At 38.4% G+C, this 57,671-nt stretch carries 46 protein-coding genes and 2 pseudogenes (2 of these 48 cut by a window edge); 21 read left to right on the forward strand and 27 right to left on the reverse strand.

All coding sequences use genetic code 11. The annotated features are described in order from the left end of the window. On the reverse strand, nt 1-935 hold the 5' portion of the coding sequence (locus F4W09_RS09650; protein ID WP_151504642.1) for an MsnO8 family LLM class oxidoreductase. 70 nt of this gene lie to the left of the window's left edge; the window shows 935 of its 1,005 coding nt (coding positions 1-935); the start codon lies at nt 933-935; its stop codon lies off the left edge, out of view. Nucleotides 936-1,252: 317 nt separating this feature from the next. On the opposite strand from F4W09_RS09650, the gene F4W09_RS09655 reads away from it, so the two are divergent. From F4W09_RS09655 to F4W09_RS09675, 5 genes are all read left to right on the forward strand, one after another. Continuing rightward, nucleotides 1,253-3,790, forward strand: a complete 2,538-nt coding sequence (locus F4W09_RS09655; RefSeq protein ID WP_151504643.1) for a TonB-dependent receptor plug domain-containing protein — start codon at nt 1,253-1,255, stop codon at nt 3,788-3,790. A 137-nt stretch (nt 3,791-3,927) separates the two neighbouring features. Next, complete coding sequence (locus F4W09_RS09660; protein WP_151504644.1) at nt 3,928-4,548, forward strand: glutathione S-transferase family protein; 621 nt, start codon at nt 3,928-3,930, stop codon at nt 4,546-4,548. 444 nt (nt 4,549-4,992) lie between these two features. After that, nucleotides 4,993-5,832: an energy transducer TonB gene (locus tag F4W09_RS09665; RefSeq protein ID WP_151504645.1), complete on the forward strand. Its 840-nt coding sequence runs from the start codon at nt 4,993-4,995 to the stop codon at nt 5,830-5,832. A gap of 31 nt (nt 5,833-5,863) precedes the next feature. After that, nucleotides 5,864-6,598, forward strand: a complete 735-nt coding sequence (locus F4W09_RS09670) for a MotA/TolQ/ExbB proton channel family protein (RefSeq protein ID WP_044740680.1) — start codon at nt 5,864-5,866, stop codon at nt 6,596-6,598. Next, on the forward strand, nt 6,599-7,003 hold the full coding sequence (locus tag F4W09_RS09675) for an ExbD/TolR family protein (protein ID WP_044740681.1): 405 nt from the start codon (nt 6,599-6,601) through the stop codon (nt 7,001-7,003). It begins immediately after the preceding gene. A gap of 115 nt (nt 7,004-7,118) precedes the next feature. On the opposite strand, the gene F4W09_RS09680 is transcribed toward F4W09_RS09675, so the two are convergent. Continuing rightward, a complete protein-coding gene (locus F4W09_RS09680; RefSeq protein ID WP_151504646.1) occupies nt 7,119-8,282 on the reverse strand; it encodes a DUF2135 domain-containing protein in 1,164 nt (387 codons plus the stop codon). Between the two features lie 290 nt (nt 8,283-8,572). On the opposite strand from F4W09_RS09680, the gene F4W09_RS09685 reads away from it, so the two are divergent. Next, complete coding sequence (locus F4W09_RS09685) at nt 8,573-9,271, forward strand: DUF1826 domain-containing protein (RefSeq protein WP_151504647.1); 699 nt, start codon at nt 8,573-8,575, stop codon at nt 9,269-9,271. A gap of 148 nt (nt 9,272-9,419) precedes the next feature. On the opposite strand, the gene F4W09_RS09690 is transcribed toward F4W09_RS09685, so the two are convergent. The 5 genes and pseudogenes from F4W09_RS09690 to F4W09_RS09710 all read right to left on the reverse strand — a co-directional run bounded on the left by F4W09_RS09690 (nt 9,420) and on the right by F4W09_RS09710 (nt 13,533). Then, nucleotides 9,420-10,451 carry a helix-turn-helix domain-containing protein gene (locus tag F4W09_RS09690; protein ID WP_151504648.1) on the reverse strand — a complete coding sequence of 344 codons (1,032 nt, stop codon included), beginning with the start codon at nt 10,449-10,451 and terminating at the stop codon, nt 9,420-9,422. A gap of 54 nt (nt 10,452-10,505) precedes the next feature. Next, a complete protein-coding gene (locus F4W09_RS09695; RefSeq protein ID WP_044740685.1) occupies nt 10,506-10,670 on the reverse strand; it encodes a rubredoxin in 165 nt (54 codons plus the stop codon). After that, nucleotides 10,667-11,875, reverse strand: a pseudogene (locus F4W09_RS09700) (alkane 1-monooxygenase). The gene F4W09_RS09695 and the pseudogene F4W09_RS09700 overlap by 4 nt, the downstream one beginning before the upstream one ends. Nucleotides 11,876-12,067: 192 nt before the next feature. Beyond that, nucleotides 12,068-12,427 (reverse strand): MerR family transcriptional regulator, encoded by a 360-nt coding sequence (locus tag F4W09_RS09705; RefSeq protein WP_151504649.1) that lies wholly within the window; start codon nt 12,425-12,427, stop codon nt 12,068-12,070. 74 nt (nt 12,428-12,501) lie between these two features. After that, on the reverse strand, nt 12,502-13,533 hold the full coding sequence (locus tag F4W09_RS09710; protein WP_151504650.1) for a LysR family transcriptional regulator: 1,032 nt from the start codon (nt 13,531-13,533) through the stop codon (nt 12,502-12,504). Between the two features lie 194 nt (nt 13,534-13,727). Between F4W09_RS09710 and F4W09_RS09715 the strand changes: the two genes are divergently transcribed. The 3 genes from F4W09_RS09715 to F4W09_RS09725 are packed head-to-tail and all read left to right on the forward strand — an operon-like array spanning nt 13,728 to nt 19,596. Next, entirely contained in the window at nt 13,728-14,942 is a 1,215-nt protein-coding gene (locus F4W09_RS09715; RefSeq protein WP_151504651.1) for an efflux RND transporter periplasmic adaptor subunit, read from the forward strand. A gap of 6 nt (nt 14,943-14,948) precedes the next feature. Next, complete coding sequence (locus F4W09_RS09720; RefSeq protein WP_151504652.1) at nt 14,949-18,125, forward strand: efflux RND transporter permease subunit; 3,177 nt, start codon at nt 14,949-14,951, stop codon at nt 18,123-18,125. A 13-nt stretch (nt 18,126-18,138) separates the two neighbouring features. Further along, nucleotides 18,139-19,596, forward strand: coding sequence for an efflux transporter outer membrane subunit (locus F4W09_RS09725; protein WP_418655088.1), 1,458 nt, complete (start codon nt 18,139-18,141; stop codon nt 19,594-19,596). Between the two features lie 160 nt (nt 19,597-19,756). Here the strand turns inward: F4W09_RS09725 and F4W09_RS09730 are convergent, their stop codons facing one another. After that, complete coding sequence (locus F4W09_RS09730) at nt 19,757-20,710, reverse strand: LysR family transcriptional regulator (protein WP_151504654.1); 954 nt, start codon at nt 20,708-20,710, stop codon at nt 19,757-19,759. Between the two features lie 203 nt (nt 20,711-20,913). On the opposite strand from F4W09_RS09730, the gene F4W09_RS09735 reads away from it, so the two are divergent. Then, nucleotides 20,914-24,393 (forward strand): indolepyruvate ferredoxin oxidoreductase family protein, encoded by a 3,480-nt coding sequence (locus F4W09_RS09735; RefSeq protein ID WP_151504655.1) that lies wholly within the window; start codon nt 20,914-20,916, stop codon nt 24,391-24,393. A gap of 490 nt (nt 24,394-24,883) precedes the next feature. Here the strand turns inward: F4W09_RS09735 and F4W09_RS09740 are convergent, their stop codons facing one another. From F4W09_RS09740 to lysA, 9 genes are all read right to left on the reverse strand, one after another. Next, a complete protein-coding gene (locus F4W09_RS09740; protein ID WP_044740693.1) occupies nt 24,884-25,684 on the reverse strand; it encodes an MBL fold metallo-hydrolase in 801 nt (266 codons plus the stop codon). A 347-nt stretch (nt 25,685-26,031) separates the two neighbouring features. Beyond that, on the reverse strand, nt 26,032-26,370 hold the full coding sequence (locus F4W09_RS09745) for a DUF6616 family protein (protein WP_044740694.1): 339 nt from the start codon (nt 26,368-26,370) through the stop codon (nt 26,032-26,034). A 2-nt stretch (nt 26,371-26,372) separates the two neighbouring features. Then, complete coding sequence (locus F4W09_RS09750) at nt 26,373-26,864, reverse strand: MarR family winged helix-turn-helix transcriptional regulator (protein ID WP_151504656.1); 492 nt, start codon at nt 26,862-26,864, stop codon at nt 26,373-26,375. Nucleotides 26,865-27,068: 204 nt separating this feature from the next. Beyond that, complete coding sequence (locus F4W09_RS09755) at nt 27,069-27,506, reverse strand: MarR family winged helix-turn-helix transcriptional regulator (protein WP_151504657.1); 438 nt, start codon at nt 27,504-27,506, stop codon at nt 27,069-27,071. Nucleotides 27,507-27,525: 19 nt separating this feature from the next. Then, complete coding sequence (hemE, locus tag F4W09_RS09760; protein WP_151504658.1) at nt 27,526-28,590, reverse strand: uroporphyrinogen decarboxylase; 1,065 nt, start codon at nt 28,588-28,590, stop codon at nt 27,526-27,528. Between the two features lie 28 nt (nt 28,591-28,618). Then, entirely contained in the window at nt 28,619-29,296 is a 678-nt protein-coding gene (gene rpe / locus F4W09_RS09765) for a ribulose-phosphate 3-epimerase (protein WP_151504659.1), read from the reverse strand. A gap of 28 nt (nt 29,297-29,324) precedes the next feature. Continuing rightward, entirely contained in the window at nt 29,325-30,242 is a 918-nt protein-coding gene (locus F4W09_RS09770; protein ID WP_151504660.1) for an alpha/beta fold hydrolase, read from the reverse strand. Nucleotides 30,243-30,285: 43 nt separating this feature from the next. Further along, nucleotides 30,286-31,878: a class I adenylate-forming enzyme family protein gene (locus F4W09_RS09775; protein WP_151504661.1), complete on the reverse strand. Its 1,593-nt coding sequence runs from the start codon at nt 31,876-31,878 to the stop codon at nt 30,286-30,288. Next, nucleotides 31,865-33,466, reverse strand: coding sequence for a diaminopimelate decarboxylase (gene lysA / locus F4W09_RS09780; RefSeq protein ID WP_151504662.1), 1,602 nt, complete (start codon nt 33,464-33,466; stop codon nt 31,865-31,867). Before lysA ends, F4W09_RS09775 begins: the two co-directional genes overlap by 14 nt. 586 nt (nt 33,467-34,052) lie before the next feature. Between lysA and F4W09_RS17460 the strand changes: the two are divergent. After that, nucleotides 34,053-34,673 (forward strand): annotated as a pseudogene (locus F4W09_RS17460) (cytochrome d ubiquinol oxidase subunit II); the annotation flags it as partial. A 225-nt stretch (nt 34,674-34,898) separates the two neighbouring features. Further along, the gene (locus tag F4W09_RS09795) at nt 34,899-36,296 is read left to right on the forward strand and encodes an aminotransferase-like domain-containing protein (protein ID WP_151504663.1); all 1,398 of its coding nucleotides are present in this window, start codon (nt 34,899-34,901) and stop codon (nt 36,294-36,296) included. A 113-nt stretch (nt 36,297-36,409) separates the two neighbouring features. Here the strand turns inward: F4W09_RS09795 and F4W09_RS09800 are convergent, their stop codons facing one another. The 3 genes from F4W09_RS09800 to F4W09_RS09810 all read right to left on the reverse strand — a co-directional run bounded on the left by F4W09_RS09800 (nt 36,410) and on the right by F4W09_RS09810 (nt 39,212). Continuing rightward, nucleotides 36,410-36,523 carry a hypothetical protein gene (locus F4W09_RS09800; RefSeq protein ID WP_016167976.1) on the reverse strand — a complete coding sequence of 38 codons (114 nt, stop codon included), beginning with the start codon at nt 36,521-36,523 and terminating at the stop codon, nt 36,410-36,412. 165 nt (nt 36,524-36,688) lie between these two features. Continuing rightward, complete coding sequence (locus tag F4W09_RS09805; RefSeq protein ID WP_151504664.1) at nt 36,689-36,913, reverse strand: hypothetical protein; 225 nt, start codon at nt 36,911-36,913, stop codon at nt 36,689-36,691. Nucleotides 36,914-37,922: 1,009 nt separating this feature from the next. Further along, the gene (locus F4W09_RS09810) at nt 37,923-39,212 is read right to left on the reverse strand and encodes a dicarboxylate/amino acid:cation symporter (protein ID WP_151504665.1); all 1,290 of its coding nucleotides are present in this window, start codon (nt 39,210-39,212) and stop codon (nt 37,923-37,925) included. Nucleotides 39,213-39,512: 300 nt separating this feature from the next. Here F4W09_RS09810 and F4W09_RS09815 point away from each other — a divergent pair, with 300 nt between their 5' ends. Next, nucleotides 39,513-40,580, forward strand: a complete 1,068-nt coding sequence (locus F4W09_RS09815) for an asparaginase (protein WP_044740703.1) — start codon at nt 39,513-39,515, stop codon at nt 40,578-40,580. Between the two features lie 297 nt (nt 40,581-40,877). Here the strand turns inward: F4W09_RS09815 and F4W09_RS09820 are convergent, their stop codons facing one another. From F4W09_RS09820 to F4W09_RS17125, 5 genes are all read right to left on the reverse strand, one after another. Beyond that, nucleotides 40,878-41,348 (reverse strand): hypothetical protein, encoded by a 471-nt coding sequence (locus tag F4W09_RS09820; RefSeq protein WP_151504666.1) that lies wholly within the window; start codon nt 41,346-41,348, stop codon nt 40,878-40,880. A gap of 239 nt (nt 41,349-41,587) precedes the next feature. Continuing rightward, complete coding sequence (locus F4W09_RS09825; protein ID WP_016167981.1) at nt 41,588-43,051, reverse strand: amino acid permease; 1,464 nt, start codon at nt 43,049-43,051, stop codon at nt 41,588-41,590. 683 nt (nt 43,052-43,734) lie between these two features. Further along, on the reverse strand, nt 43,735-44,772 hold the full coding sequence (gene astA / locus F4W09_RS09830) for an arginine N-succinyltransferase (protein ID WP_151504667.1): 1,038 nt from the start codon (nt 44,770-44,772) through the stop codon (nt 43,735-43,737). Then, nucleotides 44,773-46,002, reverse strand: coding sequence for an aspartate aminotransferase family protein (locus tag F4W09_RS09835; RefSeq protein ID WP_151504668.1), 1,230 nt, complete (start codon nt 46,000-46,002; stop codon nt 44,773-44,775). It lies immediately after the preceding gene. A 68-nt stretch (nt 46,003-46,070) separates the two neighbouring features. Then, nucleotides 46,071-46,226, reverse strand: coding sequence for a hypothetical protein (locus F4W09_RS17125; protein ID WP_171492416.1), 156 nt, complete (start codon nt 46,224-46,226; stop codon nt 46,071-46,073). Nucleotides 46,227-46,438: 212 nt separating this feature from the next. On the opposite strand from F4W09_RS17125, the gene F4W09_RS09840 reads away from it, so the two are divergent. From F4W09_RS09840 to F4W09_RS09850, 3 genes are all read left to right on the forward strand, one after another. Continuing rightward, the gene (locus F4W09_RS09840) at nt 46,439-46,861 is read left to right on the forward strand and encodes an Lrp/AsnC family transcriptional regulator (RefSeq protein WP_044740706.1); all 423 of its coding nucleotides are present in this window, start codon (nt 46,439-46,441) and stop codon (nt 46,859-46,861) included. A 290-nt stretch (nt 46,862-47,151) separates the two neighbouring features. Then, on the forward strand, nt 47,152-47,553 hold the full coding sequence (locus F4W09_RS09845; RefSeq protein WP_104442119.1) for a rhodanese-like domain-containing protein: 402 nt from the start codon (nt 47,152-47,154) through the stop codon (nt 47,551-47,553). Between the two features lie 271 nt (nt 47,554-47,824). Continuing rightward, the gene (locus tag F4W09_RS09850; RefSeq protein WP_171492417.1) at nt 47,825-49,030 is read left to right on the forward strand and encodes an MFS transporter; all 1,206 of its coding nucleotides are present in this window, start codon (nt 47,825-47,827) and stop codon (nt 49,028-49,030) included. Between the two features lie 140 nt (nt 49,031-49,170). On the opposite strand, the gene F4W09_RS09855 is transcribed toward F4W09_RS09850, so the two are convergent. Beyond that, nucleotides 49,171-50,454 carry an OprD family outer membrane porin gene (locus F4W09_RS09855; protein WP_151504670.1) on the reverse strand — a complete coding sequence of 428 codons (1,284 nt, stop codon included), beginning with the start codon at nt 50,452-50,454 and terminating at the stop codon, nt 49,171-49,173. 33 nt (nt 50,455-50,487) lie between these two features. After that, entirely contained in the window at nt 50,488-51,834 is a 1,347-nt protein-coding gene (locus F4W09_RS09860; protein WP_151504671.1) for an MFS transporter, read from the reverse strand. Between the two features lie 409 nt (nt 51,835-52,243). Between F4W09_RS09860 and F4W09_RS09865 the strand changes: the two genes are divergently transcribed. From F4W09_RS09865 to F4W09_RS09885, 5 genes are all read left to right on the forward strand, one after another. Continuing rightward, nucleotides 52,244-53,926, forward strand: a complete 1,683-nt coding sequence (locus tag F4W09_RS09865; RefSeq protein ID WP_151504672.1) for an arylsulfatase — start codon at nt 52,244-52,246, stop codon at nt 53,924-53,926. A 28-nt stretch (nt 53,927-53,954) separates the two neighbouring features. Then, nucleotides 53,955-54,908, forward strand: coding sequence for a formylglycine-generating enzyme family protein (locus tag F4W09_RS09870; RefSeq protein ID WP_151504731.1), 954 nt, complete (start codon nt 53,955-53,957; stop codon nt 54,906-54,908). Between the two features lie 11 nt (nt 54,909-54,919). After that, entirely contained in the window at nt 54,920-56,107 is a 1,188-nt protein-coding gene (locus F4W09_RS09875; protein WP_151504673.1) for an OprD family outer membrane porin, read from the forward strand. 232 nt (nt 56,108-56,339) lie between these two features. Beyond that, nucleotides 56,340-57,416 (forward strand): aromatic ring-hydroxylating dioxygenase subunit alpha, encoded by a 1,077-nt coding sequence (locus F4W09_RS09880; protein WP_151504674.1) that lies wholly within the window; start codon nt 56,340-56,342, stop codon nt 57,414-57,416. Between the two features lie 10 nt (nt 57,417-57,426). Beyond that, nucleotides 57,427-57,671, forward strand: partial view of a PDR/VanB family oxidoreductase gene (locus F4W09_RS09885; RefSeq protein WP_151504675.1) — the beginning only. The gene runs 700 nt beyond the window's last position; the window shows 245 of its 945 coding nt (coding positions 1-245); the start codon lies at nt 57,427-57,429; the stop codon falls past the right edge of the window.

A 57,671-nucleotide genomic window follows, 5' to 3' on the forward strand; every position in this document is an offset into this window, starting at 1 on the left:
GGTGATTCAACAATAAATTCCTGAATTCCATGTTGTTGATGCAAAGCGTATAACTGCTGATGAACATCCTCGACTGTACCTTTGATAATTTTTAACTGCTCTTTTTTAAGGCTTTTAATCGCAGATTGAGCTTGTCTCGAAAACTCCTCTCCACTTTGTTCATTTGGAATTTTTACTCGTTGACCATTCTCAAGTTCCAACGTCCACACCGAAAGCCCTGCTGCCAGTTCTTCCGCTTGATCACGGCTATCAGCCACAATAATTTGTGCCGCAACAATCGCTCTTTTTCCTGATGAATAGTGTGAGTAAGTCTGTAAAGCATCTTGAAGTAGCTTGGCATCGCCATTTAAATGTGCAGCAAATACAAAGTTCCAGCCCAAATCTGCTGCGAGTCGAGCACTTTCAAGGCTTGCACCTAGCAAGAACTTCTCTGCGACCTGATCTGGTGTTGGAGTTGCAGCAACTTGATCTGGCTGATTACGATCAAATTTAGAATGTAAATAATGATCTAATGCTTCTAGTTGTACTTTAAAACTTCCTTTTAATGACTGATCAAGCCCGAGCTGTAGCGCCTGAGTTGAGACAGGAAAACCGCCAGGTGCTTTACCAACGCCTAAATCCACTCGATTGTTTGCTAGACCTGCCAGTACATTAAAATTCTCTGCAACTTTATAAGGGCTGTAGTGCTGCAACATTACCCCACCAGAGCCAATTCGAATGGTTTTAGTCTGAGCCAACAGCCATGCAATTAAGATTTCAGGCGATGGACTTGATAGCAATGCTGTGGAATGGTGCTCAGCCACCCAGTAACGATAAAATCCTAAGGCTTCTGCTGTTTGAGCAATTTGCAATGCATTTTTAAATGACTGTTCTGTGCTAATCCCTTCGGCTCTTGGACATTTATCCAGTATGCTTAATTTATAATTCAGCCCCATTTTCTATTTTCCAAAAGATATAAAGTTGGAACCTATTAAACGGATTTAGCTTTTAAAAATTAAATATTAAATAAAATTAAAGTTATATAAAAAAGTGAAAATATGGTTTTTATAAAGAGATTGAAGTGTTATTAAAAATAAAGAAAACCTTATTAAAATTTCAATGTAAATATATTTAATCAAAACTGATATTCAAATGATTATTTAATATTTAACAATAAAAAAACAATCGATATATTGACTACCAGAGTCGAAATACTCATCGGATTATTGTTTTAGGTAAAACTCTATAAATTACATCATCATTGGAAAATATAATGTGGCAAACCAATCTAATACTGGCTCAGCGTGAAAAGCTGGGTTTTAAAATATCCCCTCTTCATCAATCCATTTTCTTTGCTTTAACTTGTGGAATTACAGGTTCTATTTATGCGCAAGATGTGAATAAAAATGCACCTACATCTTCTGAAAAAGAAGATGTTCAGCAACTAGAAAGTGTCGTTGTGGTAGGAAATCGTGGAGGTATACGCACCGTTACTGAAAGCCCAGCACCTCTGGATGTAATTAGTGGTGAACAGTTGCTCAAACAAGGTAATACCCTTGCGCTAAGAGACATTTTGGCAAAAGTGATTCCATCTTTCAGTGTTGCTACTGTTCCTAGTCAACCTGATGGTTATGGGGCTGTTGCCCGTTCTGCAGGTTTACGTGGTTTGGGTGGTGGTCATACCCTCGTGTTGGTGAATGGAAAACGTCGTCATGTCGGTGCTTTAGCCATTAACAAATACGGTTTTGGTGAAGGCTACCAAGCAGCAGATTTAGACCTCATCCCGATTGGTGCTATTGCACGTGTTGAGGTTTTACGTGATGGTGCTGCGGCGCAGTATGGTTCCGATGCGATTGCTGGAGTGATCAACATTGTACTCAAATCTGCTGATAATGGCGGCAATATTAGTACCACCTATGGTGGACGAGAACACTATGATGGAACTGGTCGAAATGGAGAAACTTTTCAACTGAATGCCAATGCTGGTGCACCTTTGGGTCAAGACGGTTTTATCAATTTTGGTTTTGACCTGAAAAATCAGGATGCTACTACCCGTGCTGGCCCAGTTTCAGGCAGAATTTATTCTAAAGTAAATGGTCAGGATGACCCACGCGAAGCCACAATAGATCGTAATTTAAATAAATTGGGGCTGCCATCGGTTGAACAGTTTAATGTTTCTGCAAATGCTGAACTTCCTTTAAGTAAAGCTGCAACTCTGTATAGCTACACCACCGCAGGTTGGCGTGATGCTTCTACAGGAGCTTCCTATCGTCGTCCGAACTCTAGATCAGGTATTGTTGAAATCTTCCCGAATGGTACAACGCCCGATGTCATTTTAAATGAAACGGATGTGCAAACCGTTTGGGGACTAAAAGGCGATAATGTACTCGGTTGGGCATGGGATGCGAGTAGTTCTTATGGTAAAAATACACAAGATCACTCTACACGAAACAACATCAATCCATCTCTTGGCCCCTCTAGCCCAACTTCATTTGGTCTACAAAAATATGATGCTTATCAATGGGTCAGCAACCTTGATCTGAAGAAAACCTTCGATATTGGTTTTGGAGCAAACCCACTGAGTGTTGCATGGGGACTAGACTATCGTAAAGAAGGTTGGGCATCTAAAGCCACTGATCCTTTAGCTTATAAAAATGGCGGTTATATTATTCCTACAGGCGATAGTGCTGGCTTACCTGCAACAGTCGGAACCTTTGGTGCCCGTGTGCTCTTACCTGAAGATGAAGCTGATATTAGTCGGACTAACACTGCTGCCTATTTAGATTTAGGGTTAGATGTAACCAAAAACTGGTTTGTGGGTTTAGCAGGTCGTTTCGAACATTATGATGATAGTTCTGGTGATACATTCAACGGAAAAATTAACAGCCGTTATGAATTCACACCTGAACTTGCAATCCGAGGAACCGTAAGTACAGGCTTTATTGCACCGTCGCTATACCAACAAGGATTTGCCAGTACGGGCATTGTAAGCACGGTAAACAATGGCGTCCGCTCAGATGTATACAGTAAATCTGTACGTACTGATTCAGCATTAGGAAAAGCTTTAGGTGCAGAGGCACTTGATCCTACCGAATCGACTAACTTTTCTCTGGGTTTAACTTATAGCCCATTCAAGAATTTCAACCTTGCAGTTGATGCTTATCGTATTGAATTAAAAGACCGTATTGCTTCAACAGCAGGTCTTACTGGTAGTGGTATTAACAACATTTTGGCAGCCAACGGCTTTTCTAACGTTAATTACGTGACTTACTATGCCAACTTATTTGATACAGAAACCAACGGTGTTGATGTTGTTGCAGACTATACACAACAACTGAATAAATATGGACGTATCCGCTGGAGTTTAGGCTTCAACTGGAATGAAACCGATATTACAGCAATTGCGGATAATCCAAGCCAGTTAGACGGTATCAATATTGATCGTATCACCCGTCGTACCAAAGGCATGATTACCGATGCAGATCCGAAAACAAAATTCACTCTAGCAGCAAATTGGCAGTATGCAAAAGTCGATTTGAATACCCGCTTATCTCGTTATGGTAGCTATATCGCGCGCAGTGAAACAGCCGCCACAGACCAGACCTTTGATGCTAAATGGATTGTTGATTTAGATGCAACCTACCATCTTACAGACAGTCTTTCATTGACTTTAGGCGCGGACAACTTATTTAACACCTACCCTGAAAAATCCAACATTGTCGATGGTTTGGGTGAGAATTATTATGCACAGCTTTCGCCTTTTGGACTCTATGGTGGCTATTACTATGGTCGTGTCAATTATCGCTTCTAAAAATATTTAAACCAAATGCTTTGGTGAAATTTCAATATCGTTTAAGTCTTTCTGATGGTTCAGAATCGATGATTATTTAAATACTGAATTTCACCAAAGGACTGTTTCACACACATTCAAAATTTTTGAGAAAATATATGAGCATTACTATTTGGGGCAGACCCAATTCTTTAAATGTCCACAAAGTACTTTGGCTAGCAGCCGAACTTGGACTTCAATTTGAACATATTCCTGCGGGACAACAGTATGGTGTGGTTGATACTGCCGAGTTTTTGGCGCTCAATCCAAATGGTCTGATTCCTGTCATTCAAGATGGTGACACGGTTTTATGGGAATCAAATACCATTTTGCGGTATCTCACTGAGGTATATGGAAAAAATACATTATGGCTTGAAGACCCTAAACTACGCTTTAGCGCAGAAAAATGGATTGACTGGTATACTACGACCGTCCTGCCAGTGTTTGGAATTGTGTTTTTTAATCTGGTTCGTCAGCCTGAAGATAAAAGAGATTTGGCTGCGGTTAAAGTTGCAGCAGAAAAACTAGAAAAAATATTGGATGTTGCCAATAGCGAGCTGGCTAAACAGCCCTATCTGTCTGGTTCAAATTTTGGCGTTGCAGATATTCCTTTGGCCTTAGCCCTCAATCATTGGTTCAATTTAGACGTTCAGCGTCATCATGATCATACGCACTTAAAAGCATGGATCGAACGTATTAGAGCGCGGGAACACTTTTTAAAAGTGGCCAGTATTCTTTAGTTAAGCATTATTGCTCTATTTTTTAAAATTTTAGCTTTAAATAGCATAAGGCTGTTCTATCTATGGACGGTCTTATTGCATATAAATTGATTTATTTAGTAGAGATATTAAAAATAGATGCAGAGAGAAAATAAATACAAATAAAATAGATATCTTGAATATAAAATAAATTATCTTTAATCATTATAAGTCGCTATATTTGATTAATCTATTATCACTTTTTATAAAAATACTAATCTAAAAAAGTTTGTTTTCTATTTTTAAAAAATAACTCATTATGTTTTTAATGTTTTATTTAGCTAAATTAATTTTCTTATTTGTAAGTTAATGGGGAAATTAAAATCTGAAGAATTTTTTTATATTCAAAATTAAGCCGATTTAATTTAAGAAATAAAGAAGATTCTGCAATGACAATTAAATCTTATTGAATGGTGCATTACTGATATGAGTGAAGTCAGTCGAAGTCCTTATAAAAAGGCAATTTTGTTTGAACAACTTCAAAATGTTCAGTCCAATGTATTTCATGCTGTCGATCTATATCCATTTGCTGCCAATCTGGTAAGTCCGATTACAGCAGAAAAACCTGTTCAAACCAACAACATTTTTTGGGCAATTGCTGCTGTTCTGTCATTACATTACGGCATCTTTTATCTTGCGAAGCATCTTCCTACTCCACCTTTGATTGTGAAAAAACCAGAACCTATCGCAATTGTAATTGAAAAGCCAAAGGAAGAACTACCTAAGGTCATTGAGCCGAAACTCAAGCAGGAAATACAAAAGCCGATTATTCCGCCTGTCTCAGCAAAACCTCAGCCTGTACAAAAACCAGTGGTTGAAAAATCCATTCCCAAACCTGTAGTGCAAAAGCCGATTGAGCAGCCTAGAACTGTCGCCAAATCAGTTCCTCAACCTGTACAGCAGGCTGAGCCAACAGAAAACGTCATACCGACCCAGAAAGTTGCTGAACCGGTGAGTAAGCCCACACAAGAAAACTTATCTGTGACAGCAGCCAAAGGTTATGCCGGTTATCTGAGCAATCCTGCCCCTGAGTACCCAGAAGTGGCATTAGACCGAGGTTGGGAAGGCGTTGTGATGTTGCGTGTGAAAGTCTCACCCGCAGGTAGTCCTTTGGAAATCAACCTGAAAAATAGTAGCGGCAAAAAAGCACTGGATGATGCTGCTGTAAAAACTGTGAAGCGCTGGAAATTTTCACCTGCACTGCGTGGCAACACGCCAGTTGAAGGTTGGGTCGATGTTCCAATTCACTTCAAACTACCCAATTAAACTGTAAAATTTTATCTTAGGAAAATTCGATATGTCTGATATTAATACGATTATTCATGATGCAACCATTTGGTTATTGATCGGTTTTTCGATCGTAACCTGGGTTTTAATTGTGGTGAAAGCTATACAAACCTCAAAAGCTACCAAAGAGAGTAAACTTTTTGTCGATAGTTTTTGGTCAGCCCAGAACTTGGCAGATGCAATTGGTCAGTCTGAAGATGCTCAGGGACCTACAGCACGTATTGCTCAAACAGGTTTTAAAACCTTAACTGAAGCCAATGAAAAAACCCATCAAGATTTACAACAAACATGGAGTCGTCAAGATTTATTAGAGCGACACTTACGCAAGCAAATTTTTACTGAACGCCGTCAACTCGAAAAAGGTTCTGCCATCCTCGCAAGCATTGGGAATAATGCCCCATTTATTGGTTTATTTGGAACGGTGTTTGGGATTATTCATGCCTTACAAGCAATTGCCCAATCTGGCAGTGCCAGTATGGATGTGGTTGCAGGTCCAATTGGTCAAGCACTGGTTGCAACAGGTATTGGTATTGCTGTGGCTGTGCCTGCTGTACTTGCCTATAACTATTTTGTCCGTAAAGTGAAAAGTATTGGCGCAGATTTAGACGACTTTGCAACAGACTTTGTCAGCCTCACTCAAAAGGTTGGTTTCCAACTCCCTGCCAAAACTCAAACTACACATATTGCAGCAAAAACAGTTACGGCTCAGCAGTTGACATCTCAAGACAAGGAGGCTTTGGCTTAAATGGCGATTTCAACTTCTCAAGATGATGATGTGGTCAGTGACATCAACATTACTCCGCTCGTCGATGTCATGTTAGTGCTATTGATCGTGTTTATTGTAACAGCACCTTTGTTAACCAACAGCGTGAAGGTCAACTTACCGAAAGCTGCTCCAACACAATCGACAGATCAAAACAAAGCACTGGTGATTAGTGTAAAACCAGATGGTGCAATCTTCTTAGACAAAGCCCCTGTCAGTCTCGAAAATTTTGAGCAAGAAATCACACAGCGTAAAAATGCCAACAGCAAGTTAGCATTAAACTTAAATGCCGATGAAACCGTTCCTTATGGCACGGTGGCTAAACTTTTAGCCAGTATAGAACGCGTCGGCGTAGAGAAATTATCAGTGATTACTGAACCGAAATGATCGATTATTCATTTGAAGTCTACACATAGACAACATTTCGAGCTGTAATAATAAAAAAGCACCATCAGGTGCTTTTTTATTTATTCAATGTAATCCAACTACTATGCTGAGAGACTTAGCGACTCACACGTTGAATTGCCTCATCATAAGTCGCACTTGGTTTATATTGGTTTGCTAATTGGTAATGCTGTTTGGCTTGAGCATAGTCCTGATTATTTTCATAAATTTTACCAATGTTGTAATGTGAGTATGCTCTGGTATTATCATTAGATGCTAAGGCAATCGCCTTTTGATTTGCCCATAAAGCCTCAGATGAACGATTCAACTTTTGATAAGCAACGGCAAGATTACTATAGGTTTGTCCAACGTTTGGATTGTAATCAATAGATTGTTGATAAATCAGTGCAGCTTGTTCAAATTGATTGTTTTTATAGGCTTTATCCGCTTTCAAATTTAGCGCTTTGGCCCGTGCCTGTGCATTAGCTGAAACAGGAACGTATTGTACTTGAGTTGCTTGGCTTTGATAACTCGCCACAGTTGAGCCAACTTGGTTCGCTCCAACAGTTGTCCCTGAAATACGATTAATATCTTGGATTTCGCCCTCAGGACTAATGCGAAACACAGTCCATAAATTCCCTGTCAGTCCTGTAGGAATATAATAAGAACGTATCAATGACTCGCCTGCATAAACCATAACTTTGGCTTGGCTATTCGACAGGTTCGTAGTATTAGGTTGAGCACGATCTGAATAATCATGGACCGAATAAACATAATATTGTCCGTCTAAACGTTTATCGATGGTTACTGTTTCAGGACCATAAGCGTCTGTATCATCAACATCCAAATTGGCATCTTGCCCTTGTTTATTGTCCCAATATACATGTTGATTTCTATAGCTTAAATGTGAGTCTAAATCTAAGGGACTCTGCCCCCAGTTTAAAACGATTCGCATACTGTTTAAGTCTTTTAATACAGGACTTAAGGCATAGGTCATACCATCACAAGGACATTTTGCAACCAGTGTTGAATAGCCTGATTTTTTGATAATCAATAAATTGTCTGCACCATTCGTACTGCTACTGTTCACCGTTGCACGTCCGTCTACATTGGTTGAAGCTGATGCAGACTGTTCACCATTTTTTTGTAAAATGACTTGTGCATTAGCAATATTTTGATCTTTTACCGTTGCACTTAAAACATGAATATTAGTGGTATCTGCATAGCCCAAAGCAGGGATGCTTAAACCAAGTATAGAAGAATAAAGTAGATGTTTTTTCATTGTTTATCTCTTATTAAGTTGCATATTGCATTTTAAAGTCTTATCAACACTACGACTCAAACATTAAATCATGCGGTACATTTATTGCGTATGCTATGGCTAAGGATAGATACCACCAGGTTGTTTTCAACATAGATTACACGATGAACATTTAACAAGCTAATGAAGATATTTTCGACACTCATGCAATTTGGAAAGTTTGAAAGCTTTACTCATGTAACGAATCACTCTCTGTTTTGATCAAGCAGGTTGTATAATTAACCACAGGTTATGATTTATTTAATTCTAATATGAAGAATACGTTTTCTGACAATAAGCAAGTTAAAGTAGTTTCGAATTTTCACGAACTCGTGAATGCACATTTTCAAGGCGAAATGAATGCGCTTTGCTGGTCCAGAAATTTGCTTGGAGATTTCCAAGAAATCGTCGCTAAGCTTAAATTAAAAGAGAATATTACAGAGGTTTCTGCGGATCATCTTTTGGCGTTACAGCTTTCAGAATTAGGTAATTTAGCGCGAGAAACAATCTTAAATGATATACAACTATTGACGGATTACGGCGCATCTCCTTCGCTTAACTTACTAAAAAGTTATGAACGGGACGAAGAGTTTGATTTTATTTCAACAGATGTATATTCATATCATGTCGATCGTTCGCCTATCGCAACAGATACTTTTTTATGTACCTATCATGGTGCTGCAAGTGAAATTTTACCCAATCATCAGGTTGTACAAAAAGTGTTGATTCCTGAAATTAGAACAAAGCTCAAAGAACTGCATGATGGCCCAGAAGCCGAATTTGAAGCTTTTCTCGAAGACTATTTTTTTGATCTGCATTATCAGCCTAAACCGAATGTAAAACCTGTAAATTTAGGCTCAGGACATCTTTGGCGTTTAGCGGTAGACCATCCAACACAACAGGTTTTACCCTGTGTTCATAGAGCACCTGTTGAAAAAGATGGTGAATATAGACTGCTTTTGATTTGCTGAATCCTTAGCACTGACTCTGCACAGAATGCCTTAGTGGTTGATCTAACGATAGATGGCTAAAAAGACAGCTCTTTTCATGAATAATCAGTATTTGAACATACAGAAAGTTGCATTCAAATTGCGTCATATATTTTTATAAGCTCTCTCACTAAAAACCCCGCTGTTTTTTTCGAAACGTACTTGGCGAACTACCAACATGGAGTTTAAAAGAACGTGAAAAGTTAGAAGCTGAGGCATAATCCAGTTCTTCCGCAATCTCAAAAATACTTTTACTGGTATGACTTAGCATTTGTTGAGCTTTTTCCATTGAGACATCAGTCTTAATTTGTTGATAGCTTATATTTTTTAACTTTAAATGCCTTTGTAAGGTTTTACTGGAGATATTTAAAAGCTGAGCACATTCTTTCATACTAATAGTTTCAGTCGAGCTCATAAAAAGATGTTTCAACCATAAAACCAAATCCATATTATTTTTTATTTCATAGATTTGTTCTTGGCATTTGAGTTCTATTGCCCTGCGCGTTCCTTCATCGGCTAAATGCAAGGATTGTTGAAGTAAGGGTTTAGTTAAGCGAACTCTAAAACTGGGTTGTTTTAAAGTATTAAAATGAAATTTGACCTTAGATAACCTTAGATAAAGTTGAATGTGTAAGGGTTCATTAATGGACATAAAAATATCATAGGCAAGTAGCCTGTCTTCAACTAACTCCTGAATAGAGCAATGTAAAGCAACAGCGATTGCCTCCAAATGAAAATTTAGAGAAAGCGTATCCATGTTATAGACTGGTTCACAGACCAATTCCATAGACTGATCTTCATGATAAAAATAGCTAAATTTGAAACTAGGAATAATTAGGGTGAAATACTTGGAAATATAGATCAAAGCTTGTTCCAAATTATTACTGGTAAGAATGGCATATCCAACTAAATTATGTGAACTGACCTTGAGCAAACGACCTATTTCAAATGCCAAATCATAATTTTTAGGGTATTTAAGGCAAAATGAAACAAATTGACTGACTTGTTCTTGGGTAATTTTTAAATCAGGTGAAGTCAGATATTTTTTTAAATCTACGTGAATACTAGAAAGCACCGATTCTGTTGATATATTTCTTTCTTCAAGAATATTCAGAATCTTAAAATAGTAACGGGCTGGTATGTTCGGAATGTGATTTTGCATAGTCTTATCTTTCTACAAGGCAGCAAATAGGAGCCATTTGCTACCGATTTGACATTAAATTTCTACCATTTCGAAATCAGACTTTGAAACACCACAGTCAGGACACGTCCAACTTTCAGGAATATCTTCCCAAGCAGTTCCTGCTGCAATTCCCTCTTCTGGTATACCATGAGCTTGATCATAGATCCATCCACAAACAATGCATTGATAACGTTTCATGAAACTGTGACCTCTTGTGTGGCATCTGTGAAGTCATCTGCATATTTTTCTAAAATCTTTTTTTGTTCAGGTGCATATACATTTATTTTGTGAATATCACCCTGATAAAATTGAATTACCTGTTTATCCATAATACTAAACCAAAATGGTGGAATAAAGACTTGTAAAAATAAGCTGGCATAGCCAGATGACAGTTGCGGCACATTCTCATAATGACGTAGCGCCTGATAACTTCGAGTTGGATAGGCATGATGATCGGAATGACGCTGTAATTGATACAATAATATATTGCTGAATAGATTATTGTTATTCCAGCTATGAACTGGCATGGTGCGCTCATAACGTCAATTTTCTAATTTTTGACGTTTTAGACCATAATGTTCCATATAATTCACTGCTTCAAAAAGTGTAATCCCATATAAAGCTTGAGTAATTTGAGTCGGCATGATGTTTTTGCCAAAAAATTTTAACATCAATGCATGATAAGTGGCGGACATTGCCCAGCCTTGAAGCAACTCATTATGAATCGACCAAAAAGGAAGCCCTTTACGTTCTAAGCGTCGTTTTTCGATATGAATTGCCGATTTAAAACTACCTTTAACTGTTCTTGGCCAGAATTTCCAGAAGCTTTCACCAAATTTAGAAGATGCTGGATCTTCAGGCGTAGCAACACGGAGGTGATGACCATAAGGATGCTCAATTCGAAAGTGGTTATAGCCTGTAGGGGCTAGGCACAAATGAGATAAATAATGTTGTAATTTACCTGACTTATGGCTGAGTTCATGGGCAGTATTAATCGCTACACCATTGACGACACCCAGTGTCAGACCAATTAAAATACGATCGCTTGTGGGTGTACTTTCTTTACTGGCAATATAATTTCCATAGATATTGGCAATGTATTGCAACGGAATGTATAGGTTAACAATTTTGGCGTAATACGGGTCTGCTTCTAATTCAGCAATGGCCTCTTCGGGTGGGTTTTCAGGGTCTTGTCCGATGTATTTATCCAATACAGGAATTAAACCATGTAAAACCAAGGGGCCTGCAGCAGCAAAGAGCTTTTTCGTTTTTTTAGGTCCAAATTGATAACCAAGCAATGCAACATTGGCAATATTTGGAATTACTAAACCAAGTATCCATAATTTTCTTTTTTTGTCTTTAAATTTAGGGGCTTCTGCAGTAAGTTTTGTAATAGCATTCATTTAACAACCTCATCAAGTATGACTTTGAGTTGTATAATGATTGTTGATTATGACCCGATTTAGGATGCTTTAAAGGACATAATCTATTCTTTAGTGGACATTTAACATTGTAGTAAAGCTGAAATTTGAACGTTGGAAATGATGTCTGCAGTCCATCAATAATTTTATGAAAATAAAAATGCTTTACAATTTTCAAGCATTATCAGTCTTAAGTGGTGTTTCAGTTTCTGAATAATAAATATTCATTAGACGTTTCGCATTATCCTCACAACTCATATCTTGTGGTTTATTTTGAATTGTTTCAATCAGTTGTATGAGATTCTGTTTATTTTCTAACAACATTTTCTGCATTTTGGTGATTCCTTTGACTTTTTCACTCAGGGTTCCAATCAATTTCTCATGATCCCAATTTGAAATGTTTGCAGGAATTAAAGATTTAATTTCTTCAAGGGTAAAACCCACTTGCTGTGCTTGTTTAATCAGGTTGAGTTGTCTGAGGTCATCTTCAGAATATTTACGGTAGCCGTTTGCTAGTCTTTTGGCTTTTGGCAAGGGAAATAAAACTGATTTTAGTCATTTAGATTTTTTCAGCTAATACATCTCCATAATATATACAGACTATATAATTAGACATTTAAAGCGAAAACCTCGGCTGTATTTTGCTGTTCAAGCAAGCTATGAATCGTAAAGTTGTTATTCTCTTTTTTCTGTTCACATGTAAACTCAGATTTTTGATTCAGAGATAAGGTACATCCACTTAGTAGTGGACATTCAGCAAATAATGCAGCAACCCAATCGACAAACACACGTACCTTAGGCGATAAATGACGATTCTGTAAATAAACCACAGAAATAGGCAAAGGTTCAGGTAACCATTGATGTAGAACTTCCTTGAGTGCACCAGACTCCAGATGCTTTGCAACCATGAAGTAAGGACATTGAATTAAACCAAAGCCTTGAAGTGCCAGTTCAATATACGAGTCACCATCATTGACAGAAACTGGTCCATTGACTGAAATACTTTGAATTTCACCATCTACCACAAAATTCCAGTCAATATTACGGCCTGTACGACTGTTGAAATATTGCACGACCTGATGCTGCTTTAAATCTTCAATTGTTTCTGGTTTACCGTGTTCAGCGAAATATTTTGGCGATGCAACCGTCACAAACTGAACCGTACCAATACGGCGCGCCACTAAACTAGAATCTTTAAGTTGACCAATCCGAATCACGCAATCGACGGCATCCTGAACTAAATCTACAGGACGGTCATTCATACCAATGACTAAATCAATATCAGGATATTTCGTATGAAAATCACACAACATAGGGATTAAGATCATACGCCCTATCGAAGCTTTAACATCAATTCGTAAACGGCCACGTGGTCCACGCTCAGTGTCATGGAAGTGAGACTCAATGTCCTCAACATCAGCCAGAATTTGTACACTGCGCTCATAATATACAGCACCATCAGGAGTCAAACTAAGCTTGCGCGTGGTTCGATTCAATAAGCGAATTTGTAAATGTTTTTCTAATCCCTGAATCGTTGTAGTCACTGAAGCACGAGGTAGTCCTAAGCTATCTGCTGCCAAACTAAAACTGTTGGTTTCGACTACTTTATTAAACACTTTCATGGCATGAAAAAGATCCACGCATTGCTCCTAAGACAGTAACATTTGAAATTCAGTATTCGATTGTTATGAATTTTCGAATAGTGTTATCAAATTTAATATATTTATTCGTAATTCACAAACATTTAAGCTCCGATTTCTTCACCTCACCTGTTTCTCCCATCCGATATGTATTTGTCGTCAAACAGGTATACGAATAAAAATAGGAGCTTTTCATGTCAATTTCCCGCAAACAGTTCACGCTGTCTGCAGTGCTTGTCGCTATTTTAGCTACGGGGGGTAGTTTTATGTTTTTACATAAAAATGCCGATGCTAAAGCTACACAAGATACAAATGCACAAGCTGCTGTGACCGTCGATGTTGCAAATGTTGTGAGCCAAACCATTACCGATTGGCAAGAATATTCTGGTCGCCTAGAAGCCATTGACCAAGTGGATGTTCGACCGCAAATTTCAGGCAAACTCATCGCTGTTCATTTCAAAGATGGCAGTCTGGTCAAAAAAGGTGATTTACTTTTTACGATTGACCCACGACCATTTCAAGCAGAGCTGAATCGTGCCAAGGCACAACTGGCTGCGGCCGAAGCCCAAGTGACTTATTCCACAAGTAATTTATCTCGCAATCGACGTTTGATTGAAAGCAATGCTGTCGCTCACCAAGAGCTTGAACAAGCAGAAAATGAAGCACGCACTGCAAGTGCCAATGTTCAAGCCGCCAGAGCTGCTGTCGAATCAGCACGTTTAAATCTTGAATATACCCGCATTACTGCACCTGTCAGTGGTCGTATCTCTCGTGCCGAAATAACGGCTGGAAACGTGGTATCTGCGGGTAATGGTGCACAGGTTTTAACCAGTATTGTGTCAGTTGCCCGTTTATACGCATCTTTTGATGTCGATGAACAAACTTATCTGAAATATTTGAGCGATCAAAATAATGCCGCTCAGATTCCTGTATCTATGGGACTTGCTAATGAAGAAGGTTTTTCACATACAGGTGTAATTAGTTCATTTGACAATAATTTAAATACCACATCGGGAACGATTCGTGTCCGAGCTACTTTTGACAACCCTAAAGGGTCTCTTCTGCCAGGTTTGTATGCTCGCATTCGACTGGGAGGTGGGCAGCCTCGTGCCGCAATTTTGATTAGTCCAACCGCAATTGGGGTCGATCAAGATAAACGCTTTGTCGTGGTTGTAAATCGTAAAAACCAAACCATGTACCGCGAAGTAAAACTGGGCACAGTTCAAAATGGCTTGCAAATTGTTGAGAGCGGACTACAAGCAGGTGAACGGATTGTCGTGAATGGTTTACAGCGCATTCGACCTGGGGATCCTGTTACACCGCATCAAGTCATCATGCCAAATAGTCAAGTTTCAACTGCGCAACAACCTCAGCCAACTGAAAACACAGCTAATTCGGCAGCGGGTTAATCTCATATGAACATCTCTAAATTTTTTATTGATCGGCCGATCTTTGCAGGTGTGTTATCAATCCTGATTGTATTGGCGGGGATATTGTCAGTTTTTAAACTGCCTATTTCTGAATATCCAGAAGTTGTTCCACCTTCTGTGGTTGTGCGTGCACAGTATCCAGGTGCAAACCCTAAAGTGATTGCTGAAACCGTGGCTTCTCCTCTTGAAGAATCGATCAACGGCGTTGAAGACATGTTGTATATGCAATCTCAAGCCAATAGCGATGGTAATTTAACCGTTACTGTAAACTTTAAACTTGGGGTGGATCCAGATAAAGCACAACAACTGGTACAAAATCGGGTATCACAGGCTTTGCCACGTTTACCCGAAGATGTTCAGCGTTTAGGGGTGACGACCCTGAAAAGCTCTTCCAACTTAACCATGGTGGTGCATTTAACTTCGCCAGATAATCGTTACGACATGACCTACTTACGCAACTATGCGGTGCTGAATGTCAAAGACCGTTTAGCACGTTTGCAAGGTGTGGGTGAAGTCGGTTTATTTGGTTCTGGGGATTATTCTATGCGGATCTGGCTCGATCCACAGAAAATCTCTGCGCGTAATTTAACGGCAAGTGAAATTGTCAGTGCCATTCGTGAGCAAAATATTCAGGTTGCCGCAGGAACCATCGGTGCATCTCCAAGTAATGCTCCGCTTCAGCTTTCGGTAAATGCACAAGGTCGTTTAAGTACAGAACAAGAATTCTCCGATATCATTTTAAAAACAGATCCAGACGGTGCGGTAACTCGTTTGGGCGATGTTGCTCGTGTTGAGCTTGCAGCATCGCAATACGGTTTGCGTTCTTTACTTGACAATAAACAAGCGGTTGCCATTCCAATTTTCCAAGCACCAGGTGCGAATGCATTGCAAGTGTCTGAGCAAGTCCGTGACACCATGCAGGAATTGTCTAAAGATTTTCCTGCATCAGTGAAGTATGAAATTGTTTATGATCCAACTCAGTTCGTTCGCGCGAGTATTAAAGCGGTTGTCAGTACTTTGCTAGAAGCAATTGCACTGGTTGTCTTGGTGGTAATTTTATTCCTGCAAACATGGCGTGCTTCGATTATTCCTTTACTTGCAGTGCCTGTGTCTATTATTGGTACATTTGCATTAATGCTAGCCTTTGGCTATTCCATTAATGCACTTTCGCTGTTCGGGATGGTCCTTGCTATTGGTATTGTGGTCGATGATGCGATTGTGGTGGTGGAAAATGTCGAGCGGAATATTGAAGCTGGACTCAGTCCAAGGGATGCAACCTACCGTGCCATGCGTGAAGTAAGTGGACCGATTATTGCCATTGCATTAACGCTGTGTGCAGTATTTGTCCCGCTAGCCTTTATGACAGGTTTAACAGGTCAATTTTATAAACAGTTTGCCATGACCATTGCGATTTCAACGGTCATTTCGGCATTTAACTCACTTACGTTATCCCCTGCTTTAGCTGCAATCTTGCTGAAAGGTCATGATGCTAAGCCCGATGCTTTAACACGAGGCATGAACCGAGTCTTTGGGCGATTTTTTAAGGCATTTAACCGCCTATTCTCACGTGCGTCAGATCAATATGGTCTTGGTGTAAGTCGGGTTATTTCGCATAAAACCTCAGCGATGGGCGTTTATGCCATTCTACTCGGTTTAACCATTGGTATTTCCTATATTGTGCCCGGTGGATTTGTTCCTGCTCAGGACAAACAGTATCTGATTAGTTTTGCGCAATTACCGAATGGTGCCTCTTTAGACCGTACTGAAGCCGTCATTCGAAAAATGAGTGATACTGCGTTAAAACAACCTGGTGTTGAAAGTGCAATTGCCTTTCCCGGCTTATCGATTAATGGTTTTACCAACAGTTCCAGTGCAGGCATTGTTTTTGTCACACTAAAACCTTTTGAAGAGCGTAAAAGCAAAGAACTTTCAGCCAATGCGATTGCGGGTGCTTTAAACCAAAAATATGCTGCCATACAAGAAGCCTATATTGCTGTTTTCCCACCGCCACCAGTAATGGGACTCGGCACAGTGGGTGGTTTCAAAATGCAGCTTGAAGACCGCGGAGCATTGGGTTATTTCGCATTAAATGATGCTGCGCAGAACTTTATGAAAGCAGCACAAGCTGCACCCGAACTTGGTCCAATGTTTTCAAGCTATCAAATAAATGTACCGCAGTTAAACGTAGATCTCGATCGTGTTAAAGCCAAGCAACAAGGTGTTGCTGTTACAGATGTATTTAACACCATGCAAATTTATCTGGGCTCACAATATGTGAATGACTTTAACCGTTTTGGACGTGTTTATCAGGTACGTGCACAAGCTGATGCACCATTTCGTGCAAATCCAGAGAATATTTTGCAATTAAAAACCCGCAACAGTGCTGGGCAAATGGTGCCTTTATCTTCTCTGGTGAATGTCACACAAACTTATGGTCCAGAAATGGCCGTACGTTATAACGGATATACTGCGGCGGATATTAATGGTGGCCCTGCTGCTGGCTATTCATCTAGTCAGGCAGAAGCCGCCGCAGAACGGATTGCCGCACAAACCTTACCACGTGGAATTAAATTCGAATGGACAGATTTAACCTACCAGAAAATTCTGGCAGGCAACGCTGGGCTATGGGTCTTCCCGATTAGTGTATTGTTGGTCTTTTTGGTATTGGCTGCGCAGTATGAAAGTTTAACTCTACCACTGGCTGTGATTCTTATTGTACCGATGGGGATTTTAGCTGCGCTTACAGGGGTGTGGCTGACTAATGGCGATAACAATATCTTCACGCAAATCGGCTTAATGGTACTGGTGGGACTGGCCTGCAAAAACGCGATTTTGATTGTGGAATTTGCTAGAGAACTTGAAATGCAAGGCATGACCGCATTTAAAGCAGCAGTTGAAGCGAGCCGTTTACGTTTACGCCCAATTCTAATGACTTCAATTGCATTCATTATGGGTGTTGTTCCCCTTGTTACTTCTACAGGTGCGGGCGCAGAAATGCGTCATGCAATGGGCGTTGCCGTATTCTCAGGCATGATCGGGGTTACCTTCTTTGGTTTATTCCTGACCCCTGCCTTCTATGTACTCATTCGGACTTTAAACCGTGGACATAAGCTGCATTCAGCCAGTCCGCATGAAGCTCCAATCAATCCAAATCACTCATAAGGACGATATGATCATGCCTAAAAAACAGATCTGGTTAATGTCCTCGCTCATGGGAAGTCTGCTGCTCGCAGGCTGCTCACTGGCACCACAATATGAACCAGAAAGGGTTGTCATTCCATTACAATTTAAAGAAGCCAACCCCTTGCAAGAAAATGAAAACTGGAAAATAGCACAACCGAGTGATGCAGCTTCCAGAGGTGAATGGTGGCTTATTTTTCAAGATGCTCAACTGAATGCACTTGAGCAGCAAGCCATTCGTGAAAACCAAAACTTAAAAGCAATTGCTGCAAATGTTCAAGCATCACGTGCTTTGAAATCTGCGGCAAAGGCTCAACAATTGCCGAGTATAGGTGCGGGTTTTGGTCCAACCCGACAAAAACTTTCACCTGCATCTCAGGGGCTTGATGCGAATGCGGATACCTCCGCCCAGACGTTATGGCGTGCACAGACAAATGTGTCTTATGAGTTAGACTTATTTGGTCGTATTGCAAGTAGTGTCAATGCAGCAACAGCAGATGCGGAGCAACAAGAAGCCTTATATCACTCTGCACTTTTGGCATTACAAGCCGATGTCGCGCAAAATTATTTCCAAATCCGACAACTCGATACGGAACAAATCATTTATGCGCGAATGATTAAATTGCTGACTGAATCAAGAAATTTAATGCAAGCTCGTTTTAAAAATGGAGCCGTCAGTGAAATGGATGTATTTCGTGCGCAAACGGAATTGTCTACAGCACAGACTGGTTTATTGAGTCTTATGCGCCAACGAGCAAATACAGAACATGCGCTTGCCGTGTTATTAGGCAAAACGCCTGCGGAGTTTAATTTGGCGCAGCAAAGCTTAACGATCAATACCGTTCAAGTACCTGCGTGTTTACCTTCTAGTCTTCTTGAAAGGCGTCCTGATGTCGCGGCTGCTGAACGTGCTATGGCGGCAGATAATGCCAGAATTGGTATTGCACGTGCTGCTTTTTTCCCACGACTTAGTCTTACAGGAGCACTGGGTTATGAGTCTTCAACGCTTGGAGATTTAGCCCAATGGTCGAGTCGCACTTTCTTGCTGGGGCCTATCGCAGGGACAATTTTATCCTTACCTTTGTTTGATGGTGGTCAACGTAAAGCAGGCGTCGTACAGGCCAGAGCTGCCTATGAAGAAAGCGTTGCCAATTATCGACAAACTGTACTGAATGCATTTCGTGAGGTTGAAAATGGGCTGACGGATCAACGTATTCTGGATCAACAAATGAATACTCAAACGCAAGCTCTGATTGCTTCACGTCATGCCAATAAACTTTTACATCTGCGCTATCGTAAAGGTGCAGTGAGTTATTTAGAAGTTATAGATTCTGACCGTACTGTTCTTCAGCAAGAGCAATTGGCGATACAACTCAAAGGTAGCAGAATGATTGCAAGTGTGGACTTAATTCGAGCATTAGGAGGTGGTTTGACAACTCAGGATCAAACCTAAGTTTTACCGCAGTAACCGATCAGGCTTATGGGTATGAATGGGTAATATATTCATTCATACCTAAGCTATTCAAATTGCACCAGCACCATTAAACAGTCCCAACGGATTGTGTTTTTATCGTCCATAAAGTCTGTACATCATGTCTTGATTCGTATGGTCTTCAAGGCCAGTTAAGATTATAAAAAAAGTCCGTATCACTCTGAATTTTTGGCGAAATATGCTGCTCAACCCACGTTAACCATGCTCTTGTTTTTGCATCAATAAAATGACGCGATGGTATTAAGGTATAAACACCAATATCAGGAGATCTCCAATCTGATAAAACACGGCGTAATCGCCCAGTACGTACTGCTTCAATTACAGTAAAGGTCGGAAGCAATGCGATACCCATATCTTGTTGTACCATGTCCAATAACAGTTCTGGTGTATCTGCAATCAAAGGTCCCGTAATATCAATTTGATACGAGCAACTTTTTTCACTGATAAGATGCCATTGCGGTGTAATTGAGGGATTTACCAATCTTAAACATGCATGTTTTTGTAAATCATCTAATGATTTCGGCTCACCATATTTTTCTAAATAGGTTGGTGATGCACAAAGTAATGAAAATATTGTCCCAATTTGACGAGCAACAAAGCGTGAATCAGCCAAAGATTCCGCGAGATATAAACTAACGTCAATTCCTTTACCTAAAAGGTCTGGTACATTCTGTGAAGTACGATATTCCACGGTCAGTTCTGGATAGGTTTGACAGAACTCCGCCATCGTCGGAGATACATAATGATGACCAAAACTAGCCATACTCAACACACGTAACCGTCCCTGTGGTTTAGTTGCCCTTCCCATTGCTTGAGTTTCGGCTTCTTCCACCATTGCGAGTACATGACGACATTGCTCTGCATAAGTTGCACCAATATCGGTCAATGCGTGTTGCCTCGTGGTTCGTTGTAGTAATTTTGTTCCTAAACGCCCTTCTAACTCACTAATGAGTCGCGACACTTGCGCTGTTGTCAGTTCCATCTGCTCTGCGGCGGCTGTAAAGCTTCCACTATCAATGACTTTCAGGAAAGCTTGCATTGCATGGAGTAATCCACCATCAAGATTTTTGCGCATAACGTAAATATCTTTTGCTTAATTACGCATTGTTGCACCAGTCTGGATCAATCACAATGACATTAATGTACATACATTGAGCAGTTTTTTGTGTTCTGAACAAACTGATCAACCTTTTTCCGAGTATGTCATTTACTCCAAATATTCAACGGGATGTTGAGAAAATAAAGTAGCTCGAACTACAAAATTCCAAGGAGAAATAAATGAATATAGCGACAAAATTTACTCCACATAAGATTCCAACAAAGGATGTATCACTTGATGATAAATATTTAAGTGATGACGGTACTGCTTACATGACAGGTATTCAGGCAATGGTGCGCTTACCACTTGCGCAAACACGGCGGGATACTTTAAACGGTTATCATACTGCTGGTTTTATTTCAGGTTATCGAGGTTCCCCTGTCGGAAACTATGATAATTTTCTCTGGCAAGTTGAAGGCATACTCAAAGACCATCATGTGGTTTTTCAACCTGGCGTAAATGAAGATCTCGCTGCTACTGCAATTTGGGGTACCCAACAAGCAAACCTCACAGGTCAAGGTAAATATGATGGCGTGACTGCTTGGTGGTATGGTAAAGGTCCTGGTGTCGATCGTTCTGGAGATGTTTTCCGTCATGCCAATCTTGCAGGAACATCAGAGTTAGGCGGTGTGGTTGCCTTCTTTGGTGATGACCATTCTTGCAAATCATCAACTGTTCCGCACCAGTCAGAACACGTGATGATTGGCTGTGGCATTCCAATTTTCTATCCGACATCCATACAACAAATTCTTGATTTAGGTGTTCATGCCATCGCAATGTCACGCTTTGCTGGTGTATGGACCTCGATGAAGTTGGTCAGTGAAATTGTTGAAACCTCTGCTTCTGTTCATGTTGATTTAGATCGCGTTACTCCCGTATTACCCCAAAATGTGCAAATGCCAGAAGATGGTGTCAACATACGTTGGCCAGATCATGGCATTCAACAAGAAGAGCGTCTTTATAAATATCGTTTACCCGCTGTATTGGCTTATGCCCGTGAAAACGAACTGAATCAGGTGACGTGGCATTGTCCTGATGCGCGTATTGGTATTGTTGCAAGTGGTAAAGGTTATTTAGATACCATCGAAGCCTTACGCATTTTAGGTATTGAAGGTGAAACAGCCGAGCAACTTGGTCTTCGAGTGTATCAAGTTGCTTTAATTTGGCCCTTGGAACCACAAGGTCTACATGAATTTGCTGAAGGTTTAGAAGAACTGATTGTTGTAGAGGAAAAACGCCCAATTCTGGAAGCACAAATTAAAGAGGAACTCTATGCACTTCCAGATGGAAAACGCCCTCGTATCATCGGTAAAGCCTGTGATGGTAAAGGTGAATGGAGTACATCGATTGATGAAGCCCCTTTGATTGGTCATTATGAGTTCCAACCTGAACCTATTGCAAAAATGTTGGCAGCTCGGTTCTTAAAATTAGATATTCCAGAAAGCTTAAAAACGCACATTCAGAATAAAGTTGAGCTATTGCAAAAAGCAGAGCAAGCGTCACAGCATGTTTTAGATATCGCAGAACGCAAACCTTTCTTTTGTAGTGGCTGCCCTCACAACTCTTCAACTAAGCTACCCGAAGGTAGTCGTGCACTGGGCGGGATCGGTTGTCATTATATTGCCGTGTTACAGAATCATGGAACAGAAACATTCTCACAAATGGGCGGCGAAGGCGTAAGTTGGGCTGGTGCTTCCCATTTCACCAATGAAAAGCATATTTTTGCCAATCTAGGTGATGGAACGTATTTCCATTCAGGCTATCTGGCTATCCGCCAAGCGATTGCTGCAAAACTTAATATGACCTACAAAATTCTCTATAACGATGCAGTGGCAATGACGGGTGGACAGCATGTCGATGGTCATCTTAGCGTGGCACAACTAACACGACAACTTGATGCAGAAGGCATCACAAAACAAGTGATCGTCACAGATGAACCTGAATTGATTCATGCCGAAGAAGGTATAGCATCTCATGTCGAGATTTACCATAGAAATGAATTAGATGATGTTCAGCGCAAATTACGCGAAACTTCTGGTGTTACAGCATTAATTTATGTTCAAACCTGTGCCAGTGAGAAACGCCGTCGTCGTAAACGCAATGCTTATCCAGATGTTGCAGAGCGAGTTTTTATCAATAGTGAGATTTGTGAAGGTTGTGGGGACTGTTCTAAAAAGTCCAACTGTTTATCTATCGAACCTATTGAAACGGCGTTAGGAACGAAACGTCAAATCAATCAAAGCAGTTGTAACAAAGATTTTTCTTGTGTTGAAGGTTTTTGTCCAAGTTTTGTGACCGTACATACCCGCGACATAAAATGCCCAGAAGTATTTAAAGGTATAGAAGCTGGCTGGCCAGAAAAGCCAATCATCCCAGAGTTAGATCAACAACCCATCCGCATTATGGTTGGTGGTATTGGTGGTACAGGCGTAGTGACCGCAGGTGCTTTACTTGGCATGGCTGCACATTTGGAGAATAAAGCTGCACGTATTATGGATATGGCAGGACTTGCTCAAAAAGGTGGTACGGTTTATTCCTACATACAGCTTGCGACAGAAGATGATCAAATCTCTGCAACCAAAATTCCTGCGGGTCAATGTGATATTTTAATCGGTGCAGATGCCATTGTTGCAGGAAGTAATGCAGCACTTTCACGTTTAAAAGCTGATGCTGTTGTCATCGTGAATGAAGATGGTTCCCCTACTTCTACTTTCCTTGAGTCGCGTGACTGGTATGCACCAATTACTGATTTAATTCAGCGACTTCGTGGTCGGACGACACAAGGTAAACTAATATCTTTACCTGTAACACGTATTGCCACACAAGTACTAGGTGATGCAATCTTTGCAAATCAGATTTTACTTGGCATGGCTTGGCAAGCAGGTCAGATTCCGTTGAAACGTGAAAGTATTGAAAAGGCAATTCACCTAAATGGTACAGCTACTGAAAAAAACCTTGAAGCTTTCCGCATTGGTTGCCATTTGATTAGCAATCCTGACTTGATAAAAAACATTATTGCAACGATACCAACAACGCGTAAACCAACTACGTTGGCTGAACTCGTTGAAGATCGTTCTGCGCGTCTGGTCGAGTATTGGAATGATGATTATGCAACGCAGTATCGAAATCTTGCTGAACAAGCAGCCAAAGTATTGCCTGAAGAACTCGCTGAAACAATTGCGACACAGCTCTATAGAGTCATGGCCTATAAAGATGAATATGAAGTTGCACGCTTACTCACAGGAAAAAGTTTTAAACAATCAATCGAAGCACAGTTTGGTCAAGGGTTACGTTTAACCTATCACTTAGCTCCTCCTGCTTTGGGTGCTCATGGCGCTATACGCAAACGTGCTTTCGGCTATTGGATGCGTATTCCAATGATGATTCTTGGTCGACTACAGTGGCTTAGAGAAACATTCCTTGATCCATTTGCTTTACAGCAAGAACGTCAAAAAGAACATGCGTGGCGTGATCGTTATATCGCATTTGTCAAAGCGATTAGTTCTGCACCTGAAAAATATGACTTATCTGTGGCAGAGAAAATCGCTCAATTACCAGCAGATGTACGTGGTTTTGGCCATGTCAAAATGCAAGCAATGGAAACCGCAATACAACGTTGGGATCAACTTTCATTGAGTCTTCGTAAAGCTGATCAATAACAGGAATAAGTGTTTATCAACAAGTAGCTGATACAGGATCAAACTTAGCTTATATTCATACTAAGCTTATATTGATCAGGTTCAGCTACTTTATATTTATGATCTAACAGCGAGCATAAATACAATGTAGAGGTTCTCTAAATAATCACGACTTAGCTGCGATGAAATTTAAGAAATCTTCTCAAATACATTCGTCAGGTTTATAAGCCATAACGGTTATTAAACAAATAATTTATATGAATAAGATATTGGAAGTTATAGATAAATTTAAAAATTATTGATGAACTAGCCCCTCGGTGAGCATAAGTTAAATACCCTAAACGTGGCTCTAGCTTACATAACTCAAATAAATATAAATGCGCTAAAGAAAAAATTTTCCCTAGCGACCTGTTGAGCACTTTTATCATTATCTACATCTTTTCCATTGCGAACATTGATGTCATTTTGAATTGTATAAACATCGGCTATGGTTTTCGTATTCGCTGATGTACTAGTTCAGATGAAAACTCAGAGTTTGTCCATCATCAGGAATATAGACACGATCTTTTTCCCCAATTTCAGCAACAAGATTTTGAATATCAGCTCTTTTCACTGGGCAGTGATTTAACGCCTCAAAGTGATTTGCAATCACATGTTTTGGGGAAAGTTGGATAAATTTTCTGACTTCACTTTCAGTCATTAAGATGGGTTTCCCAACATCCATTTGTGCTTCGCCTGCTGCCACAACAGTAATATCTGGATTAAACTGAAAAATCGCAGTTTTAACATCCTCAGTGAGCACGGTATCACCACTGATATAAATTGATGGTTCATTCGGTAGATCTAGGAAAAAGCCACAACCATTTGCCATAAATTTACTGATCCAACCATGCCCATGCTTAGCAGGGATAGCAACGAGCCGACCACCCAAAAACTGGATTTCTTTCCAATGCTCAATTCCAGCCTGAACATTTAGACCCAGATTTTTCAGGTAAGGTGCATCATGGCTAAACGTATATACAGGAATTTGTTTATCCGCTAAAAACTTCTCTCCAGTTCGATCTAAATGATCGGTATGCTGGAATGCTCTGATATTAAAGGTTTGGCTGTGCGTAATAAAACAATGCGTGACTTTCCCTAAAAGTTCCGCTGCATTGTCGGGAAGTTCAACCAACGGATTTTTCTCAGCCTTAAATTTCACATAGGAAAATGCAGGGAGAGAACCTTTTTTACCTAACATTGGGTCAATAAGAATAAAATTATTCCCAGTTTCAATGATAAAAGTGGCACTACGTAAATGATGAATGTTCATTGTAAAGTCTGTCAGTTTTATTGCTATAAAGTCGAGATATGACCTTACAATGAGTTTACCAAATGGTGCAATAACGCTTTTGGGTTATATTTTACTAAATTAAACAAAAACTGACTTTGTCCATGTGAAGTGAACTTATGTCAAAGTTGATAAGATCAATCCTCGCTCTCAACGGATACCCAATTTGACTCCACTAAATGCAGTTTGGGTGAGGAATTTCATTGGACACAGAGGAATTGTCCTCCCCGATTTAGCCACTCCATAATTAATAATCTGGAGTGGCTTTATTGTGAAAGCATATAGGTATATTTATGATATTAAACTAGATCATTAATTTTTTTCTAAAGTTAAATATTGGACAGTGCCGTAATATGTTCAGAAAAGCTAGTTTCCTTGCCAGCAGCATTAACATGGTTGAAATAGTCATACCAACCACTCGCTTTAATACCAGCAAGTAACACATCACGAATTTCTTCGTTAGGGAAATGCCAAATTCCTAAAAATTGATGCTCGCTAGTTTGATCGATATTAGAGTCAATTTGTGTGAGTGTTAATGCTTTAACACCAAGGTCTGATAATTTGCCCATCGCAGCTCCAACATTATTTAAATATTGGGTACGCTCATCTAATGATAATGCTTTCCAAGCTGAATTAGGGGTATAGAGTTCGATCAAATACTGATTCATAATTATTCCTTGTGATGAAGATTATTGGAAACCTTTGTTAATAATTGGGTTAACTGTTTGTGCTCTTGTGTAGATAAATTCCCAAATATTTTTGCAATCCAACGGCTATGCTGATCAAATACATTTTTAGCCATAGACTCCCCTTTCAAAGTAAGTCTAACTTTGAGAGCACGGCGGTCTTCTGTATCAGCATGTCGTTCTACCAACCCTTCACGCTCTAAACCATCAAGTAGACCTGTAACTGTTGATCGGGTGATACCTGCTTGCTCAGCTAAAGTCTTTGGTGCTATTTCTTGATTTGCTGCATCAAGTAAAAATAACAAAATAAACCGTCCTTCTGATAAGCCATGGACAGAAAGTTGGTCTGCACAATCTTTATCTATATGTGAAGCAAGAGAAAGTGTCAAAAAGCACAGCTCAATACTTTTAATATCAGGAAGTTGACGTTTATTTGCTTCACTTAGAAGCACTTGGTATTTTTTATCAAGAGGCATTTAGTTAGTCGCAAAATAGTAAGTCGGCTAACTATATTGATATCTATGTAATATTGTCAATATTAGATTTGAGTTAAACAAAAATTAATTTAATAGGTCTTTTCGACATAATACAAAACCTACATGCCTCTGAATCGCTAGGAAAAACATGAGATATGATTCTCCTAACCCCCATAAACAATAGGTTTTATACCATTCTCTTATCTAAAGTTTGAGTTCATATTTAATTTTTGCACAGACCTTTAAAGTCGAATCCACTTCATTTTCATTCAGATTGAGTTTGCATTTAGTATCGTGGAAGATTTTCGCAACAGGATCTTTTAAATTCTGACCAGATTCAGTTAATGAAATATATTTTCGACGACGGTCGAGCGTGTCCACTGATACAACAACAAAACCCGCTTTTTCAAGTCGTTTTATGATTGGGGTAAGTGAACCAAGATCAAACAGTGTTTGTTCACTCAATTCGCTAGATGACAAGTGATTTTGATTCCAAAGAGCAGCCAACACCAAAAGTTGAGGATATGTTATTCCAAGTTCAGATAATGGTTTGGTGTAGTTTCGCATCATAGCATTCGTCGTCGAATACAGTGTAAAACAGAGCATTTTGTCAAAATTAAATGTATCTAGCATCGAACTCATCTGTTATGTCCTGAAAAAATTAAAAACGATGAACAGCCTCAATTAACACGGACACCGAATCTGGGTTTGTTTCCTTTGAAATTCCATGCCCTAAGTTAAACACAAAACCTGTATCATCTTTTTGTTTTCCATAAAAAGATGTCATGACTTTATTCACTTCGTTTTGAATTACAGAATCATGGGCAAGTAATACTGCGGGGTCGAGATTACCCTGCAAGGCAACTTTAGAACTCACTCGCTGACGTGCTAAATCCAGATCAGTCATCCAGTCGAGTCCTAAAGCATTAGCTCCACATCCTGCCATTTCTTCAAGCCATTGACCACCTCCTTTTGTAAAGACAATTGAAGGAACTGAACGCACACCTAACTGGTTTTTTAAACTATCTAAAATAAAGGTAATGTACCTGAGAGAAAATTCTTGATAAGCAGCTCGACTTAGTAACCCTCCCCATGTATCAAAAATCATGATGGCCTGTGCGCCAGCCTCCACCTGACATTTAAGATGCTGTACAACGGCTTTGGCATTTTTTTCTAGTAATTGATGTAAGATTTTAGGGTTGCTATAAAGCACACTTTTTATCGTTATAAAATCTTTTGAACCCTGTCCCTCAATCATGTAACAGGCCAATGTCCACGGACTACCAGAAAAACCAATCAGTGGAACTTGACCATTGAGCTCATGACGGCATTGGCTGACTGTTTGATATACGTAAGATAAAGATTCTTGGGAAGGAATCTCTAAATTATTGATCGCTTGTTCAGAACGTATAGGGTTTTTGAATTTAGGTCCATGATTTTCTTGAAAATATAAACCTAAACCCATTGCGTCAGGAATAGTCAAAATATCAGAAAATACAATTGCTGCATCTAAATCATAACGTCGAATAGGCTGCAAAGTTACTTCAGTTGCATAGTCAGGTGTTTTCATTAAATTAATGAAATTTCCTGCCATTTTACGTATTGCTCGATATTCAGGAAGATAGCGCCCAGCTTGGCGCATCATCCAGATTGGTGTTCGATCTACGGGTTGTTTTTGTAAGGCTCTAATAAAATTAGTATTTTTAAGCGGTGCAAAGTTTGTCATTTGAGACTCTAATTATATAGATAAGGATTTAGCTAATTCGATTATGATTCGCAGCATTTTTCATTTCTGAAATAGCTTCTTGATAATTAGAAGTATTGAAAATCGCCGTTCCAGCTACGAATGTATCTGCGCCCCATTTAGCAATTTCAGCGATATTGCTCGCATTCACGCCACCGTCCACTTCAAGACGAATATTTCGACCACTTGAATCGATTAACTTTCGTGCCTCAGCAATTTTAGGAAGAACACCAGGTATAAATTTTTGTCCGCCAAATCCTGGATTTACCGACATAAGGAGCATTAAATCGATTTTATCCATAAGGTACTTGCATGAATCAAGCGAAGTAGCTGGGTTGAACACCAAACCAGCTTTGCATCCTAAGTCTTTAATGAGCTGAATTGAACGATCTAAATGAACAGTGGCATCAGGGTGAATAGAGATATAGTTTGCACCAGCTTTTGCAAAATCAACGATCAAGGAATCCACGGGTGAAGCCATTAAATGCACATCGATCGGTGCTTGAATTCCTTCAGATCTAAGTGCAGAACAAACTTGGGCCCCCATGGTTAAGTTGGGAACATAGTGATTGTCCATAATATCAAGGTGAATCATATCTGCACCAGAATCTAATACCGACTTCACTTCTTCACCTAAACGGGCGAAATTTGCTGCTAGAATTGAGGGAGCAATCCAAATGTCATTCATATAAAGAGCCTAACTATAAAAATTATTATCAATGATTTGCAAAAGAGGATTTGATATCCAAAATCATCTCGTGACTTAAGTTTTCTAAATGTAAGTGATGACCACCTTCGTACCAGCTTACTTTTGCATTTTTTCCTAAATATTTTGATTTTGAATGAAATTTATCACCAACAAATAAACCGCTTGTTCCAAGCAGAATAGTCAAAGGACAATCAATTTGGTTTAGAAAGCGACCAGCTTGTTCATCAGTTAACTGAATTGGTTCAGGTATAGTAAGTCGAGGATCATGGCGCCACCGATAGCCTGATTCGACTGCTCGAAGATCACGTTCTGCAAGACGTCTGGCACTGTCTAAAGAGATAAATCCACCAACTACTTTCTGGCGGGTTTTCACTGCAACTTCCATACTTGAAAACAGAGGTTGGTTCTTTTCTGAAAAACCGTTGAGTTTGGTCAAATGTGCCATTTCAGAGAGTCGAAGTGATGTTTTCAAATGCCGTACGACATCTTCAGCCGAGACGGTAAAAGGAGCTCCCATACCATCAATGAAAACTATGCGTTTTATTCCTTTACTAATGGTATTTAAAATTGATGCAACACCCGTACCCATTGAATGAGCCAAAATAGAATAACTGTTCCACCCCATTTTTCTGACAAAGATAGATAAATCAATTGCATAATCCCATAAGTAATATGCGTGATTTGATTTTCTATGATCTGATTTGCCGTGTCCAGCTAGGTCAGGAGCCACAACATAGTAGTGATCTAAGTCGGGAGCTATTCGTGAGAATGATGCACAATTGTCCAACCACCCATGTATTGCTAGAATTGGGGGATTTTTTTCATCCCCCCAAGTTTTCACTGCTAAGTCCAAGCCATTCACATTCAGCGTGAATTCACGCTCTATAGCAGGTAAAACTTTAAAAGTTAAGCTCATCATATTCATATCGTTTTCTGTTTAAATTAAGTCTCGACGAATTAAATAACTTTTAAACAGCGACATTTGATCTTGAGGTTGTTTCGGCAGCTAATTCGCTCTCAATAATTTGTTTTAAGTGGATTAAATCAAATTTACCGTTTGGAGTGCGGGGAAACGAATTCAAGAATCTGATCGTATTGGGAACTTGATGAGGTTCCAAATCATTTCTGCATTTTCCTAATAGCTCAAGCTCGTTAATATTTTCATTATCAGCTATTTGAATAAAAGCATGTAAGGTGCCACCTAAGTTCTCATCTTCAATGCCAACGACAGCAGCCGATTCAATGTTAGGCAAACTATAGAAATAATTTTCAATTTCAACAGGGCTAACTTTCATACCACGAGATTTGATAACGTGATCTGTGCGACCACGGAAGTACAAGTAACCATCTTCATCAATAAGGCCCAAATCGCCAGTATGTAAGACATATTCATTAGGCAAAGGTCCTGGTTTGAGTTTTTCTTGGGTCGCTTTAGTATCGCGCCAGTACCCTGCCATAACAGTTGCACCACGTATCACAAGTTCGCCGATTTGGTTTGGCTTATTAATTTTGTTTCCATGAGAATCCACTAACCACATTTCTGTATTGGGAATTGCGATACCAACACTATCAGGTTTCTCGTCTATTTGGTCTGGTGGGAGATATGTGCAGCGCTTACACTCCGTTAACCCATACATAGAGAATATTTCTGCGTTCGGAAAGAGTAATTTCATCTGCTGGATGTGATGAGATTTCAGTGCTGCACCAGTGTTTGTTACTATTCGGACATCAGGAAAGATAACGCCTGATCGATGTGAATACTCATAGAGAAGTGATAGCATCGTAGGAACAAATGGAATGACCGTTATCTTATGCTGTTTTATTTTTTTAATTAAAAATAACGGCCATGTAAGTTCCTGTTCGAGAAATAACGTTGCACCTTTACTCATAGACATAATCATTTGGTAAAGACCATAGTCAAACGATAATGGCAATGAACAAAGAATATGATCTGATTCTTGATAACCTAGATAAATATTCAATGAATCTAATGCTGCACACATGTTTCTATGTGTCAGCATTACACCTTTGGGTGTTCCAGTTGAGCCAGACGTATAAACAATGGCTGCTAAATCAATGTCGAGAATATTATTATTCAGATATTCTACTTCATTGTAAGAAGTTGCTAGCTCCCATGAATCTACATCAGGATTCACTACTGAATTGGTAACAACAACACTTTTAAATAGAATACTTTTAGACGCTACAGATACATCTTGAAACTTTTGATCATTGGTGATCAAAATGGAAGCCTGAGAATTATCGATAATATAATTTAATTTATCGGCGGTTGTGTCTAAGCCCACATTACATACAACATAGCCCGCTTTTAGTACGCCCCAAAAAGCAATAATAGTTTCTACTTTATTTCCTAAACAAAGTACTACTCTATCACCACGATGAAGACCTTGAGCTTGTAAATAGCCACTTAAGCGCGAAGACAACTCATCAATCTTGCCGTAAGAATGGGAGATTCCATTCTCTACAACTGCTACCTTTTCGGCATATTGTTGTGCGACATAAGGTAAAGTGTGATGCAGTAAAACATTACACATTTGCATGACACTGCTCCTTCATCTCAACTTGATTAAAGCGGTTTTTTTCAGCTTCGATATAAGATGCAAGTGTTTCAATTGTATTGAAATGCTTAGGTTCTATCGTTTCTGGATTAACAAAGAAATGTTCGATTTGATCTTCTAAAGCGACCAATATTTCTACAGAAGAAAGTGAATCAATCCCCAAATCATCACGAAGATGAGAGCTTGCAAGAATAGTTTTGTCTTGAGGTAATTTTAGAATTTTACTAACAATAGTGGCAACGATACGCTGTGTGTCATCTGTAATGACTTCATTATGCTTTTCTTCAGTAATGACTTTGTTTTGTCCTAGCAGTTGCTCTAATGAAATATCGGTGTGCATCGAAATAATATCTTCAACTGTATCTCTATAACGTACTAAATTTAGACTTCCATTTGAGTACAGAACTTCTGCTGGATAGCCATGACCGTGAAATAATGTTGGGGAAGCCGTAGCCCCATAAGCACCAGATGATAAGACTGCAAGAAGATCGCCAGATTTTAATTTTTCAAGTTTTATATCTTTTGCTAATAAGTCGTCAGGATTACATAATGGTCCAGAAACATGGTAGGTTTCAATTTCATTTGATTTTTGATCAGTAACTTTAATAATCTCAAAATTTCGTTTTAAAACCTGACCAGAACCTACAGCTGCTGAATGGCAGTTTGTTCCACCATCGGTTACGGCGAAATTTTTGCCATGGTTTTGCTTGATATTATCAACAGTCACTAACAGAGCCGCACTTTTACCAGCAATGAAACGTCCTGACTCCATAATGATGCGAGTTTTAGGATGTTTCTTGTGAAAGTCATTGAATAAAGGATGTAATAATCTTGTTAATTCTTTGATGTCTAGATCTTTTTCATTTTCATAATACTTAATACCCAGACCACCACCAACATCAACCATTGTCAGGTCTAATCCATACAAACGTGAAATAGCCTCAAATAACTCCAAAACATATTTTGAGTTGTCGTAAATAGACTGTGCATCTAAAATTTTTGTTCCATTATAAACATGGAGCCCTTTTAGATGAATGTTAGGAAGTTTTGCGTAACTCCCCATTTTTTTTATAGCTGTTTCTTCCTCAATACCAAAATGTGTTGGTCTGCCCCCCATTTTCCATGGGGAACCAGATGCTGAGAAATTCGGATTAATACGTATTGCTACTGGTGCTAAAACCCCCATTTTTGTAGCTAAATCTGATAATTTTTCGAGTTCTTCTTCAGACTCAACAACAATAGCAAAAATATTTAATTCTAAAGCGCGTCTATGTTCTTCTTCTTTTTTCATTGGCCCCAAGAAAATTATATTTTGAGGGTTCACACCCGCTTTTATTGCAATTTCTAGTTCAGTTAAAGAACATACTTCGGTGTTCCCACCGTAAGACTTGATTAATTTAACAACCGATAAGTTAGGATTAACTTTGAGAGCATAAAAAATATCAACACATTCTGGTAATGCATTTCTTAGTTCTTGAAAGCTGCTTTTCAACTGGCTTTCATCATAAATATACGTCGGTGTCCCAAAATTTTTCTTTACTTTCAATAAAGTATCTGGAGATATATTCATTTCTAAAAATTCCAATAATTTGTACTTATATAATTCGGGCACAATTCTACAAAAGAAATACTTTGTGCGCAAAGTATTTCTTTTGGTAATTGCAACTAAAATAGTTTTATGCTTGTTGTGTGAAGTTTAATCAAAATTGTCGGATTAGGATTTTTTTTAATTTATAAGGTCTATAATTAATGCACGAAAGATTTATCGCTGAAATTCATGTGGAAGCATAAGTTTTGCTGTAATCTTTTTTTAAGGAATTTTTCACATCTTAATGTTGTTAAGTTAAAATTTTTGTCATATGGCTTAAATTAAGTCATTATCTTGAGATTTGAGGCATTTTTCTGTAACCACGTTTGAATGTATTCAGCATAAACTGATAGTTTTTCATAGATATACTCTGCATAAAACATATCTTCAATCAGTCTGGATGCTTGTTCCAAGCTATAACTTCTATTCGCGCAGAGAAATTGTGCATTTGGTTTTGAAAATTTTTCACATATTCCTATATAAGTTTCATCTTTACGTTTAAACAGTAACTTATGCTTGTTAAGTTCAGTGCAATCTGTGATTTGGTCATATGGGGAAATTTGAATAATGGGATATTAATGAAACTTGGATGGTCTTAAGTGGCGCAGGATTATTTGCTGCCTTCCCTTTAGTTTATTCAACCGTATTATCTGCACTGTATCTGCCGATTATTCTGATGGTCGTAGCTTTGATTATTAGAGGTGTAGTGTTTGAGTTTCGCTTTAAAGCACATCGCACTAAATACCTTTGGGATTTGGCTTTTAGTGGTGGTTTTTTGTTCTCAAGTTTCTTTCAAGGTGTCATTTTAAGAGCTTATATTCAAGGCATTGAAACTCAGAATGGTATTTATAGTTACAATGCCGAATCTTTTCTATTTCAGTCCAGTCCCTGTTTTTGTTTTGATTTTATCGGGATTGATTTTTAAAGCATGTGCTCAACGAAAAGACATTCAACCGTTTGTTTTTACACTCGGTTTAGTCTTCCTCACATTTACGGCTTTGTCATTAGTTTATGGCCGAATATTATTCCTCCTTCTGTATCTATCTGGCAATCAGCGGCACCTGAATCCAGTATGAAATTTGCGTTGGTGGGTACCGTCATTCTAATTCCAATTATTCTGATTTACACCTTTTTGTCCTATTGGGTATTTCGTGACAAAGTACGTATAGGTGATGAAGGCTATCATTAATGGAGATAACGACGATGCAAAATCCGATGCAAAAATTGCAAAATCGATTGAGTCCGACTGCTTGGTTCATTCTATTATGGTTTTTGGGTTTCTTATCGCTTAGCTTAATTGCTGGATTCTTTAGACTTTTGTTAAGCTTTGCATATTAATAATCAACCTCCTACTTTAAACTGTGGATAGCTGTATTAAGGCTGTTATCCATTTCTTAGATGAGCATAATTCTTTATGTATAAATCAGAACAACTTGCACTAAGTCTAAAACATCTGATTGAAACAGGAACTTGGAAGCTACACGAAAAACTTCCTTCATTACGCCAACAAGCGGAAACATCAGGATTTAGTCTGATTACCGTTATGAACGCGTATCAAGAACTTGAAGCACAAGGACTCATCTACTCAAAAGAAAAATTAGGTTATTTCGTTGCTGACAATCCATTACAGACTGCTTTGGCCAAAAAGGTTGTACTGAATGAAAAAATAGAAATCAACTCTTTAGTTTTTAGATATTTAAAATCAATTCAATCTGAAAAAATTGTACCTTTGGGAAGTGCATTTCCAAATAGCCAGTTGCTTTATTCTCCTAAGCTGATGCAAACCTTAGCACAACAGGCAAAACACCGTATTAGCTATGAGCAAACGCCGAGTTTACCACCTGGTAATTATGAATTAAGAAAACAGATAGCTCAACGCTATTGTATGCAAGGTATTCCTACAGATCCTTCAGACATTGTCATTACTTCTGGTGGCTTAGATGCTTTAAATCTTTCCCTCAAAGCCATGACTCAAGCAGGCGATTATATTCTTCTACAAGAAACTATTTTCTATGGTGCATGGCAAGCTGCTGAAAATTTGGGTTTAAAAGTTATTACCATTCCAGAGCATCCCGAACATGGCCTAGATTTAGAAGCTTTCAAAAAGGCCATTACAAGCTACCCTATTAAAGTTTGTTTGCTTATGCTGAATAGCCACAATCCAATTGGATTTACGGTGAATGAAGACATCAAATTTGAATTGGCAAAGCTCTTACATGAACATGAAATTTATTTAATCGAAGATGATGTTTACGAGGAGCTTTATTATGATCAAAAAAAACCACTTTCTATGAAATATTATGATCAACAAAATTTAGTGCTGCATTGTTCTTCTTTTTCTAAAACATTAGGTGCTGGCTTTCGTGTAGGTTGGGTCTATGCGGGAAAATTCTCTGAACATATACAGCATGTGCAACTTATGAGCACCATCTCGGTAAACTCTTTTATTCAAAATGCACTGGCAGATTATCTAACACATCGCCATTATGAAAAACATTTAAAGAATTTGAGAAATACGCTTAAGCGATTAAAAAATCAATATTATCAATATTTAATAAAGAAATTACCCGAAGATTGTCAGGTCAGTTATTATCCTTCAGGTTATTTTCTTTGGATTACCCTACCACAACATATTGATAGCAGTCGCATTTATGAACAAATGATTCTGAATGATATTGGTGTCGCCCCAAGTATCCTTTTTTATCGGAAAAATAAAAAGCAGAACCACATCCGTATCAACTGTTCTTTCGAAATGAACGATGAAATGATCAATAAGATAGACCTTTTGATTGCTCAGATTTCAGAGCGATAGTTCAGTCTTGATCAAAATAATCAGGTTTTGCGACTTTTTACCTAGGTGCACTTTAGATTTGAAACCTATTCAGCTACCGAGTATTAAACTTGATCTTCAAATACAAGGACATCTCAGGTTAAAAAATATTCCCAAATAATAAAACCGATAAAGAACCCGAGAAACGAATATAAGGTAATGATAAAGAATACAAACCAAGCTTTATTTTTTTTAAGTAAAAAATTCATAGTGAATACCTTGCTGTCCTAACTTAGTTATTATTTTACTGCCCATAAAATTTAACAATAGGTACAGTTCGCGTCGAAATCAATATAACAGACAGCACGTATATATCATTAAAAATAATAGCTTTAGCTTGTTGTTGCCTTTGAGAAAATGATTTATAGAATGCGTTATATTTCCCGAACAGAAATATCCGTGATTTGATCAGAGTCTCGATAATGAGATTTCAAAAGTAGCACCAATTCCTTTGCCCTTTTTTCCGTATAGTGACAATTACCATCATTTAAGCTAGCCAACCACTCTGGAAGCGAACCCAGTATGGTTTGCTTACATTCGCGAGTGCCATAATACACGTCTCTGCCTGATTGCTTAGCAATAATGATAAAATTTGACATAAGGAATATCCTAAGTCACGGAATCAATTTTAAGAAGTTATTTTGAATAACATCCTGAGTTTTTTCTTCAACACGTGTAGTGATTCACTCTTAATTTTATTGATGTGTTTATCATTTTTGTTACATTTAGTGATAAAAACCACTATATCAATTTAACAACTTTACGTACATAAAAGAAGCCTATTTTGAATGTGAATCTTGTTTAAGTCCTTTACTAGAACTGCATGCTCTTGAATAGATGATGATTAAATTCGATACAGAGAAACCTCGGCCGTCTTAACAGTGAGTGCACAGATGGAATTAAGCTATTTATACTTTGTAGTTACGCAGAAAAAGCTTAAATAACATAAATTTGTTCTATACATTTCACTTAGATTGATACAAATTTGAGAAGATCATCATCCATTACACAGAAGAACTGAATATTATGGAATAGAAGATTCGGCGTTATGTGGTCAATCAAAAAAAAAACTCATCTTTTTCTAAATCAACAATTTATATTATATTTGATATTAAGTTTCTTAAGGATGAAATATGCCAAATAATTCATACAGTTCAGGGATAATTTGTCCCAACGAAGCATGTAAAGGAAAAATATTCATTTCCCTACAAGATTTATTGAATAAAAAATCTATCTAATGCCCTCATTGTTTATTGGAATGAACCCTATACAGCCAGCAATCTGGTGACGATATTGAGTGTGCAATGAAAATAAAGAGTGGTTTAACTTAGAACTTCAATCTCAAAGAAAAAGCAGTCTTAGTTTTTAAGTCTATGTTAAAATTAGAGTAAATCTATGACAAATAGGTCCAGCTATGGAAACAATTATTATTACATTCATCATGGCGATCATTCTTGTGCTACTTATCTTTTTCTATAATAAAAAAAAGTGAAAACGTTTAGCACTCACCTTTTAACCTTATTAGAAATCTATGATAATAAAAAGAAAAACATCGCCTAGGCGATGTTTTTTCAACAATACAATCATTAATAAAATCATTTTGATTGCTTAGGATGCATTTTGATCATTTGGAATGAGCGGTTGCGCCAAAATGCTCTCGTGCTCTTCAACTTTATTGCCTTCAGTTTTTGCAATTACAGCCGTCGCAACACTGTTACCAATAATATTGGTTGCGGTACGCCCCATATCTAGGAAATGATCAACTGCAAGAATCAGTAAAATACCTGCTTCTGGTAGTTTAAACATCGCTAATGTCGCAGCAATAACCACTAATGATGCACGAGATACACCTGCAATCCCTTTACTGGTGATCATCAAGGTTAAAAGCATTAAAATTTGCTGGGATAGGCTTAATTCAATGTTATAAGCTTGTGCAATGAATAACACTGCAAAAGACATATAAATCATTGATCCATCTAAATTAAATGAATAACCTAATGGTAGTACAAAACTGGTAATACGTTTAGGTACACCAAATTTTTCTAAGGCAATCATAAGCTTTGGATAAGCCGATTCACTACTTGCAGTGGCAAAACCTAAAACGGCTGGTTCTCGAACTGTTTTGAGTAAACGAAAAACGTCCTTTTTGAGAAAAATGTAGCCTACAGTAATGATGATTGCCCAAAGAATGAGTAAACTTGCATAAAACTCGCCAATAAAAACACTATAGTCGAGAATAATTTTTGGACCTTTTAAGGTAATTGCGGATGCAATTGCCGCGAATACAGCGATTGGTGAAAACGTCATGACATAGTCTGTAATACGGAACATGACACGGCATAATTCATCAATAATTTTTGCAATCACTGTACCTTCATCTTGCTGATGATGTACATACGCAAGTGCTGAACCGAAGAAAATAGAGAACACCAAAATTTGTAGAATTTCGTTATTCGCCATGGCTTCAGCAAAACTTTTCGGGAAAATATGTGTAATGAATGTTTGTAAGCTTAGATTTGTTGCACTTACGCCTACATCAACTGGTGCCGTTGGAATTAGGAGATTCATACCCACGCCAGGTTGAAATAAATTGGCTAAGCCCATGCCTAAAAGTAGAGAGATAAGTGAAGCGCCAATGAACCAACTCATTGCTTTAAGTGTGATTGAACCTAGAGATGATGATTTACCCATTGAGATGAGGCCAGAGACAATCGTGGCAAATACCAATGGAGCGATAATCATTTTAATTAATCTTAAGAATACATCTGTAAGAATCTTAAAATATGAAGCAATGTTTTCAGCCTGAGTAGGGCTCAAATTACTATGAAAAAGCCAACCAATTAATATTCCAGAGACCATAGCAACTAGAATAAACTTTAATAGTTTCTTCTGATTCATATAAAATTTCCTTTTAATACCCTAGAATCTATAGAAACATCTTATTGTTTTATAAGATGTTCTGATTTCCTTCCTACTACGTCAAATATCCATTTGACTTAGGGGTGTTTGGCTGAATCTAAACAATATCAATACAAATTAACAATGCAAAAAAGTATTTATCTATGCAAAAAATGCATAGTGATTGTTAAGTATTTATATAAAATGCCAATGACTGTTTGAATTAAAGAAACTTAAATATGGAATATGTTTGTTGAAATCAAACATTACAGTGGAATTGACAGAACTAGGATTTGGTTAATGATAAGTAAAACTCTCCAATCATGCGGCTTGGCACTTACTCTCCTTGCATCATCTATGTCGCTTTATGCAAAAAACAATGTTGTTGTTGTTGCTACGGGCGGTACTATTGCTGGCGCGGGTGCAAGTTCAACGAATAGTGCAACATATAGTGCTGCAAAAGTACCTGTTGATGCGCTAATTAAAGCAGTCCCTCAAGTAAACGATTTGGCGAATGTTACGGGTATTCAGGCACTTCAAGTTGCATCTGAAAGTATTACAGACAAGGAATTGTTGTCTTTAGCCCGTCAAGTAAATGATCTAGTCAAGAAACCTTCAGTGAATGGCGTAGTGATTACTCATGGTACAGACACCATGGAAGAAACGGCATTCTTTCTTAATTTAGTTGTTCATACAGACAAGCCAATCGTATTGGTAGGTTCTATGCGCCCATCTACTGCTTTATCGGCAGATGGTCCTTTAAATCTGTATAGTGCTGTTGCGCTTGCTTCATCTAATGAAGCAAAAAACAAAGGCGTAATGGTACTAATGAATGATTCGATTTTTGCAGCACGTGATGTTACAAAAGGAATCAACATTCATACCAATGCCTTTGTAAGTCAATGGGGAGCTTTAGGAACTTTGGTTGAAGGTAAACCTTACTGGTTCAGAAGTTCTGTAAAAAAACATACCAATAATTCTGAATTTAATATTGAAAAAATTCAGGGTGATGCATTACCAAGCGTACAAATTGTGTATGGTTCGGACAATATGTTGCCTGATGCATACCAAGCTTTTGCTAAAGCTGGCGTGAAAGCGATTATTCATGCAGGTACAGGTAACGGTTCAATGGCGAATTATCTAGTTCCTGAAGTAAGAAAATTACATGATGAACAAGGTATTCAAATTGTACGTTCATCACGTGTTGCGCAAGGATTTGTTCTTCGTAATGCCGAACAACCTGATGATAAATATGGTTGGATTGCAGCACATGATTTGAATCCACAAAAAGCACGTCTTTTAATGGCTTTAGCGTTAACTAAGACCAATGATGCAAAAGAAATTCAAAACATGTTCTGGAACTACTAAGCGTTAAATTAACGTTATTGATCTAAAACATTAAAGGCAGATTCAGCAAAATTAGATGAATCTGCCTTTTATTTTCTAATTTTAAAACTTCAATCATTCAGCTTTTTCTTTTTTAAAAACTTTTTTGTGATGATTTTTTGTTATTTCCTCAATATTTTTGGTATCTATAAACTATATTATTTTTTAAGTTTGTAATATTTTGCCAATCGCCACTCAGCAAAATAACTTGAATCTTATTCACCCTGCTCTATTAAGACTGAAAATCTCACTCTGACTTAGAATTTATCCTTATGAATATCACTGACAATCTGAAGAATTTACCCTATTCACAGCATTAATTCGTCCATTGTATGTAACTGTAGCAATACAACTATAATTACTGGCATTCCACCAATAATTGGTCTTCGAGCTATAATCTGCTGAGCGACTAGTAAGCAGATAGTTGTATCGATGAAAGACAGATTTTGCCGCATTTGCTTTTGTTTCTTCTAGGTTTTTGATTTCTGGAGGCATTTGTATACTTTCATATTTTTTATTACTGGCACGTTCATATTGAGTTAAAGCGGAAAACGATGCGATGGATAATGCAGCATTAGAGAACGTTGAGGGGTCTGTTGCATACTGATCTAATGGATTAGTTTCATTTTCTCCAGAGCTAGCCGTAGTACTCACCAAGTCCGAATGTTCAGACAAGGTTTCTGCTTGTGCTATAGAAAAAAATGGGCCAATGAAACATAAAATACAAATTGTTTTCTGAATATTGTTCATTTTATGACTCCCCGTATCCGTGAGAAGATTATTGTTATAGAAATACTCTAAGCCTTTTTTTTCAAAAAAAAAAGAGCTGGAATGGTTTTAAATAAAACAAATCTTATTGAATTTTATCCTTATTTTTGGACGACTTTATTCTAATCAGTACTTTATCAAAAACCAGAATTTGTCCATTTTAAAAAACAGCTAGAAGCATAGGTTCTAGCTGTTTAAGCCTATCGTTTTAAAGAAATGTTTTAAACGTAATCGACTTTACTTTGATCCAATAGATTCAGCTTTAATATTTTTTTCTTTTTATAGCGATAACCGATAAAGAGACCCACAAACCAAATTGGAGAAAGTACAAGTGCAATTAAAGTATCATGATCAAATGCTAAAATGACAATCGTGAATACCAAGAACAGCATAGTAAACCATGCCATGAATAGACCACCTGGCATTTTATAGTTTGATTTAAGATGTAATTCGGGATCTTTTTTACGATATGCAATATAAGAAAGTACAATCAACATAAATGTAAAAATACATAAAATTGAAGTCAATGCAGAAATAATCGTAAATGCAGTCATAACATTTGGCACAATAAATAGAATTGATGTTCCAAGCGTTACGCATAGCATAGAGAAAACTAAGCCACGAATCGGAACTTTACGTTTTGACAATTTGCTAAAGCTTTTAGGCGCATCATTTTCTAAAGATAAACCATATAACATGCGACTGGTCGCAAAAATACCACTGTTGGCAGAAGAAAGAGCCGATGTTGCAACAACAAAGTTAATTAGGCCCGCGGCAATAGGTAAACCGACATGGGTAAACATTTCAACGTATGGGCTTTTTTCTGGTGAAACTTGTGCCCAAGATGTCACGGCAATAATACAAACCAATGAACCTACATAAAACAGTAAAATTCTTAACGGAATAGAGTTAATCGCTTTAGGTAGAGATTTGTGCGGGTCTTTGGTTTCAGCAGCCGTGGTTCCGACCAATTCAATACCAACAAAGGCAAAAATGGCAATTTGGAAGCCTGCCAAGAAACCAGTTAAGCCATATGGAAACATCGAACCACTTTCTAGTAAATGTGAGAAAGATGCTGTGACACCATTTGGTGAAACATAGTGCGTACTAATTAAATAAAGCCCCGCAACAATAAATAAAATAATCGCAACAATTTTAATCAGAGAGAACCAAAACTCTAATTCACCAAACATCCTTACCGCAACAAAATTTAATATGGTCAAAATGGCAAGTGAAGCAAAAGCGGGTATCCATACAGGCATATCTGGATACCAAAATTGCATATATCCACCTATGACAATAACATCTGCAATTGCGGTAATAATCCAGTTACACCAATATGACCAACCTAGAAAAAAACCTGCCCATGGTCCTAAATACGCGGTCGCAAAATCGGCAAAGGTTTTAAAATTTGTATTGGCCAGCAATAGCTCTCCCATTGCACGCATAACAAAGAAAAAGAAAAAGCCAATAATTAAATAAGTCAGAATAATTGAAGTACCTGAAACACTCAGTGTTTTACCAGAACCCATAAATAATCCTGTACCGATTGCACCACCAATCGCAATCATCTGGATATGACGATTTGTCAATGAGCGTTGCAATTTTTCTTCATCTTGTTCAGTCATGTGTTGACTGCCAAGAAGGTCTCCTTCTAGAAATTGCTTTCCCTTGTTCTTACTCATGTAATGTTTACTCCAATTTATAACAACCGTTACAAATCCTTTAATAACGACTTAACCCACATAATGAATAAACTCATTTATTTAAAATTAATCTAAATAATAGAGAATAGAATCGATTTATTCTGCTTTCTTAAGTCTAGCTTTATTGCTTCTAATTAAATGGATTACTTAAATAAAGCTTATTTAAAAATCAATAATCACCCCAAAAATTTAAAATAAATATTCATCCTGTAACGAGGTTGATTTAGTTTAGTTCGGTATTTAAACCCAATAAAATTTCTGCTGGATCATACAGCACGCTTTAGACTTTTTTGTTTAATTGCTCTTTGTTTTTGTTTAATTTAAAACCATTTGTTTGCTTTAAAATGTACGTTTAGTTAAAAAATATACGAGTAAATGGTTGCAATTATCCATTAGTCTAGTGCACTTTATTTTAAAAATTGATGGTTTAAAATAAAAAACCATCAATTCAATTGTGAATTTTATGAGTATTTAAAAAACCTGATATTGATAAAAAATATCAGGTGAAAGCTTATCAGCTAAAATAACTTAGTCACTTTCTAATGAAGCTATAGGCCACGCACAATAATCCATAGAAAGCACTATTGCAGACTGATCTATCTTAATTCATTCTGCACTAAGCTCATTCAGCCACTGCCCTTGTATAAATTATTTGCCCTGAATCATGCTTTATGTTCCTTCGGATTTAAGGACAACACACGAACCACATCACCCTGAGTTACTTTGAGTTGCTCAGCCTGCGTTTGTGTTAGCTGTATGGTTTTTTGTTCAGGATCATGCTGAACCAAAATGCCACGGTAGTCTTGGTAATGGTCGTTTGAAATTAAGTAGGGTTCTGCTTCCTTCAAAGTTGCTGTTTCAACAATTTCAACTTGAAGAACAGTACTTTCTTTAATTGAGCGTAAGTTCTCTACATCGGCTTCTAAAGTCGCACCACCATCAAAAATATCGACATAACCTTGGAAACGTAGACCTTCACCTAACAGTAATTTGTATGCTGGCAAAGTATTTGGATGAACTTTACCAATCACCTCTTGGGCTGCAGCAGGTAACATATCGACATATAAAGGATAACGTGGCATCAATTCTGCAATAAAAGACTTCTGCCCTGTACCGCTAAGATAATCTGCCTTTCTAAATTCCATATCGAAGAACTTATGTCCGACTGCATCCCAGAACGGAGAATTCCCGACTTCATCCGAATAGCCGCGCATTTCAGCAACAATGCGTTTTTCAAAAATATTTCTGAATGCTGCGATAAACAGGAAGCGGATTTTTGAAAGAAATTTTCCATTCATTTCTTTACGATAATCTGGATCGAGGAACAACGTACATAATTCACTGCACGTAGTATGGTCATTGCTCAAAAACAAAGTTTGATGTGCCTTATACACATTGAGTGTTTTTGAAGAATGTACTTGAGTGCCCACATGGAAGTTGTACCATGGCTCACTTAAGCCCAAAGCAACTTCAATTCCACAGAGTCCAACCACCTTGTTAATGCTGGTATCTTCTAAAACAAAGAAATAGCCTTGATCTGCTTTGCTTAGTTTACCGCGCACAGTGTCACAAGCGCGTTTCAGTTTTGCTGCCAAAATTTCCAAGTTAGGCTGTAATGAAGTAAGCCCGTAACCTGCTTTTTCAGCAAGTTGGTAGATGTCATTGATATCATCTTCTCGGATATAACGAATAATCATCATTTATGCACACTCCTTCAATTCGTGTGAAAATTTTTCAAGAGCTTGCTCAAAACGGCTTAAGCCTTCATCGATATCTTCAAATGGAATAATCAGTGAAGGCGTAAAACGAACAACATTTGGACCTGCAACCAGTGCCAGTAAGCCTTGCTCACCTGCTGAATTGACAATATTTTTGGCTTGACCTGCATGCTCAGCTTTAAGCACACAGCCGATCAGTAAGCCTTGACCACGGATTTGCTCAAATACATTAAATTTGGCATTAATCTTATTTAGACCAGTGACAAAATAATCAAATCGTTGTTGAACACCCTCTAAAACTTCTGGTGTATTGATAAATTCGAATACCGCATTTGCCACTGCACAAGCCAATGGGTTGCCGCCATAAGTTGTGCCATGATCACCCACTGCATACATATTGGCGTATTGATTTGTGGTAATCATCGCGCCGATTGGGAAGCCCCCCCCTAAAGCTTTAGCAGTGGTTAGAATGTCAGGAGTAACACCTGTATTCATATAAGCATAGAGTGAGCCAGTACGCCCAACACCTGTTTGGACTTCATCAAAAATCAGGACAGTGCCATGTTCATCACAGAGTTGACGCAAGCCTTTTAAAAACTCAAGATCAGCAGGAAGTACGCCGCCTTCACCTTGAATAGGCTCAACAATAACGGCACAAGTATTTTCATTGATCACGGCTTTTGCCTGCTCTAAATCATTAAATGCAGTATGTTGAATACCTTCTGGTAGCGGTGCGAAATCTTGAGAATACTTTGGCTGACCACCAGCAGTCACAGTGAATAAAGTACGGCCGTGAAATGCATTCTTAAACGCAACAATTTGATTTTTATTTGCGTGACCACTGAGCAAACCAACTTTTCGTGCAAGTTTTAAAGCAGCTTCATTTGCTTCTGCGCCTGAATTACAGAAAAAAACTTTGTCTGCAAACGTGTTCTCAACGAGCTGCTTTGCTAAACGAAGAACAGGTTCATTGGTATAACCATTGCCAATGTGCCAAAGTTGAGTCGCCTGTTCCGTTAAGGCCTGAACTGCAACTGGATGTGCATGACCTAATGCATTTACTGCAATACCACCCGCAAAATCAATATATTGCTTGTCATTTTGATCCCAAACATGAGAGCCTTGACCACGAACTAAGATAAAATTTGCTGGGGCAAAAACTGGAACCATCCAATCATTAAAGTTTTGACGTGTTACTGCTAAGTTATTCATTTTGCTATTCTCTCCAATAGGTTTTAAATTCGCTTTATCTTAAGTGGCTTAGAAATGGGTCTGGATATTCATTCATGTGGCTGTGTGATGTGCCCTAATTCCGTGTAGCAATAGCCGTTATGGGAAAAAGAAAATGATGAAGATGGCTTGAGACCGCGTGAAATTTTGGATTGAGGAGAAGAACCTACAATCGCGTTGCCAGTATGATTTTCTGTGTTAGTCATCTATTTTCCCTTAACGACCTAAGCTTCCATCTGCGCTTAAAACCCTTTAGCGAGACTTTAGATCTCTAACTGAATTTAAGTTTGATATAAAACCGAATCATCAGCAGGCTTAGCGCATTTTTCTATTATTAAGGATCAAAATGACTTAAAAAATTTGTAGTTTTTTCTAAAATGAATTATTTTTTTCCAAATTGACAATTGCAGGAAGCAAAATGAGCGAAATAGATCAAATCATTCTCGGTTTGCTAAAAGAAAATGCTCGAATGTCTGTTACAGATTTGGCAGAAAAAACTGGGGTATCTCGTCCAACTATCAAGAGTAGAATTGACTATATGGAGTCCTCTGGCATCATTACAGGATATACTGTTCGATACCGCCCAGATGTAGATAAAAATATTATTCGTGCTTGGATGAGTATCATGGTGGAAGGTACTAAAGCCAGATCGGTCATTAGTGAATTACGTTTAGATTCAGCCGTTGAGCGCTTGCATAAAACCAATGGGAAATGGGATATTTTGGTTGAAATTCAAGCAGATTCGCTAGAGAGCTTTGATAAAGTCTTAGAAAGAATTCGATGCATTTCTGGTATTTATAATAGTGAAACAAGTATCTTGCTCTCGACTTTTAAAACCTAATCTTAATAAAACTTAATTTGGATATTCTAGTGATCAAAATGCAGAAAAACACTAAATATAGATAAAATTTAGGTTTTATTTGTTTTTTATAAACTAAAATTTCTCTACTTTGATCAGTTGTTTATTAAGTATTTTAAACAATCAAATAGTGCTCTTAATTGAAGTTTTCTTACCATTAAAACAACCTTTTGGGGTGAATGAAGAATACGGTATTTAAAATACTTTAGAAAATGAAAAGTAATGTTAGGATGTAAGCGAAATAATCTTATGAGTTACAAGGAAATATAAGTATGACAGTATCACAATTAGAGTTTTATCAAGCCAAGTTAAATTATGAAATGGACTCATGGGATTTGTTTGAAGCCTTAAATCAAGGACACAAGATTATTGTCGTTGATGGCCGCAGTGCTATAGCCTATCAACATGAGCACATTCCAAATGCAATTAATATCCCGCATCGAAGTATTACGCAGGAGACATTAGCTCATTTGGATCAAACTGTGTTGTATGTCACTTATTGTGATGGTATAGGCTGTAATGCCTCGACCAAAACGGCGCTCAAAATGTCGACTCTAGGCTTTCAGGTTAAAGAATTAATTGGCGGCCTAGATTGGTGGAAACGAGATGGCTACCAAACAATGGGTGATAATGCACATGCTGGAACGAGTATCGATTGTGGTTGTGCAGGTTAAATTATTCAGAAGAAACTGTACTGCACTACAGTGCAGCTTCTTCCAACTTCTAGTATTTTTGACTTAATCTTATATATTTCAAATGCTTAAATTTTGCTGTGTGAGTCTTTAGATTGGTTGATTGCACTGATATGCTTTATGAAGAAAACTAAATTTTAAAATAATAAAATAGCTATAAAATGAATAAGGCATTGAAATTTTTATTTACATAAGAATAAATAGTATTGCTCTAAAAAACTTTATTGATGCACTCAAGCTAAGGATAGCGAGTATGGATTTGAAGACGCACGGTAAAACCCATCATCTCTTTTCTTCACATGCGATTCTGATTATCACTTTTGCCCAGCTTTTTGGCACATCATTATGGTTTAGTGCAAATAGTGCAGCAGCCAATTTAATTCAAGAATGGCACATTACTGTTGCGGATATTGGTTGGTTGACCAATGCTGTACAAGCAGGTTTTATCCTTGGAACCTTTTTGATTGCCTTTACGGGTTTTGCAGATCGTTTTAAAGCAAGTGTTATTTTTACTGGTGCAGCACTGTTGGGTGCATTTTTTAATTTATGTTTTGCATGGCTAGCGCAGGGTTTAATCGATGGCATGATCTATCGCTTTTGCGTGGGTCTGTGTTTGGCTGGCATTTACCCCATTGGGATGAAGTTGGTGGTGCAATGGGCACCTCATCGAGCGGGAGCTGTTTTAGCACTTTTGGTTGCCATGCTTACATTAGGTACAGCATTGCCGCATGCTCTGAATGGCTTATCGGCCAATTTAAATTGGCATTATGTCATTACTTTTTCATCTATTTTGGCTTTAGTTGCCGCATTGCTTATTTTTAAATTGGGTGATGACCAATCTGCGCAGGTCGTTAAAAAAAGAATATCGACTGAAAATGCATTCCAAGTCTTTAAAATCAAAAAATTTAAAGCCTCCGCTCTCGGATATTTTGGTCACATGTGGGAGTTATATGCTTTTTGGACCATTTTGCCTCTTTTTATTGCTCATTCTGGCATTTTAAAACCCCTCGGCTTATCGAATGTGCCATTGGCTACATTTTTAATTATGGCATGTGGTGCTGTTGGCTGTCTTTTAGGTGGATATTGGTCAAAGACATATGGTAGTGATCGCGTTGCAATGGGTGCTTTATTTCTCTCTGGCCTATCTTGCCTGATTTTTGCATTTGCTTGGCGTTATTTACCTGCGTGGTCCTTGCTGATCGTTCTAATTGTATGGAGTGCATCTGTAATTGCAGATTCACCACAATTTTCTGCATTGGCTTCCGTTGCATGCCCACCAGAAAAACTGGGTGCAGCACTCTCTATTCAGAATTCTATTGGCTTTGCGATAACCATCGTATCGATTGCATCTACGACCTATGCTTTTGATCAGGTAGGTTTAGATTCTGCCTGGATTCTTTTATTGGGTCCTGTTTTGGGTATCTTGGGCTTTTATAGGACGATGTCAAAAACTGAATGAAGTTTTGTTCTTGGTAAATTGATTTTTGACTAAGCTTTTGATTTATATTAGTTAGTTGTATGAGTCAAATCGATGTGTGATAGCTTATTCATATTCAATATAAATAAGCTATCTTCTAAAAAGACTAGAAGAAAATCGTATTAAAATTTAAAGCTATAATCCAGATTAATACGCGTTTCATTTGTGGAATGGAAGGTCATATTGGTTGGCATATCATTTCGATAATGAGAAAAACGCGTTCTAAGTCCCAAGCCTTTTAAACTCCCTTCAGGTATGCGATAACCGAGCTCAAACTCTAAGGATTCTTCTTCAGAACGTCGGTCGCCATATGTTAATAAATCAATGTCATCCCCTTTGGCATAACGCGTCATAAAGCGCAGACCATTAAGTGAAGTTTCACCCAGACGAACATTTTTAAAATCATAGTCATAACGCAAAGAAACCACTTTTTCATCTTTATTGGAGTAGTCCGAACTCATAAAATCAAGCACAACTGGACTTTCCGCACCCGATAAAAATGGCAGACCTGTATCACCAAAAGACTGCATATAGCCAATCGATAGTGTATGCCCCTGTGTATTTAAGCCAAACAATCCGCCTAAGTGACGATTATCTACAGTGCCTATTTTCTCGCTTCCCGTATCATTACTGTTAAAGAAGCGAACATCGGTTAAAAAATTGTACTGATCTGAAATAGGATACTTACCTACAATACCTACAAATTGTTGCTGATAAATGTCCTGTAATTCAGCATGATACATACGAATACGATAAGCATCACTGAGTTGGTAAACTCCTCCAAGGGTATAGAACTGATTCGTGGTTGCAGCCCGATCAAAGCGATGGTTGATATTATCAATACCGACGTCAGTGTAGTGAATAGAATCTCTTTGACGGACTTTATCGACATAAAACCCTTCCAATTGCAGCTTAGGAATTTCTGTAGAAACGAATCTTACACCACGATAAGTTTGCGGGAATAATCTTGCTGGTGAAGAAAAAATTGTCGGAAGTTGTGGAACAAGATCTCCCACAAAAAGTTCATTTTTACTCAATCGTACTTTGCCAGTTACGCCAATTTTTCCATAATAATCATCTCTTGAATTGTCCGAATTGACGGCCAATAAGCCTGTTCGTGCATAATCATCTGCATGACTTCCCAATAAATTAAAACCAGCCATTGCAAGGACATCTACACCAAATCCTATGGTTCCATCGGTATAACCCGATTGTCCTTTAAATATAAGACCCTGCGCCCAATCTCGAGCAGCAGTGTAAGGATAAGGATCTTTTTTATAATCCCGATCAAAATAGAAATTTCGCAAGGTGATTTCGGCCTGACTATCTGCAATGAACTGCGCATGTGCCATGTTGACAAAAATTGGGCACAAGCAGATCCCCATCCAGAAAGATGTCTTTTTCATTTTTATCTCAGCTTTTAATTTTTAAACAGATACTTAGGTCGATGTGTTGAGTGAATAATTTTGAGTTTTTTGATGTCGATACACAGCTTTACCTAAGATTAAAATCAAGAAAATTGCCAAGATAAATACAATGCCGTAGTACGCATAAAGATGCTGTGGTGTCATACCTTGATCTAAAAATAGACCTGCAATGGTTGGAGATAAAATGGCTCCAATGCGCCCAAACCCAATTGCATAACCTACACCACGACTTCTAATTTCTGCTTCATAAATGGTCGGTGAGATGGAATAAAGTCCCGCAACACAGCCGTTAATGAGTGTGCCTAGTAATAAACCGACCAATAGTGCAATGCTGACTTGCGATGAAACGGCAACAAATAAGAATATACAGAGCGCTGTTAGACCTAAAAATAAGCTGAGCGCATAGAAAATTTTAACCCGTGAAGCTAAAAGCCCAATAATTGCTGCACCAAAAATACCACCGATACTGATTAAAATTCCTGTGCTGACACCTTGGTCTGGTGACATGCCCATTGCAATTAAAATTTTAGGCGTCCAACTCATCACAAAGTAAAAACCAAACATGACCAAGAAAAAGGCAAACCATAAACACAAGGTTTGAAATCCCTGATGACCACGAAATAGTTTCGCTATATCACTGCCCTTTTGCTGTTCAACTTGCTTATACTCTGGTAGCTCCTGTAAATGTTGCAATTGCATACGTTGCAAAATCATATTGGTATTTTCTAACGCACGTGCAGGTTTTTTTGCCAACAAATAATCAAGTGATTCAGGTAATAACCACAAAGCAAAGGCAAACATGATCAATGTTGTCATACCGCCTGCTAAAAAAACTGAACGCCAACCTAGATGTTCAATTAAGAAGAATGTTAATACGCCACCTAAAGTTGCACCAATACCGTAACCTGTAGACATCAAACTGACTGCCAAACTTCTCCAACGCACGTTTGCATATTCACTTGCCAGTACGTTACTACTCGCTAGAATCCCACCAACGCCAACACCTGTAATAAAGCGTAAAATAGCCAACATCATGTGGTTTTGAACCAATCCACATGCTGACATACTTAATCCTGAAACAATTAAACAAATTAAAATTAAGAAGCGACGACCTATTTTGTCTGCTAGAGGTGCCAAGAAAATAGAACCTGCGGCCATGCCAAATAGGCCTGCGCTGAGTAATATCCCAATTTCTGCGCCAGACAAAGTCCATTCTGCGGATACTGAAGGTGCTGTAAACGCCATCACCATGACATCAAAACCATCAATGACATTCAGAAATATACAAATCAGAATCACGAACCATTGATAACGGCTCATTTTATTGTGGTTGATTTCGTCTAAAACGTTTCTTTGCATTGTGTATCTCCCAATTAGGAACGGAAATACACACGACCATGTGGGAACACAACATTGGGTGATTATGCATATCCATATCCATAATTGCCTTGAAGGGATAATTAAGAATTAAAGTGATCTGATGTACAGATCATTTTTATGAAGCATCCTGCTTATTGGTATTTTGCAAAATGGGATCCAAAAACACAAGATAATTGATATAAATTTATTCAAAAAAATAAACAATGTAAATTAAGCTATTAAAATAATTCATATTTTTAATTATGGTTAATTTTTTTAAATCAATATGGATCCAATTAATAAAATAGCTTATGCTTTCCAATAGCACAATTTACAGCCAAGTAAAGTGCTCTACGAAAAAAAATTTAGTTGCATGATGCACTAAAAAAGAACTTCAAAGGACTGTCTTATGACACTTAAAAAACTAAGCCAATTATCTTTTGGCTTAATCCTCTCAAGTACCATCATTGTGCCTAGCTACGCAGCGAACCAAATCAAAGCTCCGCCAAACATCATGATTATTCTGGCTGATGATTTAGGTTTTTCTGATATTAGTGCCTATGGGAGTGAAATTAAGACCCCGCACATCGACAGCCTACTCACTCAAGGGAAAATGCTGTTTAACTTCCATGCATCTTCCATGTGTTCACCCACACGTGCACAACTCATGACAGGAGCTGACAACCATTTAGTTGGCTTAGGTGCAATGTATGAGACCTCTAAACGCCAAGAAAAATTGGTCGGTGCGGACAGTCTTCGTGCATTATTAAAAATTGATGGTTATTCTGGGCACCTAACCCAAAATGCCTATACGCTTGCAGAAATGCTCAAGCAAAAAGATTACTATACCTTTATGGTGGGCAAATGGCATTTGGGTTTTGAAGCCAACCAAAACCCTAAAGCACGTGGTTTCGATCAATCTTACGCTTTATTAGATGGCTTCGATCTACACTTCAAAGAGCAACCTAAGAATTACCCACGCAACACCCAATATACTGAAAATGGTCAGAAAGTATCTTTGCCAGATCACTACTACTCCACAGATTTCTTTACCCAAAAAGCGGTTGAATATCTGGATAAAAATACACAAAACAAGCCATTTTTTGCCTATTTAGCTTACACCGCACCGCATTGGCCAATTCAAGCTCCAGCACCTTATCGAGATATGTATAAAGGAAAATATGACCAAGGTTATGATGCGATTCGAAAAGCCAGATTTGAACGCCAAAAGAAACTTGGACTTATTCCTGTCAATGCCGTATTTCCTGAAGAACGTGGTAATCAAGCTTTATCGACAAAAGGTTGGGATCAACTCACATCTGCTGAACGTAAATATGAAGCGCGTAAAATGGAAGTTTATGCAGGCATGGTCACCCAGCTTGATGATCGTGTTGGCGATGTCATTCACTACTTAAAAAAGCACCATCAATATGACAACACCGTGATTGTATTTATGTCTGATAATGGTGCTGAAGGCGGTGATCATAATTTCCCTATGGGAGAAGCTGACAATAGCCTTCAGAATATTGGCAATGCAACGTCTTATGTTTACATGGGACCACGCTGGGCGGAAGTCAGCAGCACCCCTTTTACCTACTGGAAGTCGGCTGCAGCAGAAGGTGGTGTGCGCGTACCCTTCCTCGTAAAGTACCCAAGCCATCTTTCCAAAGACTATGGTATCAACAACAATTTTGGTACGGTTCGCGATATTTTCCCGACACTCATGGAATTAGCAGGTATTCAACACAACCAGTTATACACTGTGGACAGTAAAAAAATTCAACCTTCGGGCTACAGCTTAATTCCTGCCTTTAAGAATAATGCTGCTCGCATTCGCCCTGTAAACTACTATGAGTTCAAAGAACTACATGGTAGTCGCTATGCAAAAAATGATGAATGGAAGCTGGTTGAAAACTCTCCTTCAAAATTTAATGGTCATGGTTGGGAGTTGTATCATCTTAAACAAGATTTCAATGAACAGCACAATGTCGCTCTACAACACCCAGAAGTTGTCAAAATTTTAAATGACAAATATCTGTCCTATGCAGATAAAAATGGCGTCGTTGATTTTGAGCAATACAACAAGAAGTAAGGAATAAATAATGATGAAGCGTATTATTTTGTCTTCATCATTCATCCTACTCAGTGCTTGCCAAGACAGCTCCCAAACCACCCAACCAGCATCTATTGCGGATTTAGGCGACCGCACCAAGTGCGCAGCGTATTCAGGCTTGCCGCAAGGTTGGCCTAATCAAAAAGATGCTGGAATGGTGAAGCTCCCCGCTGGAAGCATACAACTTGGCACCACTCACGGATACGATGATGAACGACCACTCAACCAAACCAGCAATCAGGTTCCTTCATTTTTAATTGATACCACTGAAGTCACCAATGCTCAATTCGCTGAGTTTGTAAAACAGACTGGCTATATCACCGATGCAGAAAAGCAGCATGGTGCCGCGATGTTTGTTCAACCCACGCAGCCAGTGGCTGAACTGGATTGGTGGAAGTTTGAACCAGAGGCAAACTGGAAGCATCCTTGGGGACCTAAAAGCAGCAAGCAACCTCAACCCAATGAACCTGTCAGAATGGTCACTTGGAACGATGCCTATGCTTATGCCAACTGGTTAGGGCATGATTTACCGACAGAACTTGAGTGGGAATATGCAGCCAAAGGATTTCAGCAAAACTCCGACCTAGGGCCCACCCACCATGGTCATATCACTGCTAACTATTGGCAAGGTGAATTCCCTTATCAAAACAATCAGGATGATGGTTTTGCTGAGGTTTCCCCTGTGGGTTGTTTTGACAAAAATCCATTTGGATTATACGACCTGATTGGCAATGTCTGGGAGTGGACGCAAACCCCATACACTGGACCACGAGACCATCATATGGGAGATCCTGAGCAATATCGGGTCAACCATAGTGATGTCTTGAAATACACCATTAAAGGTGGATCTTACCTATGTGCATCAAACTATTGTGCACGTTACCGTGCTGCCGCAAGGCACCCACAAGAACTCGACTTAGCCACCAGTCATGTTGGTTTTAGGACAGTTAAACGTTTTTAAATGGAATTAAAATGAAACATATTTTTATGAATGGGATCTTATTCTCAGGGATCTCTATTGCCTGTTGTTCAGCACACAGTGCCGAATCTTACACCTTTAAAAATGATCTGGTTTTAAAAACGTTTAGTTTTGACCGAGACTACAAAGACAGCGATAGCAAAGACTCTAGCAGTCTGAGCCAAGGTTTCATTTATCGCGGTGACTGGGCTATGAAAATTGATCAAGTACAGCTTCATCTCATGCCAAGCTTACAATATGCCTATCGCCTTAGCTCAGATCAGCACACCAGTGATTTGGTGCTACCTTTTGATCCTGTAAACAAATCACAAGCCCAGGACTATACCAAGTATGGTCTAGGTGCTGGAATTGAATATCAAAATACGCGATTTAATTTTGGTGAGCTTACGCCAGATGACCCTCTCACCCCGCAAGTGGACACTCATCAATTAAGAGTAAATTACCAAGGTGCAGAGCTTAAATATAAATATCAAAATCAGAATTTTGATATTGGTTTAATTAATCGTTACTCCCCTCGAAATGAAGAGGATTACCGCAAGTTAGCCATTTCCAAACAAGAGTCTGATGGCTTATATTTTTTACGCTGGGATGGTAAAACCAGCAAATACTCATGGAAGTTTTATGATGGTTATTTGCAATACATCATCAACCAGAGCTATTTTGCGCTAGACTACAATTGGACTTCGCAACAAACCACCAAACTACGCTTGTTCCGACATGATGATGTAGGATCAGCCAAAATTGGGGAATATGACAATACCTCACTCGGTGTCATGCACTTTATGAAGCATGGCAATTTACAGGCTGGTATTGGCTATCAAGAGAATTACGGCAAAGATGGCATTCCTAAACTTGATGGTATGCCTATTCCGCATATGGTGAACTGGACGCTAGGTGCCTTTACCAAAGCTGATGAAAAATCCTACCATTTTGTCGCCTCATACAATCTTCAGGATTACATCAAAGGGCTAAAAATCACCTACAAATATATTTATGGTGATTCATTTCAAACCAATAATCAGGATAATTTTGAACAAGAAAGTGATGTCTTGGTTCAATATGACTTAAATCACTGGGTCAAAAACCTTAAATTCCTGTTCCTGAATATCAATTACGATATTAAAAATGGCGAAAGCTTAGATGAGCAGCGTTTTATGCTGCATTACACCCTGAAATTTTAATAAAGCCAATCCCTCCAAAAATCTGCGAAATGTGGATTTTTGGATCCATTTAGATTATTTAAGCATGCTTTAAAAATATCTAATAAACTATAAAACCATTTCTAAATAACCATTAACAGCTTGGTGTTAGACTAAATATTCTCATAATGTGTAAATTTATATCAAAGCATCAATTGACCATGTAATAAAAATACTATAAATTGGATCCAATAACTGACAAGGAGTCATTACAATGTTCATAAAAAATGCATGGTATGTTGCATGCCGTCCTGAAGAAATCCAAGACAAGCCACTCGGTCGTACTATCTGCGGCGAAAAAATTGTGTTTTATCGTGGTAAAGAAAATAAAGTGGTTGCTGTCGAGGACTTTTGCCCACATCGTGGCGCACCACTTTCACTCGGCTATGTTGAAGATGGAAATTTGGTCTGCGGTTATCATGGACTGGTCATGGGCTGCGAAGGAAAAACCATTGCTATGCCTGCACAACGTGTACAGGGATTTCCTTGTAATAAAGCCTATGCTGTGGTGGAAAAAATGGGCTTTGTCTGGGTCTGGCCAGGTGAGAAAAATCTTGCAGATGAATCCAAACTTCCTGAACTAGAATGGGCCGATCATCCAGAATGGAGTTATGGCGGAGGCTTATTCCACATTCATTGCGACTATCGCCTAATGATTGATAACCTCATGGATTTAACCCATGAGACCTATGTGCACTCTAGCAGTATTGGTCAAAAAGAAATTGATGAATCACTGCCAATCACCAAAGTTGATGGCGATCATGTCATTACCGAACGTTATATGGATAATGTGATTGCCCCTCCTTTTTGGCAAATGGCACTTCGAGGCAATAATCTCGCAGATGATGTACCTGTAGATCGTTGGCAGCGTTGTCATTTCTTCGCCCCAAGTAATGTGCATATTGAAGTAGGTGTTGCACATGCAGGTCATGGTGGCTATGACGGCCCTAAAGACAAAAAGGTGTCTTCAATCGTGGTGGATTTTATTACGCCTGAAACAGAAACCTCTCATTGGTATTTCTGGGGCATGGCACGTAACTTCCAGCCTGAAAATATCGAACTCACCGATCAAATTCGTGAAGGACAAGGAAAAATCTTTACGGAAGATTTGGAAATGTTGGAGCAACAACAACAAAACATTCTCAATAATCCACAGCGCAAACTGCTGATGCTGAATATTGATGCGGGCGGAGTTCAATCACGCAAAATTATTGAGCGCTTATTGAGTGAAGAAAGACAGCCTGCAACCCCAATTGAAGTGGTCAAATTTCCAAATATTCATGTGATTTAAGGATAAAAACATGGACGTGATTATCAATAAGATTCATCAACTCACCCCTTCCATTCGTGCATTTGAACTGGTTTCAAGCTCAGGCTCGGCTTTGCCGCGCTTTGAGGCAGGTTCGCATATTGATGTCCATCTTAAAAATGGACTTACACGACAATATTCACTTTCTAATTGTAGTAGTGAGAATCACCGCTACGTGATTGGAGTGTTACACGATGAAAATTCACGTGGTGGTTCCCGTTGCATACATAATGACTA

The organism is Acinetobacter tandoii (assembly GCF_008867985.1).
Taxonomy (GTDB): Bacteria; Pseudomonadota; Gammaproteobacteria; order Pseudomonadales; family Moraxellaceae; genus Acinetobacter; species Acinetobacter tandoii.

What these genes read in the sequence shown, in the direction of transcription:
- F4W09_RS09655 (WP_151504643.1), top strand. Translation starts at nt 1,253, where the DNA reads ATGTGGCAAACCAATCTAATACTGGCTCAGCGTGAAAAGCTGGGTTTT.
- F4W09_RS09660 (WP_151504644.1), top strand. Translation starts at nt 3,928, where the DNA reads ATGAGCATTACTATTTGGGGCAGACCCAATTCTTTAAATGTCCACAAA.
- F4W09_RS09665 (WP_151504645.1), top strand. Translation starts at nt 4,993, where the DNA reads ATGAGTGAAGTCAGTCGAAGTCCTTATAAAAAGGCAATTTTGTTTGAA.
- F4W09_RS09670 (WP_044740680.1), top strand. Translation starts at nt 5,864, where the DNA reads ATGTCTGATATTAATACGATTATTCATGATGCAACCATTTGGTTATTG.
- F4W09_RS09675 (WP_044740681.1), top strand. Translation starts at nt 6,599, where the DNA reads ATGGCGATTTCAACTTCTCAAGATGATGATGTGGTCAGTGACATCAAC.
- F4W09_RS09680 (WP_151504646.1), bottom strand. Translation starts at nt 8,282, where the DNA reads ATGAAAAAACATCTACTTTATTCTTCTATACTTGGTTTAAGCATCCCT.
- F4W09_RS09685 (WP_151504647.1), top strand. Translation starts at nt 8,573, where the DNA reads ATGAAGAATACGTTTTCTGACAATAAGCAAGTTAAAGTAGTTTCGAAT.
- F4W09_RS09690 (WP_151504648.1), bottom strand. Translation starts at nt 10,451, where the DNA reads ATGCAAAATCACATTCCGAACATACCAGCCCGTTACTATTTTAAGATT.
- F4W09_RS09695 (WP_044740685.1), bottom strand. Translation starts at nt 10,670, where the DNA reads ATGAAACGTTATCAATGCATTGTTTGTGGATGGATCTATGATCAAGCT.
- F4W09_RS09715 (WP_151504651.1), top strand. Translation starts at nt 13,728, where the DNA reads ATGTCAATTTCCCGCAAACAGTTCACGCTGTCTGCAGTGCTTGTCGCT.
- F4W09_RS09720 (WP_151504652.1), top strand. Translation starts at nt 14,949, where the DNA reads ATGAACATCTCTAAATTTTTTATTGATCGGCCGATCTTTGCAGGTGTG.
- F4W09_RS09725 (WP_418655088.1), top strand. Translation starts at nt 18,139, where the DNA reads ATGCCTAAAAAACAGATCTGGTTAATGTCCTCGCTCATGGGAAGTCTG.
- F4W09_RS09730 (WP_151504654.1), bottom strand. Translation starts at nt 20,710, where the DNA reads ATGCGCAAAAATCTTGATGGTGGATTACTCCATGCAATGCAAGCTTTC.
- F4W09_RS09735 (WP_151504655.1), top strand. Translation starts at nt 20,914, where the DNA reads ATGAATATAGCGACAAAATTTACTCCACATAAGATTCCAACAAAGGAT.
- F4W09_RS09740 (WP_044740693.1), bottom strand. Translation starts at nt 25,684, where the DNA reads ATGAACATTCATCATTTACGTAGTGCCACTTTTATCATTGAAACTGGG.
- F4W09_RS09745 (WP_044740694.1), bottom strand. Translation starts at nt 26,370, where the DNA reads ATGAATCAGTATTTGATCGAACTCTATACCCCTAATTCAGCTTGGAAA.
- F4W09_RS09750 (WP_151504656.1), bottom strand. Translation starts at nt 26,864, where the DNA reads ATGCCTCTTGATAAAAAATACCAAGTGCTTCTAAGTGAAGCAAATAAA.
- F4W09_RS09755 (WP_151504657.1), bottom strand. Translation starts at nt 27,506, where the DNA reads ATGAGTTCGATGCTAGATACATTTAATTTTGACAAAATGCTCTGTTTT.
- hemE (WP_151504658.1), bottom strand. Translation starts at nt 28,590, where the DNA reads ATGACAAACTTTGCACCGCTTAAAAATACTAATTTTATTAGAGCCTTA.
- rpe (WP_151504659.1), bottom strand. Translation starts at nt 29,296, where the DNA reads ATGAATGACATTTGGATTGCTCCCTCAATTCTAGCAGCAAATTTCGCC.
- F4W09_RS09770 (WP_151504660.1), bottom strand. Translation starts at nt 30,242, where the DNA reads ATGAATATGATGAGCTTAACTTTTAAAGTTTTACCTGCTATAGAGCGT.
- F4W09_RS09775 (WP_151504661.1), bottom strand. Translation starts at nt 31,878, where the DNA reads ATGCAAATGTGTAATGTTTTACTGCATCACACTTTACCTTATGTCGCA.
- lysA (WP_151504662.1), bottom strand. Translation starts at nt 33,466, where the DNA reads ATGAATATATCTCCAGATACTTTATTGAAAGTAAAGAAAAATTTTGGG.
- F4W09_RS09795 (WP_151504663.1), top strand. Translation starts at nt 34,899, where the DNA reads ATGTATAAATCAGAACAACTTGCACTAAGTCTAAAACATCTGATTGAA.
- F4W09_RS09800 (WP_016167976.1), bottom strand. Translation starts at nt 36,523, where the DNA reads ATGAATTTTTTACTTAAAAAAAATAAAGCTTGGTTTGTATTCTTTATC.
- F4W09_RS09805 (WP_151504664.1), bottom strand. Translation starts at nt 36,913, where the DNA reads ATGTCAAATTTTATCATTATTGCTAAGCAATCAGGCAGAGACGTGTAT.
- F4W09_RS09810 (WP_151504665.1), bottom strand. Translation starts at nt 39,212, where the DNA reads ATGAATCAGAAGAAACTATTAAAGTTTATTCTAGTTGCTATGGTCTCT.
- F4W09_RS09815 (WP_044740703.1), top strand. Translation starts at nt 39,513, where the DNA reads ATGATAAGTAAAACTCTCCAATCATGCGGCTTGGCACTTACTCTCCTT.
- F4W09_RS09820 (WP_151504666.1), bottom strand. Translation starts at nt 41,348, where the DNA reads ATGAACAATATTCAGAAAACAATTTGTATTTTATGTTTCATTGGCCCA.
- F4W09_RS09825 (WP_016167981.1), bottom strand. Translation starts at nt 43,051, where the DNA reads ATGAGTAAGAACAAGGGAAAGCAATTTCTAGAAGGAGACCTTCTTGGC.
- astA (WP_151504667.1), bottom strand. Translation starts at nt 44,772, where the DNA reads ATGATGATTATTCGTTATATCCGAGAAGATGATATCAATGACATCTAC.
- F4W09_RS09835 (WP_151504668.1), bottom strand. Translation starts at nt 46,002, where the DNA reads ATGAATAACTTAGCAGTAACACGTCAAAACTTTAATGATTGGATGGTT.
- F4W09_RS17125 (WP_171492416.1), bottom strand. Translation starts at nt 46,226, where the DNA reads ATGACTAACACAGAAAATCATACTGGCAACGCGATTGTAGGTTCTTCT.
- F4W09_RS09840 (WP_044740706.1), top strand. Translation starts at nt 46,439, where the DNA reads ATGAGCGAAATAGATCAAATCATTCTCGGTTTGCTAAAAGAAAATGCT.
- F4W09_RS09845 (WP_104442119.1), top strand. Translation starts at nt 47,152, where the DNA reads ATGACAGTATCACAATTAGAGTTTTATCAAGCCAAGTTAAATTATGAA.
- F4W09_RS09850 (WP_171492417.1), top strand. Translation starts at nt 47,825, where the DNA reads ATGGATTTGAAGACGCACGGTAAAACCCATCATCTCTTTTCTTCACAT.
- F4W09_RS09855 (WP_151504670.1), bottom strand. Translation starts at nt 50,454, where the DNA reads ATGAAAAAGACATCTTTCTGGATGGGGATCTGCTTGTGCCCAATTTTT.
- F4W09_RS09860 (WP_151504671.1), bottom strand. Translation starts at nt 51,834, where the DNA reads ATGCAAAGAAACGTTTTAGACGAAATCAACCACAATAAAATGAGCCGT.
- F4W09_RS09865 (WP_151504672.1), top strand. Translation starts at nt 52,244, where the DNA reads ATGACACTTAAAAAACTAAGCCAATTATCTTTTGGCTTAATCCTCTCA.
- F4W09_RS09875 (WP_151504673.1), top strand. Translation starts at nt 54,920, where the DNA reads ATGAAACATATTTTTATGAATGGGATCTTATTCTCAGGGATCTCTATT.
- F4W09_RS09880 (WP_151504674.1), top strand. Translation starts at nt 56,340, where the DNA reads ATGTTCATAAAAAATGCATGGTATGTTGCATGCCGTCCTGAAGAAATC.